Here is a 55,479-nt window from a genome sequence, read left to right as displayed (position 1 = left end):
CCCCCGCCCTGCGCCCGATCGATGCGCTTGACCTGCCGCCCGACCTCGATGGCCGTCACGGCACGAACCGCGCCAACGGACGCCTGCAGGTCGCCGCTGACACCGATCTCGACGCGCTTCGCGCGTGGCTCGCCCGCTTTGCCGAGACGAAAACGACCTTCGACAACTACCGCAAGGAAGCCGAACGGCTGCTGCTGTGGTCGGTCCTGCAACTGGGCAAACCGCTCGCCTCGCTCACGCACGAGGACCTGCTCGTCTACCAGCATTTTCTCGCCGATCCCCAGCCCGCCGCACGGTGGACCGCTGACGGCGGACGCAAGCATCCCCGCCACGATCCGCGCTGGCGGCCGTTCTATGGCCCGCTGTCCGGAGCGAGCCAGCGCCAGGCCATGGTGATCCTCAACGTGCTGTTTGCGTGGCTGGTGCAGGCCGGTTATCTGGCCGGCAATCCGCTGTCGCTGTCGCGCCAGCGCGCCCGACGGGCCCGGCCGCGCATCGTCCGGTATCTGTCGCCCGAGTTGTGGCTCGAGGTCAAGACCTGGATCCAGCGCATGCCCGTGCAGACCGCTCGCGAGCGCGAACACCACGCCCGCGTGCGCTGGCTGTTTACCCTGCTCTATCTGGGCGGTCTGCGGATCACGGAGGTCGGCACGAACACGATGGGACGGTTTTTCCGCCGCGGTGACGAAAACGGCACGGATCGCTGGTGGCTCGACGTGATGGGCAAAGGTGGCAAGGAGCGGCTGGTGCCCGCCACCGCGGAAATGATGACGGAACTTGGCACCTACCGCCGGGCCTGCGGACTGCCAGCCCTGCCCTCGCCGGGCGAGGACACGCCGCTCGGGCTGCCGATTGGCCAGTCGCTCAAACCGCTCACGCGCGCCGCGTTGCACCGGATCGTGAAGGATGTTTTCAGTGGTGCGGCGCAGGCGCTGCGGGCACGTGGTGAAGACCATGCGCAGCGCGCCGACCTGCTCGAACAGGCTTCGGCGCACTGGCTGCGGCACAGCGCAGCGTCGCACATGGCGGACCAGCAGGTCGATCTTCGGCTCGTGCGCGACAATCTCGGCCATGCGTCGCTCACGACCACCAGTCAGTATCTTCACGTGGACGATGATCGCCGACATCGTGAAACCGATGAAAAGCACCGCATAGACTGGTAGCACAGACGGCTGAAGTTCAGCCTGTGTGGACCTTCGACGATCTTCGCTGAACGACCGAAGTCAGCCCAGTACTGTTGAAAAAGTCTCCGCATAACTTTTGCAATAGGCAAGCGAAAAAAACGACCTCTCAGATCGGCCCACAAACCGCTCGCGAGCATCGGTTATATGCGACGCGGTACTGTGCGGCGCCGGCCACAATCTCAAATGATCCTGAAGAAGCTGCGGCTTTTATGTGTCTTCGTTCTCTCGATGCGTTGCTCAATTGCCGCACTGCCGCCGACGTGACGCCAGCGCAACGAGAAACGAATTGCATTGTTCAGATACTTCGACGAGCGCACATGCGTTCCCTCAGGCAGCACAGCGTCAGCGATCATTTCCCGAACGGCCCGGTGCGAGGCGGCATACCCATCGAGCGTGATCGTCTCTAGTGGCTGGCCCTGATGTTTGATGGCGTTGCTAAAAAAGGCTTTGGCCGCGGTGACATCGCGCTTCGCTCTGAGCATGAAGTCCACTGCCTGAGCGGCCCGATCGACCGCACGGTAGAGATAGGCCCACTTGCCACAGATCTTCAGATAGGTCTCGTCAACACGCCACGACCGGCCTGTAGGTATACCAAACCGATTCCAGCGCTTGACGAACTCCGGCGTAAAGCGCTTTACCCAACGCATGATCGTGGTGTGTGCCAGAGACAACCCCCGCTCGGCCATCATCTTGACAAGATCACGCAGGCTGAGCTTGTAGCGCAGGTACCAGCGCACACACAGAATGATGATCTATCGATCAAAATGCCGACCGTCAAACATTTCCTTCAGACATTTCCACCTGCTCATCACCGGCCACCAGATTGATTGGATCGCTACGTTAACCGATCCGATGAGCCTATTTGCACCAAAACCATTGACAGTATCAATTCCACTGAATACATGACTGCATCGATGACGCGTCACGGTCCGCTGCAGAAAATGGCCGTCAGTAAGAGGGGGACTACTTGATGAATGACAGCGCGGCTACCGTACTGGCGCGCGTGCGCTTCTACTGACTCGGTGGCGCCAACCACCACCACGCCATAGGCTGAGTCTGCAATAGGCTGGCCATATCCGCGTTTGAACAGTGCATCATCCTGTTTATACCCGAGGATAGCGGATACGCGAAAGCCAAAGGCCGTCAAGTTGCTGCCTTGTGCCGGTCGAAATGCGTTGACCGAGTTCACTTCGACGCGCATCGGATTCGGGTCGATATACTTGGCCTTTAGCAGCGGGGCTATAAACGCATGTGCGTTCGATTTACAGTCGAGTTGCGAATCGAGCGCGTAGGCGTAGGAGGAGACCGGCGGGAAGCCGACGGCGATTGCAGTAAGCATCGTTACCCAGGTGCGGGTCGCAGAAATCTTCATCAGTTTCTCCCTTCAAGCGAGCTTGCTCTCCGGTGTGAACAAACACAATCCGGCATCAGCGTGTCCTACACCTGCTCCAGTTTCGTTACCAGCGGCCAGATCAGTATTCCTGATCGCGTTGAAGGCGCCCTTGGCGGTGATTCGACACCACCGCTTTAAGATGACGAAGACTCTGCGCACAGGTCGCGCCGACGCTCAGACCCGCCGGACTCGTCGCCATTCGTCAATGCCGATTCCAATGCCTGAACAAAACGCTGAAATGCATCGAGAGTTCCATGGACGCTTCGGTACTCGGTGCAACCGATTCTGCCGTCAAGTACGACCAGCATTCCAGCATCCCCTGCCAATTTCAGGATGTTCATTGCCTTCTCCTAAGATCGCCTGCCTATCGTCCCATCACTCACGCCGCAAGCGGGTAAGCATGCATCGCCAGCGTGCTCCTCTTTGCCGGAAACACGTTCCACGAACCGTCATCGTGCCGGAAGAAAACGATGGTCAAACTTCCGTCGACCCGTGCCTCGCCGATGCGCACGTAGCGCCTTCGATCCGTTCGTGTGCGACTGAACTCGACTACGCGTATCGTCATCACAGCAGAAGGGCCAAACCATTTGCCGACCAGCGTTCGCAAGCACTTCTCGCCGGAACCCATTTCGCTCTCCTCTGACTGCGGTGCCACCATGTCCTGCCACTTCGTGGCTTGAACATCGCAACATCCTGTCGATTACCCTGTCAATAACTATAGGTTAGTCAACCTATAAGTCAACCACCTACCCCGGAGGATTAGGGTAAACGATATTGCAACAAAATCCTTTTAAATCTGATGTTTTCCATATCCACGCCTAGGAAAAACAGGTTATTCAACCTATACTTAAACCCGGTTAGATAACCTATTTCGTTACACAAGTCCTGAAGCGGCCACGGCATACGCCCACCGCAAACGCGATGTCCGGGAGGCACAGAATTGCATCCTTGATTGTTGTCCCGCAGGGTAAGCGTGACAGCGCCGCCGGACGCTAACTTTATGCTGAACAGCGAGACAGTCAGCGCCTCAGAACGGAGTGCAAGTGAAAAAACTGACCCTCAGTTCCACAGCGATATTTGATCCGCAGACCGCCACATCTGTCAGGCAGCGCGGCAATCGGGAAAGCCGGGTGCCCGAGATCATCGATGTATCGGTCAATGTACTGATTGCGGTGGGTTACGCAGGGTACACGATCAACCGCGTGGCCAACGATGCGGGCATTCGCCTGAGCACGTTACAGCACTATTTTTCGACCCGTGAAGCACTGTTGCGCGCCACAATCGAGGAGATTGCAAAACGGTACTTCGAACGCTTTCGGAGGTTCGTCGAAAACAGAAACCGCTCTCCGCAGGCGCGGCTCGAATCAATCATCGACGATCCATTCGCAGACTTTGTCAAACCTGGATTGTCAGCAGGTATCGTCGAAAGTTGGGGATTGGCGCTGCACGAATCGTTCGCGCGCGATGTCGTTGTGGAGGCGCAGAAACAGTTCACTAGACTCTTCGCGCAGCTCGTCGGCGAAATCAATCCGGATCTGTCGATGGAGGAACGCGAATTGCGTGGTGCATTGATCGTGTCCAGTTGCCAGGGCCTAGTTATTTTTCTTCGTTGGAGTGAAGACGACGCTTCTCGAATGCATGCCTTCCGCAGGGCTGTCAAGGTCGTATGGAGTGGCCTCGGCAAAGCTGACGAATGAGCACGCGCGGCGGGGCTGCCAACTGTAAGCGTTGAACCTGCGTAACAGCAATGTGTGTTCGTTTCGAAATGACTAAATTCGCAGGGCTAACAAACCAACTTTTCAAATGAAACGCTGTCGTCCGACACGCGCATATCTCTGGTGCTCGCCGCCGCCGGCGCCTCACCTCCCGCGTAAGCTAGGAGTTCTGCATGATTGATTGTGTCGGAGAAAGGTCCCCGCCGGAGTTCATCGACTAAGGCAATCACACTTTCCAACAACTCTGTTTCGTCTGCAGCAAGACTCGCAGCATGAAAGCGCAGCAAATCCTGAAACCCGCCCACCAGACGCGTGACAACCAGACTTGAGAGAGTCGGCATTGGCCAGCTTTGCATCAGATACGTCAACGGAACCACACTTCTTCGCTCACACCAGATATCGAACAGATGGATGCACAGCGACTCTATCTCGTCAAAGGTTGCTGTTGCCTGAATTGCGTTTTTCGACATACAAAAGATAGCAACTCTAGATTCCGAAATTCGAGCGGCAGACCCGGGGCAGATTTGATCATCTGCTTTGACCTATCCGGCACCTTGCCGAGATTCTCGACCATCTGATGACCTCAAACTACGCTGGCACATACAAGGACGGCTACCGCGCCCCTCCCCCCGTCAGTCAAGATTCGCCAGCATGCCCCTCGCGTAGGCGCGCAACGTCTGCCTCCTCCTGATCTTCTCAGGCCAATCGGGGTTGGCGATGAGGGCACGACCTACTGCGACAAGATCAAAATCGCCACGCTCAAGACCGCTGTACACCAACGCAAGATTATCTTCAGGTTCACTGCCCTTGCCTTGCAGCATCTCGGCCATCGAGTTATTGAGCGTGACTGATCCGACCGTGATCGTCGGCTTGCCGGTCAGCTTTCTGGTCCATCCAGCGAGGTTAAGTTCGGTCCCGAACTCGCCCTCCCAGAACCGCCGCTGCGAGAGGTGAAAGCCATCGACGCCAGCTTCAACAAACGGTGTAACGATCTCGGCCCATTCCGATGGCGTTGTGGCGAGCCTCGCGGCGTAATCCTGGTTCTTCCACGTGGACAAGCGCAAGGTTACCGGGAACTCCGGGCCGACACGACGGCGAATTTCTTCAATGACCTCTACCCCGAAGCGACTGCGCCTTGTACGATCGCCGCCGTACGGGTCACTTCGCCTATTGGTCTCCGCCCAGAGAAACTGGTCGATCAGATAACCATGAGCAGCATGAACTTCGACTCCATCAAAGCCGAGCTGCTTCGCCGAGGCTGCGGCATTGCCATAGGCTTCGATGATCTCGCCAATCTCGCGTTCAGTCGCCGGTGCACGAACTTGAGCCAGGGGCAGTCCTCCACCGCCAATGATGCCCGATGGACCGAGCCGACTCGCTGCCTCGGCATCTTCATCAAATAGTCCTACCGCACCCTCGACTTGCGGCTTGCGAACCAGGCCGACATGCCATAGCTGCGGGAACATGCGTCCTCCCGCAGCGTGAACTGCGTCGATGACACGTCGCCATCCCGCCAGCGCGTCGTCACCATAGAAACGCGGTGCGTTCTCGTCGTGCGAAGCACTCCAATGGGGAATGAAGGTGCCCTCGGAAATGATGAGGCCAACCCCTCCCTCAACCCGACGGCGGTAGTAAGCCGCGACGTCCTCACCCGGCACACCTTGTGGAGACTTGGCCCGGGTCATCGGTGCCATGACGATGCGATTCTTCAGCTCAAGACTGCCGAGCTTCACGGGGTCAAACAGAATCTCGGAACGACTCCCGTGGAGCCGGTGTGAAGTGGCCGCGGTGGCGGCATGCCCAGGCATAGCAGTTGTCTTCCTTTCGCAGTGAGATGCCAGTCCGGCGTTCAGTTGCGCCGGCATAAAAGCAATAATAATACTTGCAATATAGACGACGTATAATGCAAGGTCAATCATTACATTATGTTTGCGTGCCGCCTCGGCCGCACGCGAATAGAATCGACGACCTATGATCGACTATCGTTTCTCGACAGCCTTCCAGATGGTCCTGAGCGTGGCGCTTGCCGACCAGGACGGTTTCCGATGCACGAGCAAGGTACTAGCTGACGGCCTTGGCGCAAATCCCAGCTTCGTACGTCAACTCCTCGTTCCGTTAAGGCAGGACGCCATCATCGACGCCTCGGTCGGCAAAGGTGGCGGGCTGCATCTCGCACGGCCGGCCGCCAGCATCACCCTGCGTGACATCTACGCCTCCATCACTGGAGAGAAGCGATTCCTGCCCGCGCGTCCATCCGTGACACCTCGGTGCAGGGTGAGCGCCAACATCGAGCCTCTCTTTGAGAAAGTGGCGGCAGATGCCGACCGGGCTCTCCTCGAGACTCTGGAGCGCCGTAACGTCGCCGAAGCACTCTCGGAGTTACTGCGACTGGACAAGCAACGGATCGCCCGCGGTGGCACCCGAATCGTTGCGGAACGTGAATTTGCCCCCGAGGCATAGGTACGGCGCCCGGTCACGATTGCGCTCTGGCGTGACAATCGCAGATTCAGGACCGGGTAGCTTTTGCGCGCACCGAGGCCGGTAGCACATCATCAGTGTTGGCGCGTAGGTTTGATCGACCGCCCCGGACAATCCGTGTTCGCTCCAGGTTCCGGATTTCGGCAATGCTGTCCGCCACCGTCCGCTGCCTCAGCATATCAAGCACAAGGGCATCGGCCTCACTAGCGATGTACTCAAAGAATTCGACAATATTTGCGCTTGCCACGCACTGACACGGCACGGCGGTCCGCGCGACCCAGATTTTCTTGTCGTCCGTGACGGAGCAGTAAATATCACGAAGCGTGATCGTCGCGGGTGCGCGAGCCAGACGGGCACCACCATTCTTGCCTAGCGAGGATGTAACTATCCCGTCGCGGCTCAGAGGCACCAGAAGCTTCCTGACGAAGCTGGCGTTGACGCCGAGCGAGTCGGCGAGCTTCTGGCTCGTACATCGCACTCCGTCTTCTTCGGCTATCTGAATCCCAAGCACCATCTGCAGTGCTGTCGGGAAGCGTAGATCAATCATTCCATCTCCATCGTCCCGTTTGTCAGAAGGCGATCACTCATTGATCACCCCTATTGCAATAATAACACTTGCAATATATGGGCCAAGAGTGGAACGCTCAAATTCCGATCTCCTTTCGAAAGCAAACCTGAAAGGATCTGCTTCCCCGGAGCGTCCCACAGCTCAAAAAAAACCTCGCCCGCGTCCGCAGCCAGGATGCACAGGAAGCGAATGGTGGATGGCGTAAGAGGCAACTGTCCCACGAAAGATCGCGTTGGTAACAGTCTGTGGGCACCACCGTTTCACCGACCGGTCGATCCAGCGTCTACCTCATGGCATCGTCCAGCGCGTCAAGCCTCCCCGCTCATCAGAAACCTGGTTTCCGTCTGCCGGCTGTAGGCCGAGCAAATGCAATTTTTACTATTGCATTTATGTTCTATACTGCTATTATCATAATTGCAATTTGTCGTGCAGCTCGTCCGCCATCCATCTTGCGCTGTGGATTTCATACGCAAAAACTCAGGAGTCCAATCCGATGACACTTGAAAACATCAGTCCGGCACAACGTGGCACTCGTCACGGCCACATAGATATGTCGGCTCTTTTCCAACCTATCACGATCGCAGGTCTCTCACTTGCCAACCGATTCATCATGCCTGGTATGCAACGCGGCTGGTGCGCTGACGGTCATGTCTCCCAGCGTCTTGCCGACTATTACGGGGCACGTGCTCGCGGCGGCGTGCAACTCACCATCACCGAATGCATCGCGGTGGATCATCCTTCGGCAACGCGCACAAGAAAATATGGCCGTCTTGCCGAGGACACGGCGGACGGGTGGGCAAGATGCATCGATGTCGTACACGAGGCCGGAGGTCACTTCTTTACTCAGATCGGCCACGACGGCGCACACCTCGCCGCGCCGGACGGCGATTACTTCGCAACGGCACCTGTCCTGAGCCCTTCCGGCCTCATGAAGCCCGGCACCGTTGTCGGAAACCCTGCCACCATCGCAGACTTGGAGGCTGTCAGAGACGCTTTTGTCCGTTCCGCGCGGATCGCCAAACGAATTGGCGCAGATGGCGTCGAAATCCACGCCTGCCATGGCTTTCTGCTCGACCAGTTCCTGTGGGCTGGCACGAACGTACGCGACGACCAGTATGGCGGCCCCGACATACGCGACCGCCTGCGTTTCCCTGCTGAGGTCGTGCGTGCGGTTCGCGAAGAAGTCGGATCCGACTTTGTGATCTCCCTGCGGTTCTCGCAGTGGAAACAGCAGGATTACACCGCCCGCGTGGCAACAACGCCCGACGAGCTGTCGACGATACTGCGCGCGTTCGACGAAGCGGGCGTGGATCTTTTCCACGCATCGACCCGCCGTTTCGGCGACCCCGAATGGCCCGAATCCGATCTCGGCCTCGCGGGCTGGACTCGAAAGCTCTCCGGCAAGCCCGTCATCGCCGTTGGAGGCGTGGGCTTGACCGTCGACGTGGTCGAAACCTTCTCGGGCAAGGACACGAACGCATCGCCGGATATCAATTTTCCGGCCTTGGTCAAACGCTTCAACGCGCACGAATTCGATCTCATCGCAGTCGGTCGAAGCGTCATCGCGGACCCGGACTGGGTCGCGAAGGTGCGCGAAGGTCGGCAAGACCTTATCCGCCAGTTCAAGCTTGCAGATCTAGGCGACATTGCGGATGAAGCCAAGCAGACTTTGACCAGGGCTTCATAAGCGGACGTTGCGAGGGTCCCGCAGCCTGATGTCGCGCCCCTTTCTACTTCCCTACCAAACAATCCACAGAGGAAAACATGACTGAGAAGACACACGAAAACCGGATAGCGGTCGTGACCGGTGCGGCACAAGGTATCGGACGAGAGCTTGCCGTTCGCCTGGCGGCGCGCGGCGCGAAGGTCGCGCTGGTCGATTTGAAAAAGCCTGTCGAAACGGCATCGCTGATCGGCGACACCGCCATCGCGATCGAAGCCGACATTTCCAACGAAAGCGGCTGGAAACACGTGGCGCAGTTCGTCGAACGCGATCTGGGTGAAGTGGACATCGTCGTGAACAATGCCGGTATCTATCCGAATATCGTGATCGACGAACTCGACTTGGACGTGTGGCGGCGGACGTTCGCCGTCAATCTCGACGCGCATTACTTCAGCGCAAAACAGTTCCTCCCCAGTATGCGCCGGAAGAAATGGGGGCGCTTCGTCAATTTCTCGTCCAACTCGATCGGCATCGCCATCACCGGCCTCAGCCATTACATGGCTGCAAAGATGGGCGTCATCGGTTTTATCCGGGGTTTAGCCAACGATGTTGCGGCCGACGGCATTACCGTCAATGCGATCCTGCCTGCGCTCACAAACACCCCCGGTACGAGCGGTGTGCCGGACGAGTTCAAGAAAAGCGTGTGGCAGCAGCAGGCCATCAAGCGTTTTGCCGAGCCAGCCGACATCGCTGGACCGGTCCTCTTTCTCACGAGCGACGACGCGGCATTCGTCACCGGGCAGGCACTCGTCGTCGACGGCGGCCAATACAAGATTTCCTGAAAACCATTTCGTTCGGCCGGGGATCCATACCCGGCCGTTGTCTTGTTCCCCAAGAGGCAAACCCCATGAGCAACAAGTTTACGGAACACGAAGCGCGCCTTCGCTCCGGCTTCATCCAGCGGCAACATAACCTTTTCATCGATGGCAAATGGACCGACGCACTGGGTCAAGGACGCACCGATGTCATCGAGCCGGCGACGGGACGCACGTTGACGACGGTCGCTGCTGGGAGTGTCGAAGATATCGATCGCGCCGTGCTTGCAGCCGACAAGGCTTTCAAGGGCGGATGGTCGACGATGCCTGCCGCGGATCGTACGCGAAGGCTTCTGGCGCTCGCAGACGCCATCGAGCGTAATGCAGACGAGCTCGCAACGCTGGAATCGATCGACGGCGGTAACCCCGTCACCCACACCCGCTACGGTGATATCTCGCGAGCAATCGACGTGCTCCGGCACAGTACGGGATGGATCGACAAGGTGGGCGGCGACGTGCCCATGAGCGATAGCCGGCCTGGCGCACTGTCGTTTTCCATCCGGCAGCCGCTCGGCGTCGTCGGCGCGATCACGCCCTGGAATGCGCCATTTCTTCTGGCCATGTTCAAGATCGGACCCGCCCTGGCTGCCGGCTGTACCATGGTGCTCAAACCTGCCGGCCTCGCTCCATTGACCGCGCTGCGCCTTGCCGAACTGATGGTCGAGGCTAACATCCCTCCGGGCGTCTTCAATGTCGTGACAGGAGAAGGCGGCGTCGCCGGGCGCGCGCTGGCCAGGCACGCGGGCATTGCGAAGATCGCCTTCACCGGTTCGACGGACACGGGCAAGTCGCTCCTCGTGGACGCATCGGGGACGCTCAAGCGCGTCACGCTCGAACTCGGCGGCAAATCTCCGGTCTTCATTTTCCCCGATGCCGACATCGAGGCAGCTACCAACGCCGTGTCATCGGGCATCTTCTTCAAGACCGGGCAGTTCTGCGCTGCAGGCACAAGGCTTTTCGTCCATGCACGGGTCTATGATCAGGTAGTGGCAGGTTTCGAGGCCCGCGCGAGGAGCGTGAAAATCGGCTCCCCCCTTTCCACCGACACGGAGATGGGGCCGTTGATCTCCGAAAGCCAACGCAAGCGCGTGCTCGAATACATCGCTGCTGGCAAGCGCGATGGCGCTGAAGTCGTAACGGGTGGGGAGGCCATCTCCGGCGAGGGTTACTACATTCAGCCGACATTGCTAGCCAACACGCGCCCCGACATGTCGGTCGTTCGTGAAGAAATCTTCGGACCCGTGCTCTGTATCTCGAAGTTCTCGGACAACGATCTCGACGCCCTTCCCGAGATGGCCAACGATTCGGAGTATGGCCTCGCCGCTGCCATCTGGACGCGGGATCTAGGCCATGCACACCGACTCGCCCGAACGATCGACGCCGGCATCATCGAGGTCAACGGTGGCGACCTCGGTGCGCTCCCCTTTGGCGGCTTCAAGCAGTCCGGCATCGGCTACGAACTGGGCAAGGCGGGTATCGAGGCCTACACGGAGACGAAGGCCATCGGGATCAAGTACTGAGCTCAATAAACGCTGTCCCGGCCGGGGGCCAGGTCAGGAGCAGGAGCCCACTTAACCGCTATCTGGCCTGGCAACCCGCCGACGCAGCTTCTTCACCTCTTCCTCACCATTGCGCCTGAGACGACTGCGGCGGACATGGTGAAAGTTACCCCGTCGAGAAAATCATGCGCATTGTCGCCCTCGAAGAGCACTTCATCGTCCCCTCACTCCTGGAGGCCTATTTCGACCTCCGCACAAACCCCGGATTTACGGCCCAGCGCAAGGCAAAGCTAGCGAACCTGGATAGCGGTCGTATCCAGGATATGGACGACCACGGCATCACTTATCAAGTCGTTTCTGCGTCGCTGCCTGGGGCCGACCTGCTCGACGGGAACGAGGGAATACGCCTCGCGACTGAAACCAACAATACGCTCGCTGCGGCGCTGCGCAGGCACCCCGAGCGATTTGGTGGCTTTGCGCATCTGCCCATGCGCGAGCCCCAAGCAGCCGCCGACGAACTGGAACGTACAGTGCGTGACCTTGGCTTCCGCGGCGCGATGGTCAACGGACTGACGCAAGACCGCTTTCTGGACGATCCTCGATTCGACCCAGTACTGGAGCGGGCCGCAGCGCTGGACGTGCCGATTTACATTCATCCCAATGTGCCACCCAAGGCGGTCTACGATATCTACTACGACCGCCTGCCGGGTCCGGCGAGTGCATTACTCGCCTCAGGAGCATTTGGCTGGCACTCCGAAACCGCCATTCATGTGCTCCGCCTGGTCTTGACCGGCGCTTTTGAGCGACACCCAGGGCTGACCGTGATCGTTGGCCATATGGGAGAGATGCTTCCGTTCATGCTTGGCAGGGCGGACGATATTCTCATCGGGCATGGCGGACTGAGTAGACCAGTCAGCGAGACGATCGTTGAACGTGTCTACATAACCACGAGCGGCATGTTCACGACGCCGCCATTGCTGACGGCGCTCACAACTTTCGGTGCGGACCGAATCATGTTCAGTGTGGATTATCCCTTCAGTCAAAACGCCCAAGGCAAGGCATTTTTCGAGACTATGCCACTCTCCCCTGCCGATCGCGCGAAAATTGCCCATGGGAATGCTGATCGAGTGCTGAAGCTCAACCGGACAATGTGACTCGTATGCATTGCGAGCAGCGCATGGGTGTCGCGATGGCCCTTCAATTATTTCACGAGTTCAGCGCCCATCGTGTCGAAGCTATACGGGTGATTACGCATCCCGTTGGAACGTACTGCGACGAGTAGTCGAGGGGGTGCCTACAACCAACCTCGAATGTCACCGTGGAGCGCGTGCAGGGCTTCGATCTCAGGACGAATACTTCGGTCTTTCAGACATTCATTAATAAACTTCAGCGGAGACAGTGATGTCGCACTATGACGTACTTATCGTGGGAACCGGTCACGGCGGTTCCCACGCAGCCATGGCCCTGCGGCAGCGCGGCTTTACCGGAACCATCGCGATGGTAGGAGACGAGGTCACCTATCCGTATGAGCGCCCCCCTCTTTCCAAAGACTACCTTGCGGGCGAGAAACCGTTTGAACGCATTCTGATCAGGCCGGACACGTTCTGGGCAGACCGCGATATCGACCTGCTCACCGGAAGCGCAGTAGTTTCGATTGACCCAGTGCTCCACACTGCAACCACCGCAGTCGGCAAAACGCTGCACTATCAAAGGTTGATCTGGGCCGCAGGAGGCCATGCACATCGCCTCAACTGTCCGGGGCATGACGTTGCAGGGATCCATTCGATACGTTCCTGCGAAGACGTGACCCGGATACTGCAGGATCTGGCTCGCACCGAGCGCGTCGCCGTCGTGGGTGGAGGGTACATCGGACTAGAAGCCGCTGCGACATTTCGAAAGTTAGGTAAGAAGGTAACACTATTCGAAACACTCGATCGTGTACTGGCACGGGTTACGGGCGAGACCATTTCCCGTTTCTTCGAGCAGGAACATCGTACGCACGGCGTCGACCTGCGGTTGAGAACGTCCGTCCAGGAGATCCAGGCCACGGACGGAAAAGTCAGCGGCGTTCGCATCGATACAGGTGAAACAATAGCAACCGAAATGGTGATTGTCGGAATTGGCATCCGTCCTTCGATCAATCCTTTACGAAGTGCCGGCGCTCACGTCGCAAACGGTGTCGTTGTCGACGAATATGGACGCACGTCATTGCCGGATATCTTTGCGCTCGGCGATTGCGCCTTGCATCCGAATCGCTTCGCCGATGGACTAGTCATTCGCTTAGAATCCGTCCAGAACGCTAACGACATGGCATCCACCATCGCCAAATTCATCACCGGCGAATCGGAGCCCTACAATGCCGTTCCGTGGTTCTGGTCCAATCAGTATGACTTGCGCCTGCAAACAGTCGGACTTTCGGGTGGTCACGATCTGGCGATCGTTCGCGGCAGTCCAGAGACGCGAAGCTTCTCGGTGGTTTACCTCAAGGATCACAAGGTAATCGCGCTCGACTGCGTCAATGCAGTCAAAGACTATGTTCAGGGACGTGTGCTAGTAGAGAGCCACATGGTCGTCGATCCCGCGCGGCTCGCCGATCCATCAATTCCGCTGAAGGAGTCGCATAGGAACAATCCGGAATAGCTTGTGTAGCAAGGCCGTGAGGTCGAAATGGCGTTGTGGGATTCGCAAGACGCGGGCAGTTCAACCTGAAGCATCCGTTGGTTCGCATGGCCGATCTGATTGACTGGGATCGGCTTGGCGCGGAGATGAGAAAGAGCTTTGTGTCGAACAGAAGATCGCCGTCGTCGATCGCGGCTACAAGGGCATCGCCATTGAGGGCGTGAAGATCTATCACGCGGGTTTGAGACGCGGCATCACGCGAGGCTTGCGCGCGATGATCCGGCGGAGCAAATTGGGGCGCTTCTCGACCGGCGGATCGACATCGGACTCGTTCCGGGGTCACTCCAACTCGAAGGTATGGAGAGTGAAATGTTTGTCTCATCCCCGCTTGCCCCCGTCTTCCCACGCGGACACCGTCTAGCGGCTCGACGTTCAATAAGACTCGAAGACCTTACAAGCGAAGCGTTTGTCCTGTTTCCAACCTCCCTTCAATCCCACCTGCTCGAGATCGTTACCGCGACGTGCGCTGACGCCGGCTTTGCCCCAAATGTAGTGCAAGAAGCACACCATCTCCATACCGTGCTTGCGCTGGTCGACGCTGGAGTTGGCCTCAACCTCGCTCAACCTTGGGTGGCTCGCGCAGATGCCATGGATATCTCTTTTTTTGCCAGTGGAAAACCCTTCCCCAACCGACGATCTGATTTTTGTCAGGCGCTGCGACAGTACGAACAATGCCCTAAATCGCCTGTGGACTGTCGTAACGGGAAAACAGCACGTTCAGACACGTGTCCTTGTCGACAGTTGAGTCAGCCGCCGCATTGAACTGCGTGGGCATTCTGGACAGAATCGAAGGCGAAGTCTCTGGCTTCGAATGAAGGTCGAAAAGCGCGCAACTGTGCGCGATTTTAACAGCCGTCCAGTTGATTCGGTGCCGTGATTCCGACGTTGATGACAGGCGCCATCGCGATACGGTGATGGGTATGGCGTGGAGACCACCGAGGGATGGGGGACCACTCGCTACAATCCGTCTACAAGAAATCACGTCAGGAGTGGCAATGGGTTCACAGCCATTCAGAGTGCGGCGAGTTGACGTTCGAAGGTGGGCAAATCGAAGTAATCCCGCCACTCGGTAATGAGGCCGTCCCGCACACGAAAAGATCCCATCAAGGGTACGGAGATCGTCTTTCCTTCCGGTGTGTTGAACGAATCGATTCGCTCCGTGAGCACATACTCTCCATTCTCCGCGATACTTACGATCCTCCAGTCTGCCTTCATTTTCGAACCAACCCCAAAGGCATCGGCAAACTCGCGTGCAGCAGTTCGCCCCACGATCGGCTCCATTGGAATGTTGTGGTAGAAAATGTCCTCATCCATGAATTCATGGACACGATCCATATCGTTGTCATTCCACGCAGCGATAAAATCGAGGATAGTTTGCATTGGGGTCATAGTTTGACTCAGAACTGAAATAATTACGGATCAGGGAACACATCTGTTTCATCCGATCCAGGCACACCTTACCACGAGGTCATCCCACCATCAATGACGAAATCCGACCCAGTAACCCATGAAGCCTCGTCCGAAGCCAGATAGACGGCGGCCCATGCAATATCTTCAGGTTGCCCCAGCCGATCCAGCATGATCTTATCTTCGATAACTTTTCGGAATCCCGGATTTTGCTTGAATGCTGCGCGTGTCGCATCGCTCACAATAAGTCCCGGCGATATCGAATTGGCCCGGATCTGGTTAGGTGCTCCCTCCATTGCGAGTTGCTTGGTCATCGCCCTGATACCGCCTTTGCCCGCGGCATGAGCAACGGCCGGTAATGTTTTGGTCGCCTGATGGGCAGCGACCGACGCAAAGTTGATGATTGCCCCCTGGCCACGTTTCAGCAAGTGTGGCCATGCTGCCTGGCAGGGAAGGAACACAATGTCGAGTTCCCCCGCGATCGTCTTGCGCCACTGTGCAAGTGTCATCTCGTTGATCCATGCGAACTCGACGACTGCAGCGGCATTCACCAGCACATCCAGGCCGCCGTAGCGCCTCGCTGTTTCCTCCATCAACTCCCGACAATCATCTTCATCCAGCAAATTCACCGGCGCCTGGACGTTGATCTCAAATCCACCCTGCCTGGCTTTAGCTGCCACCGCTTGCGCTCCGGCAACGTTCAGATCAATGCCTACGACCTGTGCCCCTTCTGACGCAAAGGCCAGCGCGATACCGCCCCCGATTCCACTCGCTATCCCTGTGACAACAGCAACTTTTCCTTTTAGACGGTCTGACATGGTTCCTTCATCTCTAGTGTCTGCTTACACGATAGTACGACTCGCAGGCGAGGCGTTTGCCCGACCCGCGCCGTACCACCTTATACCGAGCTGGGTCTTTTGCGTTGGACCTAGACCTAGTCCTGTGCGATTGTCACCTTTAGTCCTTCCAACTCGTCACGAAACAGAAGCTGGCACGACAGACGTGAGTTGGCTTTCCGGTTACTCGCCGCATCCAGCAAATCGTTCTCATCGTCGGACATTCGACCGAGTCGGCCCTCGAACTCCGGATCGATATATACATGACAGGTTGCACACGAACAGGAGCCACCACACAGCGCAAGAAGTTCGTCAATGCCCGCATCACGAATGATTTCCATCACTGAAAGGCCAGGCCGGGCTTCCAGTCGATGTGTGAGGCCTTCTCGCGTTGTCAAGACCAGCGACGCGACCGTCTGCACGTCGGCAAGTACGCTTTCAGCGTGCGGCTGGTTTTCGATAGGATTTATGTTTGACATCTGCTTGGTCTTCCTGCGTAAAACGCTGAGTTGAAACGGTAGTGAAATCGAAAACATCCGCGTCGAACAACCGGGCAGCGTGCTTACCACATACTTGACAACCGGCCGCCGCTTTTCGATAAAGGCTGAAGCGCCGTCGAACTGGACGCCCAAGTTTGCGCAGATGTGCTCGGTTACCAATACTACGCGCTGACTTTCGATCGAGTCTAGTAACCTCTTCTAATCCTCCAATCACAATTTGTGATCGAAGGCTAGGCGCCTCCGCCAGCGCGCAGTTTTTGTATTCACGCGGGGGCGCACACTTTTACACGCCGGATCTTATGCCGCAGTCCGAGATGCGTCACCTCAGATCTATCTTACTGTCCGATGCATTGCACCAAAAATGTCTATATGGCGACAGCGCGGCGCCATCGTCGATAACCGGTCGCCATTGAAGCATCTGTGTGGAAGACGAGATCACCCGCACTGATAACCCGATCACAACAACTTAGTCGACTTTATCTTTTTCATCACCGATGCTGAACACCCAGAGGTAAATGTGTGACCTTGTTGTGGCAGGCAATGCAGCGCACTGCATTGCCGCGTTGCAGCGCGATTGTGACGCCGACCAGGAATAATCTCGTGTGTGCAGCATGATCAGGTGCCAGGCAAAGTTTCGCTATCAACATAAATAGATAGATCGGACGAGAGCCTCTTGAACGGTTTATACCTGCTCGCCCACGACAAGCGGCTCTCAAGCCGATACAACCATGGAGATGATCATGAACAGCAGCGTGCAGAAAAATAGTGAAGCGGGGAAGTGTCCGTTCCACTCCACTTTCGACCCCCTTGAGCCAGCCCAGATCGCTGACCCTTTTCCAATTCTGGCGAAGATGCGGGAAGAGTCGCCGGTTTTCTACATGGAAAAGTACGATCTGTGGGTCGTCACACGCCGTGAAGATGTGCTAGCCGTGTACAAGGACATGGTTAGCTTCTCGAACGGCAACGCGCACAAGCCACTGTCGCCCAAAAGTCAAGCCGTAATCGACCGGGTCGGTGCGGACTGGCCGCTGCCCGTCGACGGTAGCCTCAACGCGATGGACCCGCCTGAGCATCTGCCCGTCAAGCGCCTTGTGATGAGTGTGTTCCACAAGGCACTACCAGGGATGGACGAGTGGCTGGACCAGAAACTCAACGGCCTGATTGACCGTTTCGTTCACCAGGGCGAAGTGGACCTGGTACCAGCTTTCTTCTGGCCGACTACCGTGGGCACAGTGGCGCACCTCATTGGAGCCGCCGACTCTGAAACCGAGCGCTTTAACGAATGGGCAGAAAACTGGTTCGAGCTGACCGGCTCCACTCTGCTGACGCCGGAACGTGCAGAGGCATGCTGGATGGCTTTTATCGACTTTGAGCAATGGGCTTACGCTCTCCTCGAAGCCCGTCGACGTGCCCCCCAACATGATCTGATCTCTAAGCTGATAGAGGCGCAGCAGAGCGGGGCAGCGATCACTGACCGGCAGATCGTCACGAACATGGTAGGCATGGTCGCGGCCGGCACTGATACGACGGCCAACACGATCGCACAAATGATTTACACCCTTCTCAAACACCCAGACCAGCTTCAGCGGGTCCGTGAGAATCCGGAACTACGTCCCCAGATGATCGAGGAAGTCATTCGACTGCGCCTGCCGATCCGTGGCGTCGTGCGAACCATGACCCAAGACGTCCAAATGAGCGGGGTTACGTTGCCCAAAGGGGCAAAGGTCTATGTACATCTTGGCTCCGCAAACCACGACCCGGAAATGTTCGAGAACCCAGACACGTTTGATATCGATAGGGCCAACGCCCACAAACATGTCTCGTTCGGTGCATTCAACCGTGCCTGTGTAGGTGCACCGCTAGCGCGCCTTGAGATCGCGAAAGCCCTCGACATTATCCTCGAGCGACTTCCTGGGTTGAGCCTTGCGGACGAGAACGAGCAGTTACGCTATACCGAAAGCATGATCGTCCCCTCGCTGAAGAGCCTTCGCGTGCGCTGGGACGTACCTGTCACGAACCGATAGAAATGGTTCTATATGCGGCGCCTTTGACATCACGCATTGCATCGATCCTATCGGAACGCTGAGCAATCGCAGCTGAATTGGATACATTCAATTTTGCGCCGGACGGCCGTGCCCCTATAGCTGCCAGTTGCCAGTCGTCAAGATGGAACCATCCTGAGGAGACCTTCAACGAAGGTATATTGAAAAGACCTCCCCCTCCCTGCCGTAGGCAGGGAGGGCTTCCTCCGCCGAAAGCCGCGCGCCAACTTCGCGATGCACCAAAGTCGTTACTACGTCCACGACCGGCGCATTGCAACCGGGCAGCCTAGGTTCTCATCTGGAGGCTTTCTTATAATAATTACGTAATCCTTATCATTATAATATATGGAGACGGAATTGAAAAGATTCATCGCATTGGGATTGGTATGCATCTCCACTATTGTCTCTGCGCAAAGCAGCATGACACTCTGGGGACGTATGGACGCAGGTGTGCAGTATTTGACGAACGTTGCGGGGCAAAATGGAAAGCGCTCTAATGTCTGGAGCGCCGACAGTGGTGACGATGGCGCCAGCGCATGGGGAATGACGGGAGTTGAAGACATCGGCGACGGCTACAAGGTAAACTTCAAGTTGCTGGACTATTTTCAGGTCACTAACGGCGTGTCCTGGAGCCCCTTCTGGGAAAATGCTTACGTTGGCATGTCGGGGCCTTTCGGGTCGTTCCGGGTCGGCCAGGACGATTCAATTATTAAAGATGGCAACTATGACTTCGATCCCTTCAGCCAGCAGGACATCGGACTTGCATCCCTCGTGAGAAACGCTAACTGGCCAAATTTCAGCAACACGTTCAGCTACTATTCACCCACCTTCATGGGCTTCGATGTTGCATTTCAATCTTCATTGAGCGGTGTAGCCGGGCAATTTAATAGCGGCAGGACGACAGGCATGCAGCTCACATACCGGCTTGGAGCGTTCTCAGCGCGTACCATCTATCAAGAGGTGCGAGATGCGAACGGTCAATTCAGTGATCTCTATGCGGCACAAAAGCAGCTATTCGTAGGCACAATGTATAACGGCAGCTTGTTTACGGTGCAGGCATCCTACACTTACATGGCGGCACCCGATGCGCCTCGCGATCAACCACGTTACGCCGATTATGGTTGGTTTGGAATGACGTACCATCCGTTGGGCCCATTCACAGCGATGGCAGCCGTCTATCATATTCATCAACGCGACGGACACGGGAGCGCCACCCTTGTAGACATAGGCTCTACCTATGCCTTATCCAAGAGAACATATCTGTACGCCACGATGGGCTATTTGATAAACGGACAACACACCAATTTTAGCGCAACGGCGCAAACACCCGACTCGCCCTACAACCCACCAACAGGACACAACCAGCTGGGATTTTTCGCCGGTATCATGCACTACTTTTGAGCCAGTCGCTGATTCTTCGTGCCTTTCTGTAGCGACGTCGCGACGCATTACTCATAGGTCAGAAATATAGGAGACAGATGGATGCCTGAAAAACGACCGCACGAGCTTCGGGTTTCGTCCAATCTGTGCGAGCTATTCGTGAATCCGTGGCCCCAGCTTTTCGCCCTTTTGCAGAGGGCGTCGTGCGACGCCGGTGCGCTTGACGTGGCTCCACACCAACTCATCCGGATTCAGGTCCGGCGCGTAACCGGGCAGGAAATGCAAAGTCAATTTGCCTTGGGTGCTGGCGACGTATTCCTTGACGATGGCTTTCTTATGCGCAGGCAATCCATCGACGACCAGATGAACCGCCTTACGGCGATTGAACATCAACTTCTTGAGCAGCGTCACGAACAACTCACCGCTGAGCCCACCTTCGTATGTTGCAAACCAGAAAGCACCCTTCGAACTGACGGCAGACGCCGCGCTCATACTTTGCCGCTCGCCCGGACGCTCGACAACGGGTGTCTCACCGCACGGCGCCCAGGTCCTGCCCATGCACCGAGTCAGCCCGGAAGCCCGATTCGTCCCAGAAGAAGATGTCCGCGTTCTCCTTGCGTGCCTGTCTGGCAATGGCCGGATACGTGTCGTGCTGCCAGCGCTCGATGGCTTCCGGGTTGCGCTGGTAAGCGCGCTGCAACGGCTTTTGCGGCGTCAGGTTCAACCGCGCCAGCATCGTGCCGATCGACGCCAGGCTCAGCGTGACACCAAACTCCCGCTGCACCAGTTCCCGAACCAGGTTGCGCGTCCACAGGCCGAAGTCAAACCCATACTGCATCGGATTCTTGCCATTGATCCAACGCAGCACCTGCTGCTCCTGGGTACGCGTGAGCTTGCGTGGGCGCCCCGTGCCTTTGCTCGAACGCAGCGCGCGAACGCCACGCCCGCGACCGCGTGCCTGGGCCCGGATCTTGTATGCCCACGAGCGATGCATGCCGAACGATGTCGCAACATCATCCGGATGCTCGCCCCCGGCCATGCGTTGAACCGCAAGGATGCGCATCTCTTCAAGCGTATTGTGAGCCAGGCTCCGACCGTCCCGTTTCATGAGCGCCCCTGTCAATTACATTCGCTCAAGCATAGTTCACTTGTCCGCAAAATTCCTGACTTATGAGTAAGTGGCACCTTAAAGCCCGCTTGATTCGATGTCTAGCAGGTCACCCTCGCGTCGCGCATTTGAGCGACGCGTATATTTAGGCGCTTCTCGGTTCCAATTGACCGGCTGTTCCGAACGCGCGAATGCGCCCGCGGAATTTTGGCCGGCACCAGCCCTCAATCCACAAGCTCGCAGCACTTCATGGCAAGCAAATTCCCGCGCAGTACGAACTCTCAGCTTCGTCACCAAACCCTACTATCGAAATTGCGGTACAGCGCTCGTCGTTCGTCCGGAACACCGCTCCGATAACACCGTCCGCGGGGCGGGTCGAAATCTGCACCGGCAATCGCAATGAGGCGACCTTTGACATCGCGGAGAGCCTGCACGCGTTTTCTGCACTGTACGCGTTGGGGTTCGACTATCTCGGTAATCAGCGTAGCTCTACCAAGAAAATCGCGGCGATCTCTGAACGCTCGGTGAGCGCATCGGTAGCTCACTTTTCACCCTCCCGGACCCTCGCTAAAGCGCCCGATCAATGGGGCGATGAATCGCACGAGTACGTTAGGTAACTCACTGCTGGCATTTTCGATCAGTTCGGACACACGCTGCGCGACGTAGATAAAGCCTCGTGGCACGACGACACCATACCCTCCGCAGCGGCCCGCAGATTCGGCTGGACTGAGCGAATCGAGCTTTCATGAGGCGTTGTCGCGCCCGGCTCGACGAGAGTGCGGTCTGCTGCCCAACATTTCTTGACCGATGCGGACTGGCTGTTCGCAGCTTCGCGAATGGTCTGTACATCGCCACGACTCTAGGGTTGCCCTTCAATAACAGCTTAGCGAACTGCGGGCCGTCAATTTCACCATGTGATCGCGTGCATGGAACTTGCACGCCCAGTGATGTGACTGCCACAGCCTATCGCTTCGGCTATTGTTCCGTCGGTGCCGAATACAGTTTTCGGGAATACCGGGTTTACGCCGAATCAGACCATCCCGTAGAGTGCTGTTGTTGCAAAAATAATTCGTTAGCTGCAGCAAATCGCCCAAAAACCTCGCGCACTACTTATGAACTTCGCCCTTAAGACCGTGACAGCTATCACCGCATTTTTACCCGCGATGGCTTCGCTTGCTCAATCGAACCAGCCACTCACACGAGCCCATGTGACATCCGAACTGATCCAACTCGAAAAAGCTGGATTTCGCCCAACTGACTGGCTCCACTATCCTCAGAACATTCTGGAAGCTCAAGCACGTGTCGAACAGGCGGCTAACACTAACCATTCACCGGCTCAAACGCAGCAAGATCGTTCAGACGGCCATTCCGAAGGCAATCGCCAATAAGACTGGCAGGGAATCGCCACTCCTCGAAACGCACGAAGTCCAATCTGCCGCGCACCGTCGACGGCCTTCGGAACGGACGCAACGTGTGCCAGCACCCTGAATTTGCTTCGTGGCCGTGGTCCGCAGATGTGGCAGCGCCTGCTGAACCATGACTCACGTCCTTTATCTTGGGCTGGGCTGTCATTACCTTTTCGCCGCGTAGGCTGGCGTACTCGCAGAAAGGGGCATCGGCTCGAGCGAAGTTCCATCCGATCGCGCTCCGTTTGACGCATCTCCTGCGTTCAACCGCTCTCCTATCGAGCGTGCCGCGCCGTCGCATTTACTTCGCTTCGATCATTCCGCAAAGTACGACGATACCGATGCTCGCAAGGTAGCAACCGACATCGGCGCGCGCCATCGGAAGCATGTCGCGCCGGTTTCAGGGCAAACTTACACGCCACCGATTTCTGACCAGCGGCGCTCCCGCCCAAAGGCGGCCGGCGTGCCCCTGGCGCCGAGCGTTATCTCTCGATTTCCCGTTCGTCCCCCATTGGGGCATCAGCCAATCCCATGCACCTGTCGGCCACACCACTCGAGGCTCCGATTCGAGTCACGTGGGGATGCAGGTAGAACATCGTAAATGCAAGTATAATTATTGCAAAATATGGTCTATAAATGTATTATTGATTGATACATTTGGGGAACAGTGAGTACCGAAGTCCAGATCCAGCGTTGGCCGGCGGCGGCGCAGCGCAGCTGATTTGGCGGACCCTCGCCTCGCCAAACTGAACGCGATCAATCGACCCATGTCATGGCCACCGCTTTGCGAGCACCGCGTCCGGTTTCCGGAGCCCTCCGACGAGAGCCATCTTTGTCCAACACTGGAGAGCCTAGTCAACGTCGCACAGATTCGTTGCAGCCGGAGAAACCAACTGGTCTTTCAGTATCGATGACCGCTTCAACACAACATCGCACCTGACGCGTCGGGAGCCATGCACATTAATGGAGACAGACATGATCGATCTACGACGGGTGCGCTACTTTGTCACTGCGGCGGAATACCTACATTTTGGCCGCGCTGCCGAAAGAATGAATGTGGTTCAGCCTGCGATTAGTCAGCAAATCAAGCGGTTTGAGGAGGAACTCGGTAGCAAACTTTTCGAACGCACCGGAAATGAAGTTCGGCTGACAGAGGTGGGCCAGCAGATGTTGCCCGAGTGCCGGCGGCTCCTCGAGCAGGCCGATGAGGCAATGAGCGTCGCCAGAGCCGCCAGAACCGGAATACGCGGCCGGATAAGCTTCGCATTCGTCGACAACGCCGTTTGCTCACTACTTCCTCCGTTGATCCGGTCTTATAGGGAAAGATATCCAAATGTAGAATTAAGGTTGCAAACACTGAACCGGGAAGAACAAGTTACGGCCCTCAATGATCGCCGAATCGATATCGGTCTGTTACCGGGACCGATCATTTGCGAAGACCTGGAAAGCGACACGTTCGCCAGCGGACCATTGGTCGCGGCCTTGCCTCGAAGTCATCCGCTTGCGTCCCGGTCGTCGGTTCCTCTTGAAGCATTCCGTAACGAACCGTTTGTTCTTTTCCCTGCCAAAATTAAATCCCGCCTGCTCGAAATAATAGTCGCCGCCTGCGCCAATGCGGGGTTTACCCCTCGCGTAGTGCAGGAAGCGATACACATCCACACAATCCTTGCGCTGGTCGACGCTGGCGTTGGCATTACTCTCGTTCCGCCTTGGGTGGTGCGAGAGGGCGTTCATGACGTGAGCTTCGTGACGCTCGATACTTCCACCCCCACCTATGATCTTAAATTTGCGTGGCGTACTGATTCGTCGAACGTCGCACTTGGCGGATTGCGGGCGATTGCGCGGACGACCCGTGCGCCAGAAGCGCCACAGATAGTTCAATCACTATTCGTGATCGAGGAATTATAAGTTATTAGTAGACCTTATCGATTGACAAAACTAAAGTCGCAGAACGGTTGCCCCGTGTAAGCCGGCGTACCCAACAAAGCGCGCCGGGCTTCCTTTCAGGCAGAAAACAGCAATAAAGCACAAAGGAGACGCTTTCACATGAGTACTACGTGCCTAGATCAAAGAGTCGCTATTCTCACCGGTGGCGATCCCGTAACCCCCGGTTCCGGTGAGGCAGCAGTATGACTACTCGGGAGCTGTACGATTGTGACTATCTGGTTATTGGAGGCGGCTCCGCCGGCTGCGTCCTTGCGAGTCGTCTTTCCGAGAATCCAACCGTACGCGTAACGCTTGTCGAAGCTGGGCAGGATGTTGAGCCCGTCGCAGTCAGGGATGCTCGTTTTCGTACGTTGAACGACTCACGTTTTTTGTGGCCGAACCTCAGCGCCGAGTTCGCCGAGACTGGCATTGGGCGATTGCCATTCGGTCAGGCAAAGATTATGGGTGGGGGCTCTGCCATCAATGGCATGCACGCACAACGTGGCTTGCCTGCTGACTATGAAGAGTGGAGCAGCTTCGGCGTGCAGGGTTGGGGTTGGGCAGATGTGTTGCCATATTTCAAACGGCTTGAGACCGATTGCGATTTCGAAAATGAGCAGCACGGTAAGTCCGGACCGCTGCAACTCCAACGCGTCCCGTCACACGACTGGAGCGGGCTCACCAAAGCCGTCGCCACCGTATACGCACGACGCGGGATCAGCTATATCGCTGACTTGAACGGACAGGCAGGCGACGGCTACGGTTCCGTGCCGATCAATATAGCCGGCAAGTATCGCCTCTCCACGGCCGCGGCGTACCTCACGCCTGAAGTACGAAAGCGGGACAACTTGCGCATCGAGGCGGGAACTGCGGTCTCTCGGCTACTTCTTGAAGGAACTGAGGTTATCGGCGCCCTCATGGGCGAAGGTGATCAAGCGCGCGCGATCCTTTCTCGAGAAACCATCGTCAGCTGTGGCGCCCTGCACTCGCCTGCATTACTGTTGCGGTCGGGTATCGGCCCCTTCGAACAGTTACGCGCCGCTGGCGTCCCCGTGGCGAAAAACCTGGCTGGTGTCGGCGCGAATCTGCTAAATCATCCGATGTTGATCGTTGGCGCACATCTACGGTCGGCAGGACGTCAGCGTGCCGACGTCCTGCCACCATGCCCTAGCGTAGTCAGGTACTCGTCTGGCTTACCAGGCGTAGCTGCCACTGACGTTGTTCTTAACGTATGGGAGCGCACACCAAACAATCTCGCGCGAGATCCGCTCGGCCGGCAAGTAGCCAATCTGATGTTCATCATCAACAAGGTTTACTCTCAAGGCAGCGTGAAACTCACGCCCAACGGCACGCTTGACGTCCGCTTTAACCTCCTCCAGGACGCAAGGGACCTTATGCGCATGGTTGACGGTCTCTCCGCGTTGGCAGAACTCGTCCGAGAATCAGAAGTAGCGAGCCTGATCGACGGCGCTTTTCTACCCGCGATGACACCACTTGCGTTGCTGATGATGCAGGATAACTGGAAAGCACAGGCGCTCAGCATCGCTGGCGCTGCGGCCTTCTCAACACCCGGCATTCCTCGCAAGAAGGCGTTCGAAATGGCCGGAACTCCAATCTCGGATGTGATTAATGGCGGGAAAGAAACAATTGAACATATCGTGCGAATCTCGACGCTGCCGGGCGGCCACGTCTCAGGTACGTGCCGCATGGGTAGCCCCAACGACCCTGAAGCAGTCGTCGACTCCAATTGCCGGGTGATCGGCCTGAGCGGCCTGCGGGTAGTTGACGCATCCATTTTCCCCACGCTGATGGCAGCGGGAACCAATCTTCCGGTCATCATGGCCGCTGAGAAGGTCGTAGACGCAATCAAGCGGGAGTATCGAGCATGAGCAATCGATGGAACCTGAAATACACCTCACATCTTGGCTATCTGCATCCTGACGACCCCTTGTTTCGCGAAAGCGTGTGTAGCTCCGATCCATGGAATCACGTGGAATTCGCTGCACAAAATGGGTTCGCCGGGGTGCTCTTCCCGTGGGCCGTGGAACGGTCAACACACGATGTGTCACGGTTCAAGGCCGCACTGCAGCACTTTGGGCTGCGCTCGAGCTGCATTGTCTATGCCCCGCTCGACGCCGTGATGGTCCCGTCGTGGACAAAGCCGGACGGGTGGGCCGAGATTGAGCCACATCTCGACCGTACTATCCCACTGGCTACCGACATTGGGGCGCCCATGCTTGCGGTTCTACTCAGGCAGGACGAAGACGAGAGCAGCATGGTGCAGGAAAACTCAGCGGTGGAAAACCTGCGCCGGGCCGGAGATCGCGCCGCGGCCGCAGGACTCACGATCGGTATCGAACACATGATCGCCCTGCCCGGCATGTTCGTCACGAACACCGAGCAGGTCGTAGCGCTACTCGATCGTGTCGGACACCCTGCCGTAAAACTCATATTCGACACCGGACACGTCTTTGAAATGGGCGATGACGTCAATAATGCCTATTGCCGTGCGCTTCATCACATCGGGCTCGTCCAGCTCGCTGACATGCCCGGGCGGGTTGAACCTGGGGCCGGAACAATTGACTTCGAATCGCTACTGAAACAAATCCGGCAGAACGGCGACCCGGACCAGTTGATTGACCTCGAGCATGGTTGGGCTGAGCGTTCAGTTGCTGCCGAAAGCGCGGGGCTTTCCAAGATGAGAACACTCGATGCCACGCTGAACCTGAACAAGGACTTCTCATGACGATCCGCGACGTCTCCACCGAACATAGACGCAATGCTTTTTATGAACTAATCCGTTAGGATAACTTAGCGCCGTTATGGCAGCGTTTGCACTCCCTAGTCCCCAAATCACCGGTTACCCCTGTCGTTCCGGTTCACTGGGACTATGACGGTGTCGTTCGTCCTCACATCTTCACGGCCGGTGACATTGTGACAGCCGAAGAGGCCGAGCGACGAGTCCTCATCCTCGAAAATCCGGGGTTGCCCGGAAGCGCTTCAATTACCCAATCGCTATATGCAGGCCTCCAGCTGGTTTTGCCTGATGAAGTGGCACGTGCCCATCGCCACTCACAATCGGCCCTACGTTTTGTCATCGAGGGAAGTGGCGCATACACCGCTGTCGACGGAGAACGAGTCGCCATGAGCCCGGGTGATTTCGTACTGACACCGAGCTGGCGTTGGCATGACCATGGCAATGAAGGTGACGGGCCCATGGTCTGGCTGGACGGGCTCGACATTCCGATCGTCTCTTTCTTTGACGCCGGGTTTGCTGAACCGGGGAAAGCGATAACGCAGGCGGAGCTGCGACCGCCGGGTGACAGCGCGGCACGATACTCGAACAACCTGCTCCCAGTTGACTGGAAACCCGGTGACCGTAACTCACCGATTCTTCGTTACCCGTACGAGAGGAGCAACGAGACGCTGAGCGCGATGGCCCGTGGCGGCGATCCTGATGCCTGTCATGGATACAAGGTGCGGTTCATCAATCCCGCCACAGGTAGTACGCCGATGCCCACGATCGCAGCGTTTATCCAGCGGTTACCGGAAAGCTTCGAGACGGCTGCATACCGATCGACCGATAGCACGGTCTTCGCTGTTGTCGAAGGTCACGGTCAGACGAAGATTGGCACTCACCGGTATCGAGTGGAAGCCGCGCGACGTATTTGTCGTACCGAGCTGGCATCCGGTCGTGCACCATTGCGAAAAGGATAGCCACCCTGTTCAGCTTCTCGGACCAGGCTGTGCAGGAAACTTTGGGGCTCTGGAGAGAGGCCCGCCATCTGAACGGAGAGTTTGCATGAGGGTAGAAGTCAACGTTTTCGAATTACCCCCCACCCCGACGGTTCCTGTGGTCGGAGGCGGCAGGTATCCGGTTCGAAGGATCTACTGCGTCGGAAGAAATTACGCCGCTCACGCGCACGAGATGGGATTCGAAGTCGATCGCGAAGCACCCTTCTTCTTTCTCAAGCCGGCTGACGCAATCGTCGAAGATGGTGCGGAAATCGCCTACCCGCGCATGACCCACAACTACCATCACGAGATCGAACTGGTCGTTGCAATCGGGAAGCCGGGACGCGATGTGCCCATCGACAAGGCAGATGATCTCATTTTCGGCTACGCCGTTGGCCTGGACATGACACGACGTGACCTACAGCTTGCCGCGCGTGACAAGGGACGCCCGTGGGACACAGGGAAGGCGTTCGACGAGTCCGCGCCGTGCGGCGCCATTACACGGAAAGAGAGCGCGGGCGATATCCGCGCTGCGAACATCCGGCTTGAAGTCAACGGGGAAAAGCGGCAGGCAAGCCCCCTATCCCTGCTTATCTGGAGTATTAGCGAGATCATCCACTGGCTGTCACTGTTCTACGACCTCGAACCGGGTGACCTCATATATACAGGTACGCCCGAGGGTGTTGGCCCGGTGGCCGCAGGCGACAAGCTCGTGGGTACCGTTGAGGGTCTCGAACAGCTTACGGTATTCATCAAATGAGCAGCGCCACCCCGAAAACCACGCTGCACGGCTACTTTCGCTCGTCAGCAGCGTATCGCGTGCGAATCGCCCTAAACCTCAAAGGCATCGCATACGATAGCCGCACCTATCACCTTCGAAAAGGGGATCAAAGGACCGAACGCTATCTCGCTGTGAACCCTCAGGGACTGGTGCCAACCTTCAGACAGACGGTGCGTTGCTCACGCAATCCCTGGCAATCGTTGAATATCTTGAAGAAGCGTGCCCGACTCCGCCGCTGCTGCCGTCAAGCTCGCTGGATCGGGCACGCGTGCGTGCCATGGCCCAGATTATTGCTTGCGACATCCACCCCATCGACAATCTTCGTGTTCTGGCCTACCTACGTGACAGGCTAGCCCAGCCCGAGCCGGTTGTCCGGGACTGGTACGCTCATTGGGTACAGGAAGGTCTTTCTTCACTGGAAATCCTGCTCTCGAACGACCCTCATACGGGCGAGTACTGCCATGGAGACACGCCCGGGCTCGCGGTGTTTAACGCACGGAATTTTGCGGTCGACCTCTCGGCCTTTCCCACGGCTGTGCGCATCGCTGATGCAGCGGCAAAGTTGCCTGCCTTCGAAGCGGCACATCCAATGAATCAACCGGACGCCGAGTGATCTACCGGCGACAGCGAGCTATAAAGGACCGCTTGATTCCGTGAGTATCCGCACAACCGGCATGCATAGAGCAGGCGTCATCACAGGATGACCAGACTGATCGTCGGGGAGGAAGTTGTGGTTCCCTCAGGTCTCGTCTCCGTCGAATCCTTGTACATACGAGCTCCACTCGTGCCGGTCGTGCGGGACGCGATTCGCGTGCAGCTAGTGCGCAATCTGTCGCGCAATCAAACTCGGCGTATCACTAATTCTTATCGAAAGATCAGATTGAATTAATGGACATGATCAAGGGTGGATGCTTTGATTATGAATATCGCACAGGTGCGCGACTACCTGTAAGCGCCTGAGGCAGCGCCCTCACCCCCAACCATATTGGAGAGACATATGTCTGAAACGTTGGACGCAAAAGCGTCGACGACCGAAGTTGTCCCGGCAAGCAGCGCCACGGTTTCCCGTACGGGTGCAGCAGCAATTGTCGAAGCCATGCACGCAGCAAATATCGAGGTCGTTTTTGGCTACAGCGGCGGCGGAACCGGTAATCTGATCCACGAAATCGCCACCACGGGCATGCGTAACATGAATGCCCGCACTGAGATTGCTGGCGCGTGGATGTCGTACGGCTATAACCGCATCAAGGGCCGTGCAGCGTCGGCATGCCTGTTCCATTGCGTTGGCATTCTCCACGCAAGTCCCGTTGCACTCGCCGCCAAGACAGACAGCACACCGCTGGTTCTGACCTATGTCAGCCTGGATAGCGCGCTCGACCTGCGTGAAGGGTTGCAGGACTCGACCGAAGTCTTCGCGGCCATGAAGCCGCTCGCGAAGTACGCACGTAAGCTCGTTGTTTCCGATGACGCTCCACTGTCGATTCGTCAAGCGGTCATTTCGGCCAGCACTGGTCGCCCGGGTGCCAGCGTCCTCGATTTCGCGTTTCAGGTGCTAATCAACCAGACGAAATGCGCTGTCGAGCCGTTGACTTTGCCCGAGCCACCGGGCGCGAGCGCATCGACCATCGAAAAGATCCTTACGGCACTGCGCACGGCAAAGCGCCCTGTGATCCTCGCCGGCGCTGGCGTACAACACGCCTGCGCAGCCGCCCAGTTGCAAGCATTCGCTGAGGCGGCCAACGTACCTGTGGTTAGTACGTCGTGGGGCGGTCGTGGTCTACTCGCCGACAACCATCCACTCTTTGGCGGCGTCATCGGCTCGTTCGGATGGGTCGGTGCGAATACGATGCTGCAGGAGGCAGACCTCTGGATCGCAATTGGCACCACTTTCTCGCAGATGACGACCGGCGCCTGGAACATGAGCAAACCGGAACACGTCATTCACATCGATATCGACCCGAACCAGCTTGGCAAACTGTTCCAACCTTCTCTCGGTGTCACGGCAGACGCGAAGGTAATACTTGAGCAACTCACTGAGGCCGTGGCAACGACGAAGACCCCTGTGACAAGTGCGGATACCGCGAAGGTTCGCCGCGGGCAGGTTGCACAGGGGCAGCGTGAATGGCTCGAGTATCTTGGTGCATTGAGCGAGGATGGCGGCAGCCCAATCAACCAGTACCACCTACTGAAGAAAATGGCCGACATTCTTCCGAAGGGCACAATCGTTGTGGGCGACTCGGGTGGCCAGGCATACATGCTATATCGCGCGTTCCAGTACGCCGAATCGACGCCAATGATTGTGGGCGGCCGCTACCAGTCTCTGGGCGCGGGCCTGTCGATTGCCGCTGGTGCAAAAATGGCTGCACCAGAACGCACGGTAGTGTGTTATCACGGTGACGGTGGGTTCTACTATGACGCGATGGAACTATCGACGCTGGCGGAACAGAAGATTAAAGTAATCGTCATCATTGACAATAACCACTGCCTGTATGCGAATCGCCAAGGCATGAAGCTTTGGGGCATCCAGAATCCATGGGTCGACGTTCCTGAAACCACCGATTTTGTCGGACTGGCAAAATCGCTCGGGATCGATGGGGAGAAAGTTACCAACCCCGAGCACATCAGCTCAGCGCTTGAACGCGCAATCGCGTCGGAGGGAAGCTATATCATTGATGTCTGGACCGACCCCGAGACCCGTATCAAGCGCGCCTTCCGCGATGTCATTCCTATCCTCACGGACCGCAAGCCTGAACAGGGTGTAGAACGTCATATGTCGCCACCGCTGGAAGGCAGTTGGCCGAACTAAACGCTCTTTCCCGCCCGTCGTCACCCGTCGGGCAGGAACCTATGTTTTACTGACTATCGGACGGGTGAACAGTCCCCTTCGTAGCGACACCCGAGTACGAAAGCTACCGCTGACCAGGCTAGTGCGATGTAGTGACACAAGCACCGACTGCCTGACGTTACCGGTTGTGCTGAATCTCCGCCGGCTCGTTGCGCTCTTTGTACTATGCCCCGCCCCGTCGCCCCCACAGAGAATCCGCGGAGCCCTTGATGTCGCGAATGGCCGCCCGCATGACGTCGGGCCGCTCCGCAAAGCAGGACCACACCTCAATCAGAGATTTGCAGTAGCGTTTCCGATGCGGTAGGAAGCCCTTGCATTCGGGCAAGGAAGATGGGGGTCACGTCGCCGTGTAAATCACTGAATTGCTCATCGAATACGAAAGGGTACTGAAGTGTCGTGTGCCAATGCCGCGGAAGCCGCGGAATGCTCGAATGGTTGTCCTACCCGGTTCCCCGACGAATCCTCCAATTCGGCATTAACCATGACTGCATAGGCACCAGAGAGCCACGGCGTGCCTGGCTCCATGGACCACCGTGTTTCACCGCGCGACAGTGTGACCTGGCCAGGCACGCGTCGACCATCGGGGCCCGCAATGGCTATCAGATCCCGGGCCATCGCATCGATCGGCTTGCCCAGCATCACGGATAGCGTCGCGCGCGTGCCGGCCCGCGGCGGGTGGATTTTCCAACGGCTGGGGGAAGGTGGTGTCGAATTGCTATCTGTCACATTCCACGATGCGATCTCCTGACCTTCGAGCGTAAGCCGAACATGCTCCCCGCCAATGAGCGCGCGTCCCAAGGTGTTATGTGCGACAAGTCCCGTCTTGACCCGCCCGGGATGAAGCAAAACGGTCAGGGTGATGTCGTCGGGCGACCACAATTCCTGCTGATCGAACGGGCTATCAACAATGGTTCCGTCGTCACGAAGGAGTTGCAGGCGCGGAATCACAGGCTGTGCCGGGTGCTCTGCGAAAACGATCGACAGGCGCAACAGGTTTGCTGGTACCGACGCGCCCGACGGCCGTACAGCTACTACGGCCTGCGCCGCGGCATGACCGCTCGCTACGGCGCAAGCTATTGCCAGAGATACGGCAAGGGGTAGAAACTTCATTTTCAGTACGTCGTGTATGGGCTCGTGTAGCCCTCTTCCTGCATGAGCTGCTTCTCGACCGGTTCAATGACGTTGGTCTCAAATCCCGGCGGATACTGGTAGCCTGGGAACGCATACTCTGAAACGTAATCCGAGCTACGGAAGAAGTATGATTTGTCATACGTCACGAGCTGCATCTTGTTCCATTCAATGTTGTCGCGCAAAGCGACAACGTATTGGTCGTTCAGGTTATCGATTCGCTTGACCCCGGATAAGGGCAAGGCCTCTGGTTGAATGCCCTGTATCTGCCCGAACGGAACCCGCTGAGTCAGGCCCGGTCCCGAATTTGCATCCGCGACTGTACTGACCGGCATCAAGTCTGCGCTGCGCTCGTAGTTGGTCAGGAGAATATTCATCGTTGTGCCGCTCTGTCCTGTACTGTTGAAAGAGATCATGTCTGACGGCGTATTTCCGAAGCCCAATTCAGCGATCGTTTTACCACGCACGTGGGCGCCATCGACCAGCGCATCGAGCGGAATCGTCACGAGCGGCGTGCACATGTATGCAGCGACGAGATAGGACGTGCCATTGAGATTGGCAAATGTCATCGTGCGAATCGGGGCACGTGTTTCGATCTGGTTGTGGGTAGTATGATAGATCTCGATCGATGTCAGGCTTGAATTCCCATCGAATGGGTAGCGCACCCGCCACAATGAGGACGCGAAACTCTGGTTTGAGAGTCCAGCAACGAACAACTCATTTCCGTTCCATTGACGACCTAAACAAGGACGGCCCTCCCGTAGCGGGTTCTGGTGCAAATCGGGCGCGAGAGCGAGGAACGGCAGGTTTGCCGTTACATCATCGTGCTGATAGGACGACGTTTCAAACAACAGGCGCGGTGGTATCGTTGGTGGCGTGCTGGTGAAAGCCGCGCCAGCCGCGACCTTCGTAGTGACCCAGTCCGGACGCCTGCATCAGGTCCTGATAATCGCGCTCGATACGCTAAAGTCAAGCCTTTGAGCGGTAAATCATTGAGCCGTTACCGTGCGGGCGATAAACTATCTGAGTTCCTAACCGCACTGTGAAAAGTCCGACATACCGGATGCGACACGATGTGTGATTGGCGGAAAGGTCGCTTTTGCGCTGCCCATATCGCCATCAACGCCAGCCACTCGGCATAGCACGGAATACAGCATGAACAGCCAAACTGAATGGCCTTGATCCCGAGGCCTACCTGCGCCACGTCATCGCTTGCATCGCGGATGCATCTCGTCAATCGCGTCAACGAACTGCTGCCATGGATCGTTACCGATCAGCTTCACGTCGACGCCACCTGAACTCGACATGCTGCCTCCAACAGTTCGGTATCAACACGCTTGTCCAGAACGGCCGTGGCGGGACCTTACCGACATCCTCTCAGACCTGATTTTTCTGAATAGCCTCGGGCCATGTGACTTAGATTCCCGCTGGCCATTGTCCAGACCAGGGAAATCGGACCAGCGTGATTTAAGCTCACATTTTCACTGCGTCGATGAGCACCTTCTTTCCGGAGCGGTACGTATATACCGAAATAGCACCGTGCTTAAGATCCCCATGCTCGTCAAATTGTGTCTCGCCGATGACGCCGTGATAGTCGGTCAAAGGCATCGCACTAACAATCTTGGCCCGATCGGTCGAGTTCGCGCGTTTCATCGCGTCGACGATTATATATACGGCGTCATACGAAAATGGCGCATAGATTTGAATGGGCTCATGGAATCGAGCCTCGTATTTTTTCTGGAACGCCACGCCTCCAGGCATCTTTTCGAGACCAAGACCCGGTTCGGAGCACACGACATTGTCAGCCGCCGCGGCCGCCAGACTGGCTAGTTGCGCCGTACAGGCTCCATCACCAGCGAGGATCTTGGCCTTAATACCTAATTGGCCTGCCTGCTTAGCAAATGGTCCGACTGTCGCATCCATTCCACCGTACATGATTGCGTCCGGTGTCTGCCCTTTTATCTTCGTCAAAATGGCACGAAAATCAATCGTCTTATCGCTCGTGGTGTCCCTCGAAACCACGATCACGCCCAAAGACTTCGCTTTCTTGACAAACTCGTCGGCCAATCCCTGGCCGTAGGCTGAAGCATCATCGACTACTGCAACACGCCTGACCTTTAACGCACCCGTAGCATATGCCGCCAACGCGGGCCCCTGCTGCGCGTCTGTTGCCACCACCCGGTACGTAGTTTTGAATCCTTGTAGGGTGTATTGAGGATTCGTGGCTGATGGCGAGAGCTGCACGATGCCAGCATCGCTGTAGATCTTTGACGCAGGGATGGACGTCCCCGAGGTTCCATGCCCGATCACCGCGGCGACTTGGTCGTCGACGAGCTTTTGCGCCACCTGCGTCGCAGTGCGAGGATCATTTGCGTCGTCCTGCGAGTCGAGCACTAGCGTCACTTTACTGCCGCCGAGGACCAGTCCTTCGGAATTTATTTCGTCCACTGCGAGGCGCGCGCCGTTCTCTGAATCTTTGCCGGCATAAGCGCTCCCACCCGTTAGCGGCGCAACGAACCCAATACGCACGACCTGATCCGCAAAGACGCTCGTGATATGCGCCGACAAGATCGCCGCTGTCACAGCAACGAACAAGGTATTCAGTTTCAACGCTTTCATGATTTCTCCGATTTCAAAAATAACGAGGTCGGCCATCGCTGCTCACGCCGACAGGTTCAAGCTTCAACGGATCGGGAAGACTCCCTGTCATATGTCCACCTTTCAGTTAAGTGGACATATGCTGGGCTTTGCCGCCTCAAGAAGCCATGTGCCCTGCCTCGGCGATTCTTCTGAGAAATTCTCTCACTTCATCTTATTTTGGATTCCAAAACATCTATCCAGACGGATCTCGCTCCAGGAGGTGCCCTCGCTCAAGAAACACAACGAGATCGGACACCTCTCTGGCAAAGTGCATTTCATGCGAAGCTAGCCGTGCCCGATATGTACTCGTCCCACGCCATGTTCCTGATTTTGGCGTGGTGCAGGCCATCCCGATACGCGATATCAGCTGTCAAACAATATTCAAAACCGCTTCCGATCGCCTCCGGAGAAGTGCCGTTCCACCAGCCAGGATTTGGTAGAACCGTTGCAACCGTCAGCGCGTCTTTTTCCAGGATTGCCAGCGACATGCTGCCTGGTTTTCCCGTCAGCTTGCAGGAACCGAAAACATAGCTGTCTGACGAGTTTGCCGGGAACGACAGGGCGAGGCCGGCACGCGTTAAAGCCGAGCAGAACGACCTACGCACGATGTTCGAGGGCATTTTCATCTGCCGTTTTCGTAAGGTTAGGCGGTTGGTGAGGGCAGCCGGCCCCGCGCATGAAGCTCGCACTGCGCAGCAAACGCCTTGAACAGCATGTCGATGTGCGTCAAATTGGCATTTGAGTCCTCCGGATGCCATTGCAGGCCTATCCCCCAGGAATCGTTGAGCTCGATACCCTCAACGATGCCATCAGGCGCTACCGCCGAGACGATCAGGCCATCACCCAGCCGATCGGCGGCCTGGTGATGGGCAGACTGAATACCGATCTCTCCTTTGCCGAAAATTCCGGCGAGCTTCGTCCCTGGCAAAATCCGTACGCCGTGCTCGGTCATTGCAGAGTTGTCTTCGGCGACGTTGTGAATTGTGCCGACACCAACGTCCTGAATCAGTGTGCCGCCAAGGGCAACGTTGAACACCTGCATCCCACGGCAAATACCAATCACGGGCACTCGTTCAGCCACGGCGCCGCGCACGAGCGAAACCTCAAATTCATCAGCACGCGGATTCGTGCCATACACGCAGTTGCTTTCGACATCCTGCCCGTACATTTGGGGATGGATATCGCAGCCACCGAGGACGATGAGGCCGTCGTATTCCTCAATGAGTTCGGCTGGCAGCGCTGTGGACGAGGCCGCGTTGACGATGACGCCGGTCACCCCCGCCTCGTCGAGGCGTTTCAGGGCGTTGTCCGCGAGGTTGCGGATGGCCGAATTCAATGTTGGAGTGGCAAAATCCGAATCGAAGGATCCCGAGACGAGGACCCGCGGCGCGTTCGCCGCACGAAAGGCATTTTTCTGTATCATGGTGAGCATCGTGCGATCAATGTTGAGGCACAAAAACTATAACATGTAGAGTTTATGACTCAAGAGCTTTCCATCTCGTCGTTTACCCCAGTGAGCGGGCAAAGTGCGCCCGAAGCAATCGTGCGTCGGCTCACGGATGCAATTACTTCAGGCGAGCTCAGGCCGGGCGACAAGCTGCCGCGAGAGGATGAACTCGCCAAGTCTCTTGGCGTCGCGCCAATGACGTTGCGCAATGCGCTTGCGTCGCTGCGTGAATTTGGGCTCGTGGTGACCACCCGAGGACGGTTTGGTGGATCATTTGTCGCAAGTGACGTGGGCGAGCGCTTGAGGGACGCGGCCCGAACCCGCTCAATGACTGCGCAGGAGTTACGCAGCCTTACGGATTGGCGTCGGGCAATTTCTGGAGAGGCTTGCTATTTGGCGGCGGAGCGAGGCGCCGCACGCGACTTCGAACTCATTCAGGAAGCAGCAGCCGAGTTCCTACAACATGCAGCCGACGTCGGAAAGCGACGGATAGCAGATGCACGCCTGCATACGTTAATAGCCGAGGCATCAAGATCTGCCGACCTGCTGCGTGAAGAGATCCAGATTCAGGAGAAGTTGAATCTCCTCATTCTTCCCCAACCAACACCGTCGCTCGCGAAGGACACGCCTTCTATGCAGCATGACACACTCATTGCTGCAATTCTCCGCAGGGACCCGGAAGGCGCCCGGAAGGAAATGCTTGTGCATGTTGAGTCGACGTACGATTGGAGCAGTAGTATGTCAAAGGCATATCGGAAGTAGAGTGCGCTTCGAATTACCGTAAAGCTGCTCTTTCGGACTTCGGTTGTGCGTCATGATCACCGACCAACGTCCAAGAGCGGTCCTCGTCGAATCACATGACCAGTCGTGGGGGCGCAGCATGCGACCACGACGGCCATCGCCGAACGCCCCGGCCGAAGCGTGTGGCACGGGATCAGCTGCCACGCGTGGAACACGTCGGCAGCGCACCGTAGCGCAGTGCTTCGCGACCCCGGGCGGGGTGATTCAATCGTTCATGCTCGTCGTCGGCACGATCATCGATTCAGACGGCGCTTCGTCACGTGCACGGCGTGTCATGCGGAATACGACGTAGCCGACCGCCACAACGCCGACAAAGAGACCCGCGAGCACCGGATAGAACCAGATCATGCTTGCCAAGGAAACGACAATGCCAAACAGTGCGAAAGCCGGCACGAACGGGTATCCGGGTGCGCGGAAGGGTCTGGCGAGGTTCGGCTCGGAGACTCGGAGCTTGAATAGCGCGAGCATGCTGATACCGTACATTGCCATCATGCCGAGCACGGAAATCACGGCGATATCGAACATGACTTCATCAGCGCCGCCCTTCGCCACCCAGCTCACCACATAGATCGTCGCAATACCAATGACACCGCCCGTCAGGATCGCCCAGTGGGGCGTCTTGAACATCGGGTTCACGTTTGCGAGGAAGCGGGGAAGATAACCGGCACGCGCCTGCGCGAAGATCTGGCGCGAATAGCCTAGGATGATGCCGTGGAACGACGCCACGAGACCACCGAGACCCAGCCACACCATCATGTGCAGCCAGCCACTATGCTCGCCCACCACGATCCTCATTGCCTCGGGCAAAGGTGCATCCTTGTTCGCGATCTGTCGCCAGTCACCGGTACCACCTGCAAAGACCATCACGCCAAAGGCAAGCACGACGAGCGTCACAATGGCACCGATGTACGCGCGCGGAATGGACCGTCGGGGATTCTTCGCCTCTTCAGCAGCCATCGCCACGCCGTCGATACAACCAAAGAACCAGACTGCGAACGGAATCGCAGCAAACATGCCGGGGATCGCGAGCGAGCTGAAATGCTCCTGGCCGCTCCATCCGTGCGCAACAAAGTTGGTGAATGCGAATCCCGGCGACACAACACCCATGAACACGAGGAGTTCGAAGATTGCGAAGGCAGTCACAACCAGCTCGAAAGCCGCCGCAATCTGAATGCCAACGATGTTAAGTAGCATGAACACCGCATAGGCACCGAGGGCTGCCGTTTTCGGATCGAGCCCCTTGAACTGGAAAGAAAGGTATCCACCAATCGCAAGCGCGATCGTCGGGGGCGTGAACACATATTGGATCAGGGTCGCGGCGCCTGCCAGATAGCCCCCCGTTTCCCCGAACGCATGGTGCGCATAAGCAAAGGGTCCCCCGGCATGCGGAATCGAAGTGGTCAGTTCCGTAAAACTGAAGATGAATGCCAAGAACATCGCCGCGATGAAGATGGTTGTCAGGAGGAACCCTAGCGTTCCGGCCTGCGCCCAGCCAAGACTCCAACCGAAGTACTCCCCAGATATGACGAGACCGACGGCAATCGACCACAAGTGCCATGTACCCAATGTCTGCTTGAGCTCATGATGGCTCACCGCTCCTTGCTGCTTGTCCTGTTTGCTCATTTTGCTGTCTCCCGACACTGCTTCAAGCTTGCTTCCTGATCCGACGTTCCCTCGGCCGGGCGATTTCGACATCAAGGAGCACACTGAAGGTTGCGCCACATCAATTAGTATAACTACATAGTTAATGAACGGAGCCACATTGCTCCGTCCTGCTTTCCTGCTATCGCCAGCCCTTCGAACGCGTCACGGCTTCGGTGAACCGGTTTTTCCACTCGTTGATTGTCGCCTTGTCTTGCCGGGGCTTGAACACGGTTGACTCGTTATTGAATCGCGGCAGCGTCGCCCCGAGTCCCATTGACGAGAGGGCCGCGCAGCCAAACGCCGTCAGTTCGTGGAATCGCTGGGTCACGATGGTGCGTTCGAGAACGTCCGCGAGAAACTGGACGAAATAGACATTTCGGCCAAGACCACCGTCAACTGACAGGCGGTCAGTGACGTTCACGCGACCGGTCATCGCCGCAATGACCTCCGACGTGCAAAGCGCGATACCCTCCAGCAGGGCCTGACACAGATCGCTTTTCGTCGTGGCTGCAGACATGCCCACCCAGAGCGCCCCAGCCGTGCGGTCCCAATGGGGGCATGCAAGGCCCGAGAGCGCAGGGACAAAAGCGAGTCCCTGAGAGATGGCAGGCGGCGTTTCGAAAGTCGAAATTTCTGAAAGATCTGAGAACAGGCCCAGCCGCCCTGCCCACTCGACCGCAGAACTGGCGTCGTAGACGCCACCATCTAGCGCGTATGTGATTTCTTTGCCGATTCTCCACGCTACCGTCGGCAGCAACCCTTGTTCCGGTGCGCGGACAATCTGAGTACCCGTCAGCGTGAGCGCAAACGCGCCGGTCCCAAAAGTAATCTTCGCATCCCCTGTTTTACGGCATCCATGGCCGTACAAGGCAGCTTGCTGGTCAACGATCGAGGCCGTAACCGGGACCGTTCCGATGCTTCCAAAGTCGCCGACCGTCGGACGGATCTCTGGTAGGCATTCGACGGGTACGTCAAACAGACGGCACAGCTCCTCGTCCCACTCACCCGTTTCAAGATTCATCAGGGACGTACGGGACGCTGTTGTCGTATCCGTGGCAAAGTGACCTGTGAGACGGTCCAGAAAATATGCATCGGTCGTTCCCAGCCGAAGCGTACCCATCTTCTTTGCCGCCTTAACGCGGTCGTTGTGCTTCAGCAGCCACGCAAGCTTTGACGCTGAGAAATATGGGTCCAGCGGCAGACCAGCTCGAGCAAGCGTAAGCTCCTCGGCACCGTCCTCCCGCAGATCTTTCAGCAAGTCCGCAGTCCGATTGTCCTGCCACACGACAACGGGCGATAACGCCTCACCCGTCTCTGCATCCCATGCGAGACAGCTTTCCCCCTGATTGTCGATGCCGATGGCATCGATCGTCCCTGCTGCTTCTATGCATGCATTGATGCTAGACAACAGCTCTTCTGGCGAATGTTCAACCCAACCTGGTTTCGGATGATGCTGCCGATGGCGCACGGAGTGAACAATGTCGGCCCCTCCGTGGCTATCGGCGACCAGAACGCGAGTGCTGGTAGTGCCTTGATCGATTGCGGCAATTCGCATAGCACCTGCTCCTCTATGACAACTCGTTTATTACAACTGCGCCTGCACTGCTATGCGAAGCGTCTCTGTGTTTTCTGGGACCTGGATCTGGTTCAGCGGAATCAGCAGTCGCCGTTCCGGCAGCAACGAGATGTTCTTCTTCCAGAGCGATTTCCCGCCCGCCGTGAGACTGAGCGTGCCGTGGGCCTCACGGTCCACACGCACCTGAAGATATTCCAGACCGCGCATGGACATCGGCAGTACAAGCCTCTGCGGCATAACGAGCTTGATGCCATCTGCGCGCTCGATCAGTGTCGTGCTACTCGTGTAGGGGATGATGCCTGCCAGGTCGTCAGCGACGATGTTGCCGATCCGCCGTCCCTCCCTAAAAGACCACCCAGCTGTTTCCAACGGACGCAGCACATTGCCGGCCGCGTAGTAGCTAGGGTCCGAGCAACGCCCGAACTGATCGACCTGCGGCCCCTTTGTACCTTGATCCAACACAAGATGACTGTTGCGTACCAGCGTTGCTTCGGGCGTGAATCGGCCTGTGAATAGAACGCCATCACATTCCACCTCGCGGGTCGATCCATCGCGCATCCGCAGGCGCACCGACTCCACACGCTTGGTGCCGCATATTTGTTCCAGATGGGTGCCGTAATGCACCGGGATGCCGCACAGGCGGGGGAACAACGCGAACGGCTTGTATGTCGTCGGTCTGTCGTTTTCTTCGATGATGCCTACCGGTTTAATGCCGGCCTTCCTGCATGTCAGCACGGAAGAAATTGCCACCAATTCGGTGCCAACGATTAACGGACGGCGAAACGGAACCAGATTGCGCAGGTAGATAAACGCCTGAAGGGCGCCCGTGTTGAAGACCCCGATTGGTCGATCGCCGGAGACCAGCCTTGCCGATCGCGGCATTTCCCGAACACCCGTGGCAAGAATGATCCGCTTTGCCGAAGCGGTCGCCCGCCCGCGCGCATCGACAATTTGAAGATGCGCGTCGGATTCCACGCCTACGACGGTGGTGCCCGTATAAATATCGACGCCATGCTCCTCGGCGTAACGAGCGAGGCGCGCGGCATAGGCGGGACCGGTGAAGATACGACCGAACTCCCTCATACCGAAGGGCGGATGCCCGCAATGTCGTGGGACTCCGCCAACGGCGGGTTCGCGCTCAATGATCGCAACCCTGGAGACTCCCCGCTTGCGCAATTCGACGGCTGCGGCGATACCGGACGGTCCTCCACCAATGACGATGACGTCCGCCTCGATTGCATTACTCATGGCTCACTCCGACCGAAAGCGGGTTCTCAAAGCGGCCCTTGGTGATTTCTGCTACGCGCGCGCTGCAGTAAAAACCCTGACAGCGTCCCATGCAGGCTCTGGTGCGGCGACGCAAGCCTCCAAAATCACGGGCAGGTACGCTGCTGTTTAGCGCCGACTCGATTTCCCTGCGCGTGACGAGCTCGCAGTGACAGACAATTTCGTTATCACCGGGACGCTCCCAGTCGCGTTCACGATGCTCCGAAAGATTGGGCATTTGCGGCCACACCGGGTTAGCCAGAGGAATTACGCGCGCACCCGCATTGCTGTATAGCCTGAACGCATGCTGCGCGAGGCCCAGCGCAGCTGTCAGGCCTGTCGAGCGGATACCTCCAAGTGTGATGTATCCACGCACGGCATCGATCTGGACGCGATATTCCTTCTTCTCGGTCGCAGGGCGAAGGCCGGCGTAAATAGCATTGACCGGTACCTCCCCTAATGCCGGTACGAGTTCCGCGGCCTTTGCAACCAGTCCTTTCAAAGTTGTTTCATCGACACCCGCATGTATCCGGTCCTCCTGCTCCTCAGCAGTCGGGCCGACAAGGACGTTTCCGAACGCTGTTCTGACAACCACCACTCCTTTGGTACGCTCCGTCGGAACAGGGAGCAGGATAGTGCGAATCAGCGACGCCGCAGGCTTGTCGAACACGACAAACTGGCCTTTTCTAGGACGGATTTCGAACGAAGCTTTGCCGAGAAACACCTGCTCCACCTGGTCACCAAAGAGACCCGCGCAATTGACGGCGAACGAGGCCCGAAACTCACCTTTTGTCGTCTGAACGATCCACTCGCCACCGACACGCGCGGCCGTCTTGACCTCTGCGTCAAATACTGCCTGCGCCCCATTCTGCACGGCCTGCGTCAGGTAACCGAGCGGCGCCGACCATGGATCAATCACATGCTCGCGCGGCACAAGAAGGCCCGCCCTGACGTTCGGGTTGATGTGCGGTTCGCGTTGCAGTATTTCTTCCCGGGTCACGCGGCGAACGTCACTGACACCATTCTCGAGAGCTTGTGCTTCAATCCCATCGAGCTTGGCGACTTCTTCGTCATTCCATGCCGCGACGATTGCTCCAGTCTCGAGCACCGCCAAGTTCATTCTTGAAACGATGGCCATGTACTCCTCGTAGCCCGCCTGCATGCAGGCAACCTCGAGGCTGCCAGGTGGCGCATCAAACCCGGTATGCAATATCGCACTGTTGCCCTTGCTTGCACCGGACAAGATATCCGCCCCTTTCTCGAGCAACAATACTCGGGCACCTTCGAGCACAAAGCGCCGCGCAACCGCACACCCGATGACCCCGGCGCCAATGACGACTACGTCAAACGACTCCGCAGGATGATTTTCCACAAAACACCTCATAAACTCGCTCAATGCCTGAACGGTAATTATAAATGCCCGAACAGTCAACAAATGAGCATACTTCTTAAGGGAAAGTCCCGATACCCGGTGCCCGAATGGCGGAAGTCGCTTGACGGAATGTCACCGGTCACGCACGATCTGCACCTGAACTTCCAACTCGTTCGCAACGGCTTCCAGAAAGGACTCCCTGAGTAATGAAACCATCGGAAAGGCACGCAGCAATCATCAAACTCGTACGTGATTCGGGTAAGGTGACGGTGGATTTCCTCGCCGACCATTTGGGCACTTCCAAGGAGACCATCCGGCGTGACTTGACCGAAATGTCGCTACGGGGGCAGTTGCGCAAGTATCACGGGGGCGCAGAGCGGCTGGATCGCGCCACGGAGGGAGAGTTTGGTGCCCGTTTGCACGAACAGGCCGACGAGAAACGCGCAATCGGGCAACTCGCTGCGTCGCTCTTTGATCGCGACGATACACTATTCATCGACACCGGCACGACGACGCTAGTCTTCGCTGAGGAACTCGCAAGCCGTCCGTCAATGACGGTTGTAACTAATTCGCTTGCGATAACACAGACGATAGCGCGAAGCCCCGAGGGTCACCGGGTTTTCCTGATAGGAGGAGAATTCCTCGAAGAGGCGGCGGAAAACGTCGGACCGCTGGCGGTTGAACAGATAGCACAGTTCACCGCGCGCGACGCAGTGATCACGGTCGGCGCGATCGATGCGACAGGCGCAATGGATTACGAACTGCGAGAAGCAGAAATTGCAAGGGCGATGATTGCTCAGGCAAGACGTGTAACCGTCATCGCGGACGAAACGAAGCTCAACAGGACGGCTCTCTTTAGGGTCTGTCAGCTAAACCAGATTCATCGCCTTGTGGTGAACTCATATCCTGAACCCCACCTCGCTGAAGTGCTGACTGCTGCGGGTGTAGAAATTCTTGTGCCGAACGGCGAACACTTGGCTGCGTAGCATGGTCGGTATCGGTCCTTGAACGTACCGTAATTGCTTTCGTCCGCAGGCAGCGGTGCACGATTAACGTGATTTGCAACTGAGCCCTTTGCGCACAAGCTTTACTTACCGACCAAGATCAGCCAACGGATGTGCGCCGTTGCGGTACGGAGCAGAAAGGAATTTGCGCACGATCGCAGGATTGACGTCTTCGATGTCTCTAAACATCCACCGCGGCGATCCATCCTTATCTACGAGCAGAGCCCGAACGCCTTCACAGAAATCACCGACTTCAATTGAGCGTGTGACAAGATCAAACTCCATTCGAAAGGAATCCGCCAAGGTCATCTGGCGGCCGCGCAGCAACGCTTCCCGAGTCACCTCGAGCATCAACGGAGAGTTGCTTCGCAGTGCAGTGTGAGTTGTCTCCAGCCATTCCCGCTCTGGTTGCGGCATTTCACCGTGCAACGCGTATTCCATCGAATCGACAATCTGTCCAACGGAAAACTGCGGAGCAAAATGACCGCGGATCAACGGCAGAAAATGTTCCAGGCGAGACGGTGGTGCGACGTTCATCGGGGAGACAAATACGTCCTTGATACTTTGTCGGATATCGCTCTGGTCGAGCATGCCGAGTCGCCTCTCAAAGCCCTCGAGCGATGCACTGGGAGCATAGACATCGGCCAGACCGCAGCTTATCGCGTCGGCCCCGGACAGCGGCAGCCCTGTCAACCCAATGTACAACTCGAGTTCAACCTCCATTCTCCCAAGAAAGTGGGTTGCGCCGACGTCAGGGATAAAACCAATGCGTGTTTCAGGCATCGCTATCCTGGTTCTCTCGGTGACGACACGCAGAAATGCGGGCTGTGCCAGTCCCATGCCTCCACCCATTGTCACACCGTCCATCAGTGCAACCAGTGGCTTCTGAAGTGCATGAAGTGCGAAGTCGAGGCGGTACTCGTCGATGAAAAAACGACGCCAGTCTGTATTGCCTGTCGTCGCCGCAAGGTACAGCGCACGCACATCTCCGCCGGCGCAAAAACCCCTCGCTCCAGTACCGAGCATTACAACGGCGATAATCTCGCGATCCATTCGACAGCGCTCGATCATCTCCGTCAGTTCGCGCACCATGTCGTGCGATAGCGCATTCAACGCCGATGGGCGGTTGAGCGTAATAATTGCGACGCGGTTAACCACACGGAACAGGATCTCGCGCTCCGCTTCCACGCTCACATCAGGCGCGGCGTTCTGCAAAGCGCTCATTGACGGGACGCCTCGGCGTTTGCGGCGTCTCCGTCCTTGCTGTCCTGACGGTAGAGCTTGATCACAGCCGAAAAGTCCAGGCGTCCCGCGCCTTTCGTGCTCATCGTCTGGTAAAGCTGCTGCGCGAGCGCGCCAAGATACACCGGTTGACGCGCGAACTTCGCGGCGTCGGTGGCAAGGCCCAGGTCCTTCAACATCAGATCGGTGCCGAAGCCGCCGGTATAACCGCGCGTGGACGGCGCGGTTTCGATCACGCCGGGCATCGGGTTATACGTATCCGAACTCCAGCAGCGGCCCGTCGAGGTATTGATAATGCCGCCCAGCACCTTCGAGTCGATGCCGAGCGCCTCGCCCAGCGACATCGCTTCGGCCACACCCGCCATCGTGATGCCAAGCACGAGGTTGTTGCAGATCTTCGCGACCTGGCCGGTGCCGGTGTCGCCGCAATGCACGATGTTCTTGCCCATCGCCGACAACACCGGTTTGACCTGCTCATACGCACTCGCGCTGCCGCCGACCATGAAGGTCAGTGTGCCCGCCGCCGCGCCGCCGGTGCCGCCCGAGACGGGCGCGTCGACGAAGGTATTACCGCGTTGCTCGGCAAGTTCGGCAAACGCCTTCACGCTCGCCGGATCGATGGTGCTCGAATCGATGATCGTCACGCCTTCCGCGATACCGGCGAAAACACCGTCATCCGCTATCAGCACGCTGCGCACGTGAGTGGCCGCGGGCAGCATCGTCACCACACATTCGACGTCGCTCACCGCGGCTTTCGGCGAACTTGCGGCGTTGGCACCCGCATCGACGAGTGTCTGAACGGCTTGCGCGCTGAGGTCGAATACGTTGACTGTGTGGCCCGCCTTCAGCAGATTGAGCGCCATCGGCGCGCCCATGTTGCCGAGTCCGATAAAGCCAATTTTCATGATGTGTTCTCCAATAGACCTGAGGGCTCAGCGCAGGCTGATCGTCGTATTGACGCCGTCGTTGACCGTGTCGTCGTCGAACCAGCGGGCGGTAACCGTCTTGGTCTGCGTGTAGAACTGCACAACCTGTTTGCCATACGGCCCGAGGTCGCCGAGTTTCGAGCCGCGCGAACCGGTAAAGCTGAAGAACGGCACCGGCACGGGAATCGGAATGTTGATACCGACCTGACCGATATCGATCTCGCTCTGGAATTTGCGTGCCGCCGCGCCGCTTTGCGTGAAGAGACCCACGCCGTTACCAAACGGATTACTGTTGACGAACGCGATCGCGTCATCGAGCGTGGCGACGCTCAGCACCACCAGCACCGGGCCGAAAATTTCCTGACGATAGATTTCCATCTCGGTGGTGACATCGGTGAAGACCGTCGGGCCGATGAAGTTACCTTGCTCGTAGCCCGGCACCTTCACGTCGCGGCCGTCGAGCGCCAGTGTTGCGCCCTCTTTCACGCCCGTTTCGATCAGGCCGAGAATGCGCTGTTTCGCGGCGCGGGAGACGACCGGGCCAATGTCCGTGTTTGGCTCGTTACCCGCGTTGACCTTCAGCGTCTTCGCCTTCTCGACCAGATCGGGCAGCCATTGCTGCGCCGCGCCAACCAGCACGATCACCGAGGTCGCCATGCAGCGCTGCCCCGCCGCACCGAAACCTGCGCCAGCCAGGGCATTCAAGGTCTGTTCGCGATTCGCATCGGGCAGCACAACCGCGTGATTCTTTGCGCCCATCATCGATTGCACGCGCTTGCCGTGTTCGCTGCCGAGGCGATAAACATGCGTGCCGACCGCCGTCGAGCCGACGAAGGAAATCGCCTTCACCAGATCGTGCGTGCAGAGCGCGTCGACCACGTCCTTGCCGCCGTGCACGACATTCAGCACGCCCTTCGGCACGCCGGCTTCGAGCGCCAGTTCGACCAGTTGCATCGTCGACAGCGGATCCTGCTCGGAAGGCTTCAGCACGAACGTATTGCCGCAGACGATCGCCATCGGGAACATCCACAGCGGGATCATCGCGGGGAAATTGAACGGCGTGATGCCGGCGCATACACCGATCGGCTGACGCAGCGTGTAGGTATCCACACCGCCCGCGACGTTCTCGGCGAACTCACCCTGCTGCAAGGTGCCGATCGAGCAGGCGTGTTCGACCACTTCGAGCCCGCGGAAAATATCGCCTTCCGCATCGGGAATCGTCTTGCCCTGCTCGGCGCTCAAGGTCTTGGCGATACGCGGTGAATGCTCGCGAATCAGCGCCTGGAACTTCAGCATGATGCGCATGCGCGCGCCGATCGGCGTGTTCTTCCAGGTGGCAAACGCGGCGTGCGCAGAGCGAATCGCCGCATCCACTTCTTCAGCGGTCGCAAACGGCACACGCGCCAGCACTTCCTGCGTCGCCGGGTTGACGATATCGCGCCACTCCTGCGATTTCGACTCGACGAACTCGCCGTTGATCAGCAGTTTCGCCGTGCTTACACCACCATTGGACGCCTGGGTTACAGCATTCATGTTTTGACTCTCTTGGTTGGGTTCGAATAGGTCCCGGCGAACGCCGGACAATAGAAAAAAGGCAGGTGATCAGTTCGCAGACCGATTGCACGCACGCCGCTGCGCTGCAGCGCGACGTGACCGCCCGGCGGTAAGATCGGCCACTCATCGCTAGTCAGCCCGTGCTCGCATCAACATCGTGCAGCTCAGCGCGACGATACCCAGCGCCACCATGTAGGCGAGCACATAGTGGGGGCGGCCGCCACCCGCTGCCAGCAAGGCAGTGGCAATCATCGGCGCGACGCCACCCCCGAGCACGCCCGCAATCTGCACCGATAACGAGATTCCGCTATAGCGAATCTCGGCGGGGAACTGAGACGCGAACAATTGCGATTCCGGAGCATAAAGAATCGGAAACACCACGCCCACGCCCAACACCATCGCCCACCAGACGGTTTCCGGATTGCGCGTTCCGAGCATGGCAAAGAACGGCGCCGCAAACAGGCACATGATGACAAGGCCAATCAGGAACAGACGTTTCTGGCCAATGCGATCGCTCAGATAACCGCAAAACGGCATTGTGAAAAGCGACAGGACTGCACCCGCGGTGATTGCATGCAGGATGGCCGCCTTGGGAACCTTCAGTTGGTTAGCCGCATACGCTAGCGCAAAGGCGACGACCAGATAGAACCACGTGTTCTCTGCAGTGCGTGCGCCGATGATGATCAGCAACTCGCGTGGATGCCGCCGCAATGCTTCGAGTATCGGCGCCTTGACGGGTGCCCCAAGCGCTTTTACACGTTCAAAGTCCGGCGATTCAGGAACACGCACGCGAATGACCCAGCCGACGATGACTAACGCGATGCTGGCGAGAAACGGGATTCGCCAACCCCATGCCAGCAGGTCGGCCTCCGGCAACGCAGTCACGGCGGCCATGGCCAGCGAAGACAGGATCAGTCCGAAGCCCACCCCTGTTTGCGGCAGGCTGCCAAAAAAGCCCTTGCGTCCGGGCGGCGCATGCTCCACCGCCATCAGCACGGCTCCGCCCCATTCGCCCCCGACCGCCATGCCTTGCAGAAAGCGCATCGCGACGAGCAGTCCTGCAGCCCAGTAACCGATGCTCTGATAGGAGGGAATCAAACCGATCACCATGCTCGGAATGCCCATCATCAGCAGCGTGACAAGCAGCATCGACTTGCGTCCAATCCGGTCGCCGAAGTGGCCGAATACGATGCCGCCCATAGGCCGCCCGATGAAGCCCACGCCGTAGGTCGCAAACGCGGCCAGCGTACCGAGGATGGGATCGAGCGTCGGAAAGAAGATCTTGTTGAACACCAGCGCAGCAGCGGTGCCGTACAGGAAGAAGTCATACCATTCGATGGTGGTGCCAGCCATGCTGGCCCATCCTGCGATCAGGTAATCCCTGGCACGCTTCGGTAGCGGCGCGGCAACTGCCGCCCCGTCGGGAGTCGATTGCATCTGCATCCTGTTTGTCTCCGGTATTTTTTAGTCGGCCACCGGCGCGGATAGAGTCGGCGCCCTGAGCCGCGGTTGTTCCAGCGGCATGCGACCGAGTATAGTTATTCGAATATCCACAGCATAGGGACGAAAAAGCCCATCCGATATGCAAAAAAACACAAGCGTAAGACTGGAGCACCTGAACTGGGACGACATGCGCTACTTCCTCGAAGTAGCGCGTACCCAGCGTGCGAGCGCCGCAGCGAAACGTCTAGGGGTCGATCACACGACGGTCGCTCGCCGTGTCAGGGAACTCGAAGCAGCGCTCCGAACGGTGCTGTTCGATAAGTCGCGCGCAGGTGGCTTCGTGTTGACGCCGGAGGGGCAACGCCTGCTTTCATACGCCGACGCTATGGAGACGACTGTGCAGTCCGCCAGCGATCAGTTCACAAGCGGCGCGCAAACCCTCTCCGGACATGTAAGGATCGGATCCACCGAAGGCTTCGGTTGCTTTGTCCTGGCGCCGCAGCTTGCGCGTTTTACGGACCGGCATCCCGACGTTTCGATCGATCTCCTGCCCGTGCCGCACTTCGTCAGTTTGTCCAAACGGGAAGCGGACCTGGCCATCACGCTTGAGCGCCCCGAGCGCGGCCAATACGTCTATACGAAGCTGTGTGACTACCGGCTCAGACTGTACGGCACACAGGACTATCTGCAGCGCCATGAGCACATCGGTTCCGTGGTCGACCTGCGGCGTCACGCGTTCATCGACTACGTAGCGGATCTCGCGTTCAGCCACGAACTGCTCTATCTGAACCGAACCATTCCCGACGTTACGGCCAGTCTGTGCAGCACGAGCGTCATTGCGCACTACCATGCAGCGCTGCAAGGGAACGCACTAGCCATCCTTCCGTGCTTCATGGCCGCCCCCAATCCACAACTGGTCCCGATTCTGAGTGACGAAATCGTGGTCACGCGCCATTTCTGGCTGAGCAGTCGCGAGGATCTGCGCAAGCTGCGCCGCATCACAGCGCTGTGGGACTACATGCGCGCCGCCGCAGATGCAAACCGATCGTTGCTATTGGGGGAATCGGCCGAAATGCAATTCATCGATGCTTGATGGATCGGCGGCTTCGCAACCGACTGTTGAAGTTCGTTAATTATTGTCTCTTGCACGAGACGTGTGAGAGCCGATCACTGACGCTGAATACAGGTGAACTGCACTTCCGCCTTCGGGAAGTTGCCGAACAGGAAGGGGGGGTCCGCTTCGCGCGTACTGGTCGACACAGTGCTGATTTGCCTCCCGCAAGGCGTCAGCCTTCAGGTTTCCAGAACCACTAAATCCGGTTGCAGCCTGCCGCGACACCATGAAGTTGCCTTGTCCCATCGGGACCACGCCCGAGTTTGCAGCGCATCCGGCAAGCATTAGCGCGCCGATAAGCATTAGTCGCTTCATGTTCTTCTGATGGTCGTTAAGGGATGGCCATTACCGAGCAGCGCGAGTGTATCAGTGTCCTGCGGAGGACACGCTGACGTGGTGAAGTTTCGGCGATACGGTTGTGTGCGTCAGCCTTGCCGACGTCGTGGTTCGATCGAGATCGAGGCGGTTCCAGTGACCGGGGATCGCTAGTCCGAGACGAACACCGCAATGGCCCTTGGATGGTCCAGCTCGAATGCGTCCACGCGTCCCGCGCGGACGTCGAGGATCAAGCGCTCAATCAAGTCGAGTTGTCGCATCTCAAATTCGACGTCGCCGCTCTGCGCGGCCTCAACCCGTGCCGACCATTCGCGACGATGCCTTAACAAAAACAGCACTGCGCTTGCGCGCTGCATGAATAACCGGTCCATTTCAATTGCCGACGTCTTTCAATCGAGCCGGCACGATAGCACGCTTGGGGCAGATCGTACCTGTCGCCACGGCAAGGCTAACGGCGCGGCAGACGTGCGTGATTGCTATTCGGGTCCCGTAGAAGCTCACCCTTAGGCCTCTCAGTCGTAGCTTTTCCGCGCATTCTGCAAAAAACAGTAGCTTATAGTTCCCATCCGACTCTGCATTTAACACTCAGCGGCTTTTTACTCCAACGGAGAACTATCGATGGACGTGGGCGACTTCTTTACAAAGGTTGATGAGAAACTTCAAAAAGGGCCCAGGTAGTGACGGCCACGGCGCAGAGCGTTGCCGCCGAAAACGGCGCCTTCTTGAAAGAGGTGTCCGCACGGCTAGTGCCGCTGGTTGACGAGTACAAGGCCAAGCTCATGAAACGTGGTATCCGTGTTGAGGTCCCGGACTATGATTCGGGAATCTCAGTGAAGCTCTACTACAAGGACGGGGGGCATCATGGCCTGAATTTTTGCGGTACCCTTGATCGCAATAGATTGAAAATCACGTCGTCGGCGACGAACGACGACGGTCTGAACTTTACTTCGACGACCGGTATTACTACGATCGCGCGAGTTGGCAGGACAGTATCTTCGAGACCGCACTGCAAAAGTGCATCGAAGATTTCCTGTTTTATGCCGATCGGCATGGTGGACTCTGAATTAAACTCGTGTCTTCGTTGGATACGGCGATGACGTACGAGCATTAACGCGCTCCGCCGGTGGCCTAGTCCACCTCATGCCGGTTTTATCGGGTGCTCCTTCAGATAGGTCCGCAGGGCGTCGTTCATGCGGGTCTGCCAGCCGTCGCCGGTCGCACGGAATGCATCGAGCATGTTGTTGCAGTTCGTCAATTCCGCTAATGGTGTTCACGGCGAAGCTAATGATGTCCATAGTTTCTGCTAGCGGGGCCGCCGACCACCAGCGCCTACTGACTACCTGACACGGATGGTCGCGCGCAGTGCGATAGCTCTATCGCCGTAATGCAAGTACGGAATGTGGCTGCTCTGCCGAACGCCGCCTAAAGTGCCATAATGTAGGCCGTTTTCACTCTGGGCATCGGAACGGGCCTCGTCCGAAGATAGAGACATGACCGCCGATATTTACTCTCGCCCCTGCACTATCCCTGCCTGTCTGCCGCGCACCCGGGCCGCCGCATTAGCAGAAATAGAGAACACGTCGAACGCGCTAGATTCCTTGACTGAATTGATTTCGTAGCGATTGAGTCAAGCTTTTCTACGCGGCGATTTTCGCTTCATCGCACCATGTGTTGACGGCCTGTTGGGCGGTGCGGAAGCTGCGTTGCAAGGACGCTGGTGAGGCCGCAGGTGCCTGGGGGCTGACCAGTGCGAGGCCGGGCCGCAAGATGCGCGAGTACACGCGTGTATAGAACAGGGCCGTCTGCAACCCCAGGTCCGTGAGGTGGTAGCGGTGGGTCCTGGGGATCCGCTTGATGAGGCCATGCAGGCGCAGGCGCCGCAGCTCGTAGCTCATGCGCCCCGGCGTGACGTCCTCGGCATGTAGCCCCAGCAGCACGGCATAGTCCTGGCGCAGGTCCCGATTGGTAAAGCCGCGTGCGACGAAGACGAACATCACCAGTGCATGCAGCAGGGCCTGGACGTTCGGGTCGGCAAAGCGCAGCGCGGGTGCACGCTGCCCGTTAACGTGGCGCGGACGCTGCAGGTCCTGGAACGCGTCTTCGCCCAATGCGCAGTCGTGGCTGATCTGCTCGATCTCGAGCATGCGCCGGTTGGCGGCAAAGCCGATGCGGCGCAACTCGGGCAGGTTGCGCAGCAGTCGTCCGACGCCGAAGTCGCGGGTGTCGTTGATGGTGGTCTCGGTACGCAGCGCCTGGCCCTCCTTGTGGTACTGCTTGATGCGTGAACGCTTGTAGTCCACATGCAGCGAAGGGGTGACCCCTTCGGTAATCACCCGGGTGCGAAAGCGCCCCGGGGTGCGCCGGTTGACGCGGCGATCGAAGATCAGTTGCACCTGGCCCGGGCGTCCCAGGTCCAGGTTCTCGCGGATGACCTGCTCGAAGAAGATGCGGCCCGTCACGGGGCGATCAAGTACCTGGGTCAGCGCGAACTCGGCCTGCAGGATCGACAGCGCGTAGCGGTAGCCCGCGGTCCGGTCGTGCCGGTCGAAGGGATGGGGCAGGCGCGCCAGCCACTTGCGCAGCAGCCGGTCGATCTTCCTGTCGTCCAGTCCATCGCAGATGCGCTGCAGCGCCTTGGGGTCTTCGCACGAGAGGATGCCGTTGTCGAGCGCCTCGAAGGCGATGCCGCGCTTGCGCAACTTGATACCGCCCGCGAGCAGCGAACCGGCCATCAGCAAGGACATCATTAATTTGCGCATCTTTCGTTTCCTCTTGTCACTATCTGTGTCCCTATCTTTTGGTATTACAGAGCGTCCGCGCCGGTCTCCCCGGTGCGAATCCGAATCACCTGCTCGATCGGCGTGACGAAAATCTTGCCGTCGCCGATCTTGCCGGTACGTGCCGCGCGTTCGAGCGCCTCGATCGCCTGGTCGACGATGTCGTCCGAGACTGCCGCCTCGATCTTCACCTTCGGCAGGAAATCGACGACGTATTCAGCGCCGCGATACAGCTCCGTGTGGCCCTTCTGACGACCGAATCCTTTGACTTCCGTCACCGTGATGCCTGAGACGCCGATCGCCGACAAGGCTTCGCGGGCGTCATCGAGCATGAACGGCTTGATGATTGTGGTAATGAGTTTCATGGACTCCTCAGCTATAGATTGTCCAGCACAAAATCCATCTATGAATCTGCGTTCCTCTCTTTCCGGGAGTAACCAAGAGCAACTGCCATGCCAGCCAGATCACAATCTACGAAAGAACTGTCAGCGGTAAATCGTCTAGCCCCGATGGGCCGTCAGCATGATTGAGGCAACCCTTGCATCTATGCGTCGAGCATCTGATCCCGGACATAAGTTAGGCGGATGTAGTCCCGGCACGTTCATGTTGACGACGCCTCATTTGACATTCATATCGCACTACAGACTAATGTCTGAAACGGTGCACCCGCACCGGAACTAACCACAGCCAGGATACGATGACCTAGGAAGGGGCATTCGCCACACAATATCTTTGCAATCACCTTTCGCACAAAGATATCTGAACTGTAACTACGACCAACTCAGATGCGAAACACGCCGACTACGCTGTCTCCGTGGCAGCTGCCTGGGTAGCCAGAGCATGCTGACACCTGCATTGACGAAGGCGATTCGAGCAACCCGATTCAGTCGAACCCGAGGTGTACGCTGTGAAGCATTGCGTCCGGCCGGACGTGGTTGCAATTTTTTTCCGGTACGATGATCGAGCGTGGCACGTGTCCCCCCTGAAGCTGGACGCGTAACAATAGAAGCATATGCAAGCGTGGGATGATGACATATCGAACAGGGGCGCATAACGGAAAACGGGCTATTTCAAAAGTGGAGTGGGTAATGCGGCTTACGAGGCATGTGGGTTGAAGGCTGAGAAGTCGAGCTTTCCGGCGATGAGGAACAGCACAGTCCGCATGGTTTTGAAGCTGGCGTACCCGCGC

The 55,479-nt window shown here is 57.7% G+C and carries 47 protein-coding genes and 5 pseudogenes; 24 read left to right on the top strand and 28 right to left on the bottom strand.

What is annotated here, in order from left to right; all coding sequences use genetic code 11:
- Window positions 1-8: 8 nt before the first annotated feature.
- A complete protein-coding gene (locus GNZ13_RS49205) occupies window positions 9-1,163 on the top strand; it encodes a tyrosine-type recombinase/integrase (RefSeq protein WP_172178673.1) in 1,155 nt (384 codons plus the stop codon).
- A gap of 305 nt (window positions 1,164-1,468) precedes the next feature.
- Here the strand turns inward: GNZ13_RS49205 and GNZ13_RS49200 are convergent.
- From GNZ13_RS49200 to GNZ13_RS49185, 4 genes and pseudogenes are all read right to left on the bottom strand, one after another.
- A pseudogene (locus tag GNZ13_RS49200) lies at window positions 1,469-1,936 on the bottom strand (IS6 family transposase); the annotation flags it as partial.
- Window positions 1,937-2,106: 170 nt separating this feature from the next.
- Complete coding sequence (locus GNZ13_RS49195) at window positions 2,107-2,556, bottom strand: hypothetical protein (RefSeq protein ID WP_172178659.1); 450 nt, start codon at window positions 2,554-2,556, stop codon at window positions 2,107-2,109.
- Between the two features lie 155 nt (window positions 2,557-2,711).
- Window positions 2,712-2,918 (bottom strand): hypothetical protein, encoded by a 207-nt coding sequence (locus GNZ13_RS49190; RefSeq protein ID WP_172178657.1) that lies wholly within the window; start codon window positions 2,916-2,918, stop codon window positions 2,712-2,714.
- 38 nt (window positions 2,919-2,956) lie between these two features.
- Window positions 2,957-3,205 (bottom strand): hypothetical protein, encoded by a 249-nt coding sequence (locus tag GNZ13_RS49185; protein ID WP_172178655.1) that lies wholly within the window; start codon window positions 3,203-3,205, stop codon window positions 2,957-2,959.
- Between the two features lie 415 nt (window positions 3,206-3,620).
- On the opposite strand from GNZ13_RS49185, the gene GNZ13_RS49180 reads away from it, so the two are divergent.
- Window positions 3,621-4,274 carry a TetR/AcrR family transcriptional regulator gene (locus GNZ13_RS49180; RefSeq protein WP_172178653.1) on the top strand — a complete coding sequence of 218 codons (654 nt, stop codon included), beginning with the start codon at window positions 3,621-3,623 and terminating at the stop codon, window positions 4,272-4,274.
- Window positions 4,275-4,360: 86 nt separating this feature from the next.
- On the opposite strand, the gene GNZ13_RS49175 is transcribed toward GNZ13_RS49180, so the two are convergent.
- Together GNZ13_RS49175 and GNZ13_RS49170 are read right to left on the bottom strand one after the other, a co-directional pair.
- Window positions 4,361-4,762 (bottom strand): hypothetical protein, encoded by a 402-nt coding sequence (locus tag GNZ13_RS49175; protein ID WP_172178651.1) that lies wholly within the window; start codon window positions 4,760-4,762, stop codon window positions 4,361-4,363.
- Between the two features lie 162 nt (window positions 4,763-4,924).
- Window positions 4,925-6,211: an NADH:flavin oxidoreductase gene (locus GNZ13_RS49170; protein WP_236002539.1), complete on the bottom strand. Its 1,287-nt coding sequence runs from the start codon at window positions 6,209-6,211 to the stop codon at window positions 4,925-4,927.
- A 52-nt stretch (window positions 6,212-6,263) separates the two neighbouring features.
- On the opposite strand from GNZ13_RS49170, the gene GNZ13_RS49165 reads away from it, so the two are divergent.
- Window positions 6,264-6,752, top strand: coding sequence for an Rrf2 family transcriptional regulator (locus GNZ13_RS49165; protein ID WP_172178649.1), 489 nt, complete (start codon window positions 6,264-6,266; stop codon window positions 6,750-6,752).
- A 46-nt stretch (window positions 6,753-6,798) separates the two neighbouring features.
- On the opposite strand, the gene GNZ13_RS49160 is transcribed toward GNZ13_RS49165, so the two are convergent.
- Window positions 6,799-7,317 (bottom strand): Rrf2 family transcriptional regulator, encoded by a 519-nt coding sequence (locus tag GNZ13_RS49160; RefSeq protein ID WP_172178647.1) that lies wholly within the window; start codon window positions 7,315-7,317, stop codon window positions 6,799-6,801.
- Between the two features lie 514 nt (window positions 7,318-7,831).
- Here GNZ13_RS49160 and GNZ13_RS49155 point away from each other — a divergent pair.
- The 6 genes from GNZ13_RS49155 to GNZ13_RS54545 all read left to right on the top strand — a co-directional run bounded on the left by GNZ13_RS49155 (window position 7,832) and on the right by GNZ13_RS54545 (window position 14,816).
- Window positions 7,832-9,025 carry an oxidoreductase gene (locus GNZ13_RS49155; protein WP_328807422.1) on the top strand — a complete coding sequence of 398 codons (1,194 nt, stop codon included), beginning with the start codon at window positions 7,832-7,834 and terminating at the stop codon, window positions 9,023-9,025.
- A 77-nt stretch (window positions 9,026-9,102) separates the two neighbouring features.
- Window positions 9,103-9,843: an SDR family NAD(P)-dependent oxidoreductase gene (locus tag GNZ13_RS49150; RefSeq protein WP_172178645.1), complete on the top strand. Its 741-nt coding sequence runs from the start codon at window positions 9,103-9,105 to the stop codon at window positions 9,841-9,843.
- A gap of 65 nt (window positions 9,844-9,908) precedes the next feature.
- Window positions 9,909-11,396: an aldehyde dehydrogenase family protein gene (locus tag GNZ13_RS49145; protein WP_172178643.1), complete on the top strand. Its 1,488-nt coding sequence runs from the start codon at window positions 9,909-9,911 to the stop codon at window positions 11,394-11,396.
- Between the two features lie 164 nt (window positions 11,397-11,560).
- Window positions 11,561-12,529 carry an amidohydrolase family protein gene (locus GNZ13_RS49140; RefSeq protein WP_172178641.1) on the top strand — a complete coding sequence of 323 codons (969 nt, stop codon included), beginning with the start codon at window positions 11,561-11,563 and terminating at the stop codon, window positions 12,527-12,529.
- 247 nt (window positions 12,530-12,776) lie between these two features.
- A complete protein-coding gene (locus GNZ13_RS49135; RefSeq protein WP_172178639.1) occupies window positions 12,777-14,015 on the top strand; it encodes an NAD(P)/FAD-dependent oxidoreductase in 1,239 nt (412 codons plus the stop codon).
- A 270-nt stretch (window positions 14,016-14,285) separates the two neighbouring features.
- The gene (locus GNZ13_RS54545) at window positions 14,286-14,816 is read left to right on the top strand and encodes a LysR family substrate-binding domain-containing protein (RefSeq protein ID WP_172178667.1); all 531 of its coding nucleotides are present in this window, start codon (window positions 14,286-14,288) and stop codon (window positions 14,814-14,816) included.
- Between the two features lie 249 nt (window positions 14,817-15,065).
- On the opposite strand, the gene GNZ13_RS49125 is transcribed toward GNZ13_RS54545, so the two are convergent.
- The 3 genes from GNZ13_RS49125 to GNZ13_RS49115 all read right to left on the bottom strand — a co-directional run bounded on the left by GNZ13_RS49125 (window position 15,066) and on the right by GNZ13_RS49115 (window position 16,929).
- Window positions 15,066-15,443: a limonene-1,2-epoxide hydrolase family protein gene (locus GNZ13_RS49125; protein ID WP_172178637.1), complete on the bottom strand. Its 378-nt coding sequence runs from the start codon at window positions 15,441-15,443 to the stop codon at window positions 15,066-15,068.
- A 68-nt stretch (window positions 15,444-15,511) separates the two neighbouring features.
- Window positions 15,512-16,279: an SDR family NAD(P)-dependent oxidoreductase gene (locus GNZ13_RS49120; RefSeq protein ID WP_172178635.1), complete on the bottom strand. Its 768-nt coding sequence runs from the start codon at window positions 16,277-16,279 to the stop codon at window positions 15,512-15,514.
- Window positions 16,280-16,395: 116 nt separating this feature from the next.
- Window positions 16,396-16,929 (bottom strand): 2Fe-2S iron-sulfur cluster-binding protein, encoded by a 534-nt coding sequence (locus tag GNZ13_RS49115; protein WP_236002536.1) that lies wholly within the window; start codon window positions 16,927-16,929, stop codon window positions 16,396-16,398.
- A 608-nt stretch (window positions 16,930-17,537) separates the two neighbouring features.
- Here GNZ13_RS49115 and GNZ13_RS49110 point away from each other — a divergent pair.
- Together GNZ13_RS49110 and GNZ13_RS49105 are read left to right on the top strand one after the other, a co-directional pair.
- A complete protein-coding gene (locus tag GNZ13_RS49110; RefSeq protein WP_172178633.1) occupies window positions 17,538-18,821 on the top strand; it encodes a cytochrome P450 in 1,284 nt (427 codons plus the stop codon).
- 375 nt (window positions 18,822-19,196) lie between these two features.
- Window positions 19,197-20,240, top strand: a complete 1,044-nt coding sequence (locus tag GNZ13_RS49105) for a porin (protein WP_172178631.1) — start codon at window positions 19,197-19,199, stop codon at window positions 20,238-20,240.
- Between the two features lie 51 nt (window positions 20,241-20,291).
- Here the strand turns inward: GNZ13_RS49105 and GNZ13_RS49100 are convergent.
- Window positions 20,292-21,327 (bottom strand): annotated as a pseudogene (locus tag GNZ13_RS49100) (IS630 family transposase).
- Between the two features lie 191 nt (window positions 21,328-21,518).
- On the opposite strand from GNZ13_RS49100, the gene GNZ13_RS49095 reads away from it, so the two are divergent.
- The 9 genes and pseudogenes from GNZ13_RS49095 to GNZ13_RS49055 all read left to right on the top strand — a co-directional run bounded on the left by GNZ13_RS49095 (window position 21,519) and on the right by GNZ13_RS49055 (window position 31,981).
- On the top strand, window positions 21,519-21,944 hold the full coding sequence (locus GNZ13_RS49095; protein WP_172178627.1) for a hypothetical protein: 426 nt from the start codon (window positions 21,519-21,521) through the stop codon (window positions 21,942-21,944).
- 495 nt (window positions 21,945-22,439) lie between these two features.
- On the top strand, window positions 22,440-22,715 hold the full coding sequence (locus GNZ13_RS49090) for a DUF4148 domain-containing protein (protein WP_172178625.1): 276 nt from the start codon (window positions 22,440-22,442) through the stop codon (window positions 22,713-22,715).
- Between the two features lie 993 nt (window positions 22,716-23,708).
- Window positions 23,709-24,641: a LysR family transcriptional regulator gene (locus GNZ13_RS49085; RefSeq protein ID WP_172178623.1), complete on the top strand. Its 933-nt coding sequence runs from the start codon at window positions 23,709-23,711 to the stop codon at window positions 24,639-24,641.
- A 221-nt stretch (window positions 24,642-24,862) separates the two neighbouring features.
- Window positions 24,863-26,548 carry a GMC family oxidoreductase gene (locus GNZ13_RS49080; protein WP_172178621.1) on the top strand — a complete coding sequence of 562 codons (1,686 nt, stop codon included), beginning with the start codon at window positions 24,863-24,865 and terminating at the stop codon, window positions 26,546-26,548.
- Window positions 26,545-27,405: a sugar phosphate isomerase/epimerase family protein gene (locus GNZ13_RS49075; RefSeq protein ID WP_172178619.1), complete on the top strand. Its 861-nt coding sequence runs from the start codon at window positions 26,545-26,547 to the stop codon at window positions 27,403-27,405. Before GNZ13_RS49080 ends, GNZ13_RS49075 begins: the two co-directional genes overlap by 4 nt.
- 188 nt (window positions 27,406-27,593) lie before the next feature.
- Entirely contained in the window at window positions 27,594-28,376 is a 783-nt protein-coding gene (locus GNZ13_RS49070; RefSeq protein ID WP_328807420.1) for a cupin domain-containing protein, read from the top strand.
- An 85-nt stretch (window positions 28,377-28,461) separates the two neighbouring features.
- Complete coding sequence (locus GNZ13_RS49065; RefSeq protein ID WP_172178617.1) at window positions 28,462-29,154, top strand: fumarylacetoacetate hydrolase family protein; 693 nt, start codon at window positions 28,462-28,464, stop codon at window positions 29,152-29,154.
- Window positions 29,151-29,788 (top strand): annotated as a pseudogene (maiA, locus tag GNZ13_RS49060) (maleylacetoacetate isomerase). Before GNZ13_RS49065 ends, maiA begins: the two are co-directional and overlap by 4 nt.
- Before the next feature lie 384 nt (window positions 29,789-30,172).
- Window positions 30,173-31,981, top strand: coding sequence for a thiamine pyrophosphate-binding protein (locus tag GNZ13_RS49055; protein ID WP_172178615.1), 1,809 nt, complete (start codon window positions 30,173-30,175; stop codon window positions 31,979-31,981).
- Window positions 31,982-32,386: 405 nt separating this feature from the next.
- Here GNZ13_RS49055 and GNZ13_RS49050 read toward each other — a convergent pair whose 3' ends face one another.
- On the bottom strand, window positions 32,387-33,010 hold the full coding sequence (locus GNZ13_RS49050) for a hypothetical protein (RefSeq protein WP_172178613.1): 624 nt from the start codon (window positions 33,008-33,010) through the stop codon (window positions 32,387-32,389).
- 122 nt (window positions 33,011-33,132) lie between these two features.
- Window positions 33,133-33,999, bottom strand: a complete 867-nt coding sequence (locus GNZ13_RS49045; protein WP_172178611.1) for a hypothetical protein — start codon at window positions 33,997-33,999, stop codon at window positions 33,133-33,135.
- Window positions 34,000-34,307: 308 nt separating this feature from the next.
- On the opposite strand from GNZ13_RS49045, the pseudogene GNZ13_RS49040 reads away from it, so the two are divergent.
- A pseudogene (locus GNZ13_RS49040) lies at window positions 34,308-34,446 on the top strand (transposase domain-containing protein); the annotation flags it as partial.
- Between the two features lie 175 nt (window positions 34,447-34,621).
- Here the strand turns inward: GNZ13_RS49040 and GNZ13_RS49035 are convergent.
- The 3 genes from GNZ13_RS49035 to GNZ13_RS49025 all read right to left on the bottom strand — a co-directional run bounded on the left by GNZ13_RS49035 (window position 34,622) and on the right by GNZ13_RS49025 (window position 37,220).
- On the bottom strand, window positions 34,622-35,803 hold the full coding sequence (locus GNZ13_RS49035; protein WP_407945717.1) for a branched-chain amino acid ABC transporter substrate-binding protein: 1,182 nt from the start codon (window positions 35,801-35,803) through the stop codon (window positions 34,622-34,624).
- Between the two features lie 260 nt (window positions 35,804-36,063).
- Complete coding sequence (locus GNZ13_RS49030; RefSeq protein WP_172178609.1) at window positions 36,064-36,414, bottom strand: hypothetical protein; 351 nt, start codon at window positions 36,412-36,414, stop codon at window positions 36,064-36,066.
- A 17-nt stretch (window positions 36,415-36,431) separates the two neighbouring features.
- Complete coding sequence (locus tag GNZ13_RS49025; RefSeq protein ID WP_172178607.1) at window positions 36,432-37,220, bottom strand: gamma-glutamyl-gamma-aminobutyrate hydrolase family protein; 789 nt, start codon at window positions 37,218-37,220, stop codon at window positions 36,432-36,434.
- Window positions 37,221-37,265: 45 nt separating this feature from the next.
- Between GNZ13_RS49025 and GNZ13_RS49020 the strand changes: the two genes are divergently transcribed.
- A complete protein-coding gene (locus tag GNZ13_RS49020) occupies window positions 37,266-37,997 on the top strand; it encodes a FadR/GntR family transcriptional regulator (protein ID WP_172178605.1) in 732 nt (243 codons plus the stop codon).
- Window positions 37,998-38,240: 243 nt separating this feature from the next.
- On the opposite strand, the gene eat is transcribed toward GNZ13_RS49020, so the two are convergent.
- The 4 genes from eat to GNZ13_RS49000 all read right to left on the bottom strand — a co-directional run bounded on the left by eat (window position 38,241) and on the right by GNZ13_RS49000 (window position 43,894).
- The gene (eat, locus tag GNZ13_RS49015; protein WP_172178603.1) at window positions 38,241-39,659 is read right to left on the bottom strand and encodes an ethanolamine permease; all 1,419 of its coding nucleotides are present in this window, start codon (window positions 39,657-39,659) and stop codon (window positions 38,241-38,243) included.
- Between the two features lie 160 nt (window positions 39,660-39,819).
- On the bottom strand, window positions 39,820-41,235 hold the full coding sequence (locus GNZ13_RS49010) for an FGGY-family carbohydrate kinase (RefSeq protein ID WP_172178601.1): 1,416 nt from the start codon (window positions 41,233-41,235) through the stop codon (window positions 39,820-39,822).
- 30 nt (window positions 41,236-41,265) lie between these two features.
- Entirely contained in the window at window positions 41,266-42,504 is a 1,239-nt protein-coding gene (locus tag GNZ13_RS49005) for an NAD(P)/FAD-dependent oxidoreductase (protein ID WP_172178599.1), read from the bottom strand.
- The gene (locus GNZ13_RS49000; RefSeq protein ID WP_328807419.1) at window positions 42,497-43,894 is read right to left on the bottom strand and encodes an NAD(P)/FAD-dependent oxidoreductase; all 1,398 of its coding nucleotides are present in this window, start codon (window positions 43,892-43,894) and stop codon (window positions 42,497-42,499) included. The genes GNZ13_RS49005 and GNZ13_RS49000 overlap by 8 nt, the downstream gene beginning before the upstream one ends.
- A gap of 206 nt (window positions 43,895-44,100) precedes the next feature.
- Between GNZ13_RS49000 and GNZ13_RS48995 the strand changes: the two genes are divergently transcribed.
- Window positions 44,101-44,880, top strand: coding sequence for a DeoR/GlpR family DNA-binding transcription regulator (locus tag GNZ13_RS48995; protein WP_172178595.1), 780 nt, complete (start codon window positions 44,101-44,103; stop codon window positions 44,878-44,880).
- 105 nt (window positions 44,881-44,985) lie between these two features.
- Here GNZ13_RS48995 and GNZ13_RS48990 read toward each other — a convergent pair whose 3' ends face one another.
- The 4 genes from GNZ13_RS48990 to GNZ13_RS48975 all read right to left on the bottom strand — a co-directional run bounded on the left by GNZ13_RS48990 (window position 44,986) and on the right by GNZ13_RS48975 (window position 50,063).
- Window positions 44,986-46,122, bottom strand: coding sequence for an enoyl-CoA hydratase/isomerase family protein (locus GNZ13_RS48990; RefSeq protein ID WP_172178593.1), 1,137 nt, complete (start codon window positions 46,120-46,122; stop codon window positions 44,986-44,988).
- Window positions 46,119-47,045 carry a 3-hydroxyisobutyrate dehydrogenase gene (gene mmsB, locus GNZ13_RS48985; protein WP_172178591.1) on the bottom strand — a complete coding sequence of 309 codons (927 nt, stop codon included), beginning with the start codon at window positions 47,043-47,045 and terminating at the stop codon, window positions 46,119-46,121. The genes GNZ13_RS48990 and mmsB overlap by 4 nt, the downstream gene beginning before the upstream one ends.
- 27 nt (window positions 47,046-47,072) lie before the next feature.
- Window positions 47,073-48,599 (bottom strand): CoA-acylating methylmalonate-semialdehyde dehydrogenase, encoded by a 1,527-nt coding sequence (locus GNZ13_RS48980; RefSeq protein WP_172178589.1) that lies wholly within the window; start codon window positions 48,597-48,599, stop codon window positions 47,073-47,075.
- Between the two features lie 150 nt (window positions 48,600-48,749).
- Window positions 48,750-50,063, bottom strand: coding sequence for an MFS transporter (locus tag GNZ13_RS48975; RefSeq protein WP_172178587.1), 1,314 nt, complete (start codon window positions 50,061-50,063; stop codon window positions 48,750-48,752).
- Between the two features lie 139 nt (window positions 50,064-50,202).
- On the opposite strand from GNZ13_RS48975, the gene GNZ13_RS48970 reads away from it, so the two are divergent.
- Window positions 50,203-51,156, top strand: a complete 954-nt coding sequence (locus GNZ13_RS48970; RefSeq protein ID WP_172178585.1) for a LysR family transcriptional regulator — start codon at window positions 50,203-50,205, stop codon at window positions 51,154-51,156.
- Between the two features lie 506 nt (window positions 51,157-51,662).
- Here GNZ13_RS48970 and GNZ13_RS48965 read toward each other — a convergent pair.
- The 4 genes and pseudogenes from GNZ13_RS48965 to GNZ13_RS48950 all read right to left on the bottom strand — a co-directional run bounded on the left by GNZ13_RS48965 (window position 51,663) and on the right by GNZ13_RS48950 (window position 54,655).
- Complete coding sequence (locus tag GNZ13_RS48965; RefSeq protein WP_236002535.1) at window positions 51,663-51,884, bottom strand: hypothetical protein; 222 nt, start codon at window positions 51,882-51,884, stop codon at window positions 51,663-51,665.
- 767 nt (window positions 51,885-52,651) lie between these two features.
- A pseudogene (locus GNZ13_RS48960) lies at window positions 52,652-52,753 on the bottom strand (BrnA antitoxin family protein); the annotation flags it as partial.
- 397 nt (window positions 52,754-53,150) lie between these two features.
- Window positions 53,151-54,272 (bottom strand): hypothetical protein, encoded by a 1,122-nt coding sequence (locus GNZ13_RS48955; RefSeq protein WP_216675313.1) that lies wholly within the window; start codon window positions 54,270-54,272, stop codon window positions 53,151-53,153.
- Between the two features lie 44 nt (window positions 54,273-54,316).
- The gene (locus GNZ13_RS48950) at window positions 54,317-54,655 is read right to left on the bottom strand and encodes a P-II family nitrogen regulator (RefSeq protein ID WP_172178579.1); all 339 of its coding nucleotides are present in this window, start codon (window positions 54,653-54,655) and stop codon (window positions 54,317-54,319) included.
- Between the last annotated feature and the right edge of the window lie 824 nt (window positions 54,656-55,479).

The organism is Paraburkholderia elongata (assembly GCF_013177735.1).
In the GTDB taxonomy this organism is placed as follows: Bacteria; Pseudomonadota; Gammaproteobacteria; order Burkholderiales; family Burkholderiaceae; genus Paraburkholderia; species Paraburkholderia elongata.
This window is presented reverse-complemented; position numbering and strand designations above follow the sequence as displayed.

Bases quoted from the DNA above. Each gene is read 5' to 3' on its own strand.
- GNZ13_RS48980 (WP_172178589.1), bottom strand. From the start codon at position 48,599: ATGAATGCTGTAACCCAGGCGTCCAATGGTGGTGTAAGCACGGCGAAA.
- GNZ13_RS49075 (WP_172178619.1), top strand. From the start codon at position 26,545: ATGAGCAATCGATGGAACCTGAAATACACCTCACATCTTGGCTATCTG.
- GNZ13_RS49010 (WP_172178601.1), bottom strand. From the start codon at position 41,235: ATGCGAATTGCCGCAATCGATCAAGGCACTACCAGCACTCGCGTTCTG.
- GNZ13_RS49160 (WP_172178647.1), bottom strand. From the start codon at position 7,317: ATGATTGATCTACGCTTCCCGACAGCACTGCAGATGGTGCTTGGGATT.
- GNZ13_RS49080 (WP_172178621.1), top strand. From the start codon at position 24,863: ATGACTACTCGGGAGCTGTACGATTGTGACTATCTGGTTATTGGAGGC.
- GNZ13_RS49190 (WP_172178657.1), bottom strand. From the start codon at position 2,918: ATGAACATCCTGAAATTGGCAGGGGATGCTGGAATGCTGGTCGTACTT.
- GNZ13_RS49175 (WP_172178651.1), bottom strand. From the start codon at position 4,762: ATGTCGAAAAACGCAATTCAGGCAACAGCAACCTTTGACGAGATAGAG.
- GNZ13_RS49155 (WP_328807422.1), top strand. From the start codon at position 7,832: ATGACACTTGAAAACATCAGTCCGGCACAACGTGGCACTCGTCACGGC.
- GNZ13_RS48955 (WP_216675313.1), bottom strand. From the start codon at position 54,272: ATGCGCAAATTAATGATGTCCTTGCTGATGGCCGGTTCGCTGCTCGCG.
- GNZ13_RS49140 (WP_172178641.1), top strand. From the start codon at position 11,561: ATGCGCATTGTCGCCCTCGAAGAGCACTTCATCGTCCCCTCACTCCTG.
- GNZ13_RS49110 (WP_172178633.1), top strand. From the start codon at position 17,538: ATGAACAGCAGCGTGCAGAAAAATAGTGAAGCGGGGAAGTGTCCGTTC.
- GNZ13_RS49090 (WP_172178625.1), top strand. From the start codon at position 22,440: ATGAACTTCGCCCTTAAGACCGTGACAGCTATCACCGCATTTTTACCC.
- GNZ13_RS49095 (WP_172178627.1), top strand. From the start codon at position 21,519: ATGCGCCCGCGGAATTTTGGCCGGCACCAGCCCTCAATCCACAAGCTC.
- GNZ13_RS48975 (WP_172178587.1), bottom strand. From the start codon at position 50,063: ATGCAGATGCAATCGACTCCCGACGGGGCGGCAGTTGCCGCGCCGCTA.
- GNZ13_RS48990 (WP_172178593.1), bottom strand. From the start codon at position 46,122: ATGAGCGCTTTGCAGAACGCCGCGCCTGATGTGAGCGTGGAAGCGGAG.
- GNZ13_RS49195 (WP_172178659.1), bottom strand. From the start codon at position 2,556: ATGAAGATTTCTGCGACCCGCACCTGGGTAACGATGCTTACTGCAATC.
- GNZ13_RS49025 (WP_172178607.1), bottom strand. From the start codon at position 37,220: ATGCTCACCATGATACAGAAAAATGCCTTTCGTGCGGCGAACGCGCCG.
- GNZ13_RS48965 (WP_236002535.1), bottom strand. From the start codon at position 51,884: ATGGACCGGTTATTCATGCAGCGCGCAAGCGCAGTGCTGTTTTTGTTA.
- GNZ13_RS49150 (WP_172178645.1), top strand. From the start codon at position 9,103: ATGACTGAGAAGACACACGAAAACCGGATAGCGGTCGTGACCGGTGCG.
- GNZ13_RS48995 (WP_172178595.1), top strand. From the start codon at position 44,101: ATGAAACCATCGGAAAGGCACGCAGCAATCATCAAACTCGTACGTGAT.
- GNZ13_RS49185 (WP_172178655.1), bottom strand. From the start codon at position 3,205: ATGGGTTCCGGCGAGAAGTGCTTGCGAACGCTGGTCGGCAAATGGTTT.
- GNZ13_RS49035 (WP_407945717.1), bottom strand. From the start codon at position 35,803: ATGGCCGACCTCGTTATTTTTGAAATCGGAGAAATCATGAAAGCGTTG.
- eat (WP_172178603.1), bottom strand. From the start codon at position 39,659: ATGAGCAAACAGGACAAGCAGCAAGGAGCGGTGAGCCATCATGAGCTC.
- GNZ13_RS49165 (WP_172178649.1), top strand. From the start codon at position 6,264: ATGATCGACTATCGTTTCTCGACAGCCTTCCAGATGGTCCTGAGCGTG.
- GNZ13_RS49020 (WP_172178605.1), top strand. From the start codon at position 37,266: ATGACTCAAGAGCTTTCCATCTCGTCGTTTACCCCAGTGAGCGGGCAA.
- GNZ13_RS49055 (WP_172178615.1), top strand. From the start codon at position 30,173: ATGTCTGAAACGTTGGACGCAAAAGCGTCGACGACCGAAGTTGTCCCG.
- GNZ13_RS49005 (WP_172178599.1), bottom strand. From the start codon at position 42,504: ATGAGTAATGCAATCGAGGCGGACGTCATCGTCATTGGTGGAGGACCG.
- mmsB (WP_172178591.1), bottom strand. From the start codon at position 47,045: ATGAAAATTGGCTTTATCGGACTCGGCAACATGGGCGCGCCGATGGCG.
- GNZ13_RS49085 (WP_172178623.1), top strand. From the start codon at position 23,709: ATGATCGATCTACGACGGGTGCGCTACTTTGTCACTGCGGCGGAATAC.
- GNZ13_RS49125 (WP_172178637.1), bottom strand. From the start codon at position 15,443: ATGACCCCAATGCAAACTATCCTCGATTTTATCGCTGCGTGGAATGAC.
- GNZ13_RS49135 (WP_172178639.1), top strand. From the start codon at position 12,777: ATGTCGCACTATGACGTACTTATCGTGGGAACCGGTCACGGCGGTTCC.
- GNZ13_RS49120 (WP_172178635.1), bottom strand. From the start codon at position 16,279: ATGTCAGACCGTCTAAAAGGAAAAGTTGCTGTTGTCACAGGGATAGCG.
- GNZ13_RS49170 (WP_236002539.1), bottom strand. From the start codon at position 6,211: ATGATTGACCTTGCATTATACGTCGTCTATATTGCAAGTATTATTATT.
- GNZ13_RS49145 (WP_172178643.1), top strand. From the start codon at position 9,909: ATGAGCAACAAGTTTACGGAACACGAAGCGCGCCTTCGCTCCGGCTTC.
- GNZ13_RS49030 (WP_172178609.1), bottom strand. From the start codon at position 36,414: ATGAAAATGCCCTCGAACATCGTGCGTAGGTCGTTCTGCTCGGCTTTA.
- GNZ13_RS48950 (WP_172178579.1), bottom strand. From the start codon at position 54,655: ATGAAACTCATTACCACAATCATCAAGCCGTTCATGCTCGATGACGCC.
- GNZ13_RS48970 (WP_172178585.1), top strand. From the start codon at position 50,203: ATGCAAAAAAACACAAGCGTAAGACTGGAGCACCTGAACTGGGACGAC.
- GNZ13_RS49065 (WP_172178617.1), top strand. From the start codon at position 28,462: ATGAGGGTAGAAGTCAACGTTTTCGAATTACCCCCCACCCCGACGGTT.